Consider the following 57671-nt stretch of genomic DNA (forward strand, 5'->3'; position numbering starts at 1 on the left):
CGCTCGCGCTGGAGCACAGCGGCTGCACCGCGGTGACCCTCGGCTTCGAGACGTACGAGGACGCGGCGGCCGACACCGCCACGGCGGCCCGGTTCGCCGAAGCCGTCGCCGACGAACTGGAGCACTGCGGCGACGGTGTCACCGAAGTCGTCCACGACCGCGACGGGCGGCGGCACCTGCGCCGCCTCACCGAGCGGCCGGTGCCGCCCGGGACCGCCGACGCGCCACTGCCCGTCCGGGCCGGCGGTACCTACCTCGTCACCGGCGGCGCGGGCGCCCTCGGCCGGATCCTCGGCGGGCTCCTCGCCGACACCGCCCCCGTCAACCTGGTGCTCGCCGGGCGCTCACCGCTCGACGACGACATCGAGCGGCGCACGGCTGAGCTGTGGCGCGGCGGAAGCACCGTCTGGTACAGGCGGACCGACCTCTCCTCCGCGACGGACGTCGCCGGCCTGATCGCCGACATCCGCAGCCGTTACGGCACGCTGAACGGCATCGTGCACGCGGCCGGAGTGCACCGCGACGCCCGCGCCGTGGTCAAGACCGCCGCCGAATCGGCCGAGGTGCTCGGTCCCAAGGTGGCCGGCACGGTGCTGCTGGACCACGCCACCCGCGACGAGGACCTCGACTTCTACGTCCTGTGCGCCTCCCTGGTGGGAGAGACCGGCAACCTCGGACAGACCGACTACGCCTACGCCAACGCCTTCCAGCTGGACTTCGCCGAGGGCAGGGAGCGGCTGCGCGCACACGGCGAGCGCCCGGGGCGGACCGTGGCGATCGGGTGGCCGCTGTGGGAGGACGGCGGCATGGACGTCGACGACGCCACCCGCAGGCTCTTCGCCCAGCTCTGGTCGATGGCACCGCTGCGCACCGGCACCGGCCTCGCCGCCTTCCGCGCCGCCCTGACCGGCACCGACACCCGGTGGCTGCCCGTGGAACGCCTGCCCGTGGAGCGGACGCCGGTGGAGCGGACACCCGTGCCGCGGCCCACGTCCCCGGCCACGCACCCGACCACTCCGGCCGAGCCGTCCGCCGGGTACGAGAGGGAGGTACGTACGGACACCACGAGCGGCGCCCGGCACCCGGGCACCGATGCCCCGAACGAGGCGGTGAGGCGCCGACTGCGCGCCTTCACGGCGGAGTTCCTGCTGGTCGACCCGGACGAGGTCGACACCGCCGCCGAACTGATGGATCTGGGCTTCGACTCGATCTCGCTGAGCGAGCTGATCGTCCGCGTCAACGACCACTACGGCCTGGAACTGCTGCCGACCGTACTGTTCGAACACCCCACGCTGGACGACGTGGCCGCCCACCTCAGCCGCGAGCACCCGGCGGAGGTGAGCGCCGTGGACCCGGCCCCCGACCCGGACCCGGTACCGGCACCGGCGGTGTCCGCGGCACCCCGGCCCACGGCGGTGGTCCGGGACGATCCGAAGCCCGTCGCCCCGGCGCGGTCCCCGGCGCCGGCTCCCGCGAGCCGTCGCCGGGACGTGGCCGTGATCGGTATGGCGGGGCGGCTTCCGGGGTCGCCGGACCTGGACACCTTCTGGCGGCATCTGAGCGCCGGGGACGACCTGATCGGGCCCGTGCCCGCGGACCGCGCCGACCTGCTGGCGGACGCCGCCACGGCGGGCCTGCGCGGCGGGTTCCTCGCGGACGTGGCCGACTTCGACGCCGCGTTCTTCCGGATCTCCCCGGCCGAGGCCCGGCTGATGGACCCCCAGCACCGGCTGTTCCTGGAGACCGTCTGGCGCACCTTCGAGGACGCCGGACACCGGCCGGAGGACCGCGCGGGCACCTCGACCGGCGTCTTCGTGGGCATGGCCACCTCGGACTACGGCGAGCTGATCGCCCGGTCCGGCGCGGACCCCGAGGCCCACATGGCCACCGGAGTCGCCCGCTCCCTGGTCGCCAACCGCGTCTCCCACCTGCTCGACCTGCGCGGACCCAGCGAGACCGTCGACACGGCCTGCTCCAGTTCCCTGGTCGCCCTGCACCGCGCGGTCGGTGCCGTGGCCGGCGGCGAGTGCGACGAGGCGATCGCGGGCGGCGTCAGCCTGGCGCTGAGCCCGGGGCTGTTCCGGGTGTTCGACCAGTCCGGCATGCTGAGTTCCGCCGGACGCTGCCGCACCTTCGACAAGGACGCCGACGGATACGTCCGCGGGGAAGGGGTCGGCGCGGTCCTGCTGAAGCCGCTGGAGCGGGCCGAGGCCGACGGCGACCGCATCCTCGCCGTCGTCCGCGGCACCGCCGTCAACCACTGCGGGCGCTCGCCCTCGCTGACCGCCCCCAACCCGCGTGCCCAGGCCGACGTCGTGGTCCGCGCCCACCGTGCCGCCGGAGTCTCCCCGGCCACCGTCACCTACATCGAGACCCACGGCACCGGCACCCGGCTCGGCGACCCGATCGAGACCGAGGGCCTCAAGGACGCCTTCACCCGCCTGTACGGCGACTCGGGCGAACCCGTGCCCGCCGATCCGCACATCACGCTCGGCTCGGTGAAGACCAACATCGGCCACCTGGAGGCGGCGGCCGGGATCGCCGGGCTGCTCAAGGTGCTGCTCGCCCTGCGGCACCGCACCCTCCCCGCCCATCTGCACCTGCGGGAGACGAACCCCTACCTCCGGCTGGACGGCACACCGTTCCGCATCGGCACCACCACCACCCCGTGGGAGGGGGCCAAGGACGAGCACGGCCGCCCCTCCTGGCGGGCGGGGGTCAGCTCGTTCGGCTTCGGCGGCACCAACGCCCACGTCGTCCTGGAGGCCTGGACGCCACCCGACGACGCACCCCGGCCGGCCGGACGCGCCCAGGCGTTGCCGAGGGCCGAGTTCCAGCCGCGCCGCCACTGGTTCAGCGCCCCGGCCGTACCCCGGCCGGCGAGGACGGAGTCCCTCATGCCGCACCCCGAACAGGCAGCCACGACCACACATCCGCAGCAGGACACGAATCCCGCACCCGCCACCCGCCCCCGGGTACGGCTCCAACCCCTCGGCGCGACCGCACCGGCCGACCCCGAAGAGACCACCCCCGCGGAAGTCGCTTCGGAGAAAGCCGCTCCCGTCCGGCCGGCCCCGCAGACCCGCGTCGAGCACCCCGCGGAAGCGGACACCGCGTCACCGGCGGCACCCGCGACCGGAGACACCGGGCCCTCCGTGACGGAGATCCGTGCCACCGTACGCGGCCTGGTCGCCGACGTCCTCGGCCTGTCCGCCGCCGACCTCGCCCACGACACGCCCTTCGCCGACCTCGGCCTGGACTCCATCTTCCGCATGGACGTGGCCCGCGCCCTCAACGACCGGCACGGCCTCGACCTTCAGGGTGCCGAGCTGTACGAGCACGACACCATCGCCGCCATCGCGGACCACGTGCTGACGGCCATCGCCACGGGCGCGACCCGAACCGCACCGCGCGAGATCCCGCCGCCGCCCGCACCGGACGGCCGCGACGACGCCCGGGACGCCCTGCGCCAGGTGCTGGAACACGCCCTCGGCCGACCCTTCGACCCGGCGGTCACCTTCGAGGACAACGGCTTCACCTCCTTCGACATGCTCCGCGGTGTCAGTGCCCTGGAGACCGGCCTCGGCGCCCTGCCCAAGGCCCTGCTCTTCGAGCGGCCCACCCTCGACCGGCTCACCGACTCCCTGTGCGAGACACACGGCGAGCAGGCCGTCGCCGGGGTCCGGCCACCGGCCCCGCGGGAGAGCCCGGCACCCGCTCCCGGCCCCGACACCGGGGCCAGGACGCTCACCCGTACCGAGGCCGCCGCCGACCCCGAACTCGGTCCGGTCGTGGCGGAGTTGGAGCGGCGGTACGGCAGGGAGAGCGGGCTCGGCGGCCGTGACATCGCCCCGCACCTCTTCGTCGGCGCCGAACGCCGCGGCCTCTTCGCCCTGTCCAAGCGGGACCGGACCCTGCTCGTGTGGAACTACACCGGCCCCGAGGACCACTTCGCCGAGCTGGCCGCCGAGTACTTCGACCACGCCCGGCGCGCCGGCCTGCGACCCAATCTGCTGTCCCTGGTCCGCCTGGCGGAGGTGGGCGGGGAGCCCGTCACCGCGACCCCCTTCGGGGCCCTCCAGCGCATCGAGGACCTCGGCTCCTTCACGCTGTCCGGCGGCCGGATGAGCCGGCTGCGGTACATGGTCAAGCGGTTCGAGAAGGCCGGTGCCTGCCGTACGGTCGAGTACCGCAGCGGCGACGCCCCGGCCGTGGACGCGGAGCTGGCCGCACTCGTGGACCGCTGGGCGGCGACCAAGCAGATGGTCAACCCCTATGTGCGGCGGGTGCGCGAGGAACTGGCCGGCGGCAGGCTCGACGAGCGTCACCGGCTGTTCCTGACGTATCTGGACGACGCCCTGGTGAACGCCGTCGTCGTCACCCGGATCCCGTCGGAGAACGGCTACCTGCTCGACGTCGAGTTCTACCCCGGCCACATGCCGCTCGGCGGGCTGGAGTTCGCCCTCGTGCGGATCCTGGAGCGACTGCGCGAGGAGGGCTGCGAGGTCTTCAGCTTCGGCGCCAGTTTCGGCGGCGAGCCGGGCACCTCGCCCAACGCGTCCGAGGCCGCCGTACGCGCCCTTGCGGAGCTGCGGGACGCCGGCATCTTCGGCGGCGGCAACTACCAGTTCAAGAACAAGTTCCGCCCCGAGAACCGGACCCTTTACCTGGTGCAGCCCGAGGGCGACGGGGCCAGCGAGGTCAGCGACGTCATCCTGATGATCGCGGACCCGGCGGCCCCCGCGGCCGGCGCCACCCCCGCACCGCGCGAACCCGACCCCGACCTGGCGCCGCGCGCGGCCCGGCTGTCCGCGCACGGCCACAATCCCGTCCGGCTGCCGCACCTGGCCGTCGAACTGGACCTGATCACGGACTCCTGGGCGGACCGTGCCGATCCCTGGCAGCGTGACAGGACACGGGCGCTGGGCGAACTGGCCGACGCCGCCGGGGTCACCGGGGAGGAGCCGCCGGCCGTGCCCTGGCTGCCGTTCGCTCACCGGTTCTTCGCGGCGTCCGGCCGTGCGGCCGAGGAGCGGGTCTGCAGAGCCTGGCCGGGGCCGCGCGGCCGGGTCCTGCACGCCTCGGCCTTCCCGACCTGGCTCGGCGCGCTGACGGAACACGGCTTCGACCCGTCGATCGCGCTGCCCGTCGTGGGCGAGGGCCCCTGCGCGGCGGACCTCCGGCTCACCGCACTGGAGGACGCGCTGGACCGGTATGCCGGGCAGGTGTCCTTCGTCCTCGTCGAGACCGCCACCAACGCCCACGGAGGCGCCCCGCTCTCCCTGGAGAACCTGCGCGGCGTCGCGGAGCGCACGCGGGCCCGCGGCGTGCCGCTGCTGGTGGACGCCACCCGGCTGCTGGACAACGCGCTGCTCGTCTCCGGCGCCGACCGGGGCCGGCCGGCCCGGGACCCGTGGGAGGTGGTCCGCGAGATGCTGGGCCTCGCCCAGACGGTGACGTTCAGTCTCTCGAAGGACTTCGGCGTCGACGGCGGCGGACTGATCGCCACCGGCGACGAACGCCTGGCCGAGCGGCTCACCGAGCGGATGCTGGAACGCGGCCGGGAACCCGGCCTGTCCGCACGCCGGCTGCTGTCCGCCGCCCTGCTCGACCAGGAGTCCACGACGCGGCTGGTGACCGAGCGGGTGGCGAACGTGGCCGCGTTCCGGCAACGCCTGGAGCTGGGCGGGGTGCCCCTGGTACCCGGCCCCTCCGCGCACTGCGTGCTGCTCGACATCGACAAGGTCGCCGCCGGCAGCACGCTCCGCCACCCCGTCGCCTCCTACCTGGCCGGGATCTACGCGGCCACCGGTGTACGCGGCGGCCCCCACCTCACCCCCGGCGCCCGCCTCGCCGACGGCTCCGCACCCCAGGAACGGCACCTGATCCGGCTCGCCGTACCGCTGGGCATGGACCGCGAGACCCTGGAACGGGGCGCCGACCGGATCGCCGCGCTCGTCGCCGCTCCGGCACCGCTGCCGGACCTCACGGAGGTCACCGGCACCCCCGGGCCCGCCGCACTGCGCTCCTACCACCCCACCGACGCCCTGCCCACCGACATCCGCGAGGCCCTGGAGGAGGGCCCCGCACCCGCCACCACCGCGTCCGCCAACCACGACGTGCTCATGGAGCGGGTCCCCGGGGTGCGGCGGCACCTGCTGCCGATGGCCGACGGCACGGTGGAGGTGTTCGACTGCGGCAGCGGCCCGGCCGTACTCATGCTGCCGCCGTTCAACATCGGCGGCGGTGTCTTCGCCGACCAGATGGCGGCCCTGTCCGACCGACACCGGACACTCGTCGTCCACCACCCCGGCGTGGGCGCCACCACCGCCGCGGACGACATCTCGCTGCCCGGCATCGCCGGCCTCTACGCCGACGTCCTGGACCGGCTCGGCGTGCGGGACCCGGTCCACGTGGTGGGCACCTCCTTCGGCGGTCTCCTCGCCCAGAGCTTCGTCCTCGCCCATCCCGGCCGGGCCGCGTCGCTGGCCCTCGTCTGCAGCTCGTACCGCTACGCCAACCGCGTGGGCGAGGTGAACCGCCTGGCGGACCTGGTCGCCGAGGACCTGGACCGGATCGTCGCCGCCGGGGCCGAGGACGTGGCACGGCACCGCGCCGAGTACACCGAGCGGCTGCTGCGCTGCGAGAGCATGGCCCCGCACATCGGACTGCGCTACCTGGACGTCTTCGCCCAGCAGCCCGACCTGCTGGGGCGGCTCGCCGACATCGCCGTACCCACCCTCGTCGTGGCCGGCGGTGTCGACGCCGTCGTACCGCGCAAGACCTCGCACCTGATGCACGGCGCCATCCCCGACGCCCGCTACCACGAACTGCCGCTGGCCGGACACTTCCCGACCGTCACCGACCCCGACGGGGTGACCGCCGCCCTGGCCGCCTTCCTCGCCGAACTCGGGGAGGAGCGATGACCGGGTACGGCATCGAGGCCCTGGACGTGTACGCGGGCAGCGCGGCCGTCAGCGCCCGCGCGGTGTTCGACGGACGGGGCCTGGACCCGCGCCGCTTCGACAACGTCGCCTCCGACCGGCGCTCGGTGGCGCTGCCCTTCGAGGACCCCGTCACCCACGCCGTCAACGCAGCACGTCCCCTGCTGGAGCGGATGGCTCCGGCCGACCGCGACCGGATCGAACTCCTCGTCACCACCAGCGAGTCCGGCATCGACTACAGCAAGTCCATCGCCTCCTACGTCCACGAACACCTCGGCCTGCCGCCCACCTGCCGCATGCTGGAGATGAAGCAGGCCTGCTACGCGGCCACCGGCGCGCTGCAACTCGCCGTCGGCTACCTGGCCGCCGGACTCTCACCCGGCGCGAAGGTGCTCGTCGTCGCCACCGACATGTCCCTCGCCGACGAACGCGCCCAGTACGCCGAGCCGGTCACCGGTACCGGAGCCGTGGCGCTGCTCGTCGGCGACCGGCCCCGCGTTCTCACCGCCGACCTGGGCGCGTTCGGCGTGCACGCCTTCGAGACCCTGGACTCCGCCCGGCCGGGTCCCGACCTCGACATCGCGGACGCCGACCGGTCGCTCATGGCCTACCTGGAGTGCTTCTCGCGCAGCTTCGCCGACTACCGCTCCCGCGTGGAGGGCGCCGACTTCGCGACCACCTTCGACCTGCTCGCCCTGCACACCCCGTTCTCCGGCATGGTCCGGGCCGCCCACCGCAGGCTGCTGCGCGAGGTGTACCGCAGCTCCGCCGACGCCGTGGCCGAGGACTTCGAACGCCGGGTCGCGCCCTCCCTGGTCCACCCCGGCCAGACCGGCAACCTCTTCTCCGGCTCGCTCTACCTGGCCCTGGCCAGCGCGCTCGACCACACCGCGCTCGACGGCCCCGCACGCGTCGGGCTGTTCTCCTACGGTTCCGGCTGCTCCTCGGAGTTCTTCAGCGGCGTCGTCGGCCCCGAGTCGGCCGCCGCCGTCGCCGAGGCACGCATCGGACCCCGGCTGCGGGCCCGAGCCGACCTCGACTTCGCCGAGTACACCGCGCTGCTCGCGGAGAACACCGCCTGCCTGCGACCCGTCCCCGACCGCGACATCGACCCCGGCCGCTACGACGCCCTGCTGCGCCGGGCCGTGGACCGTCCCAAGCTCCTCGCCCTGACCGGCGTACGCGACCACCACCGCCAGTACGCGTGGATCTGACGAACCGGAGGTAGCCCCCATGAACGGATCGGACGCAAGCGTCGCCGGCCCGGACAACGCCGAGGAACGAGTCCTGGCGGTGCTGCGCCGCACCACCCTGGACATCGTGCCGGAGGTCGAACCGGCCTCGTTCACACCCGACCGGACCCTGTCCGACCTGGGCTGCAACAGCATCGACCGGGCCGAGATCGTCACCCTGACCATGGAGGAGCTGGACATCGCGGTGCCCGTGCACGAGTTCCACCAGGGGATGGACATCGGCACCCTGGCCGCACTCATGCGCAAGCAGCTGTGAGCGGACCTGCCGCGGACGGGCGCGCGGTGGTGGTGACCGGGCTCGGTGTGCTCGGCGCCGTCGCGTCCGGCCCCGAGGACCTGACCGCCGCCCTGCGCTCGGGACGGTGCGCCCTCGGCGCGCCGCCCCCGCCCGCCGACGCGGACCGGCCGGGCGTGTCCTGGCCCGCGTTCACCGCCGACCTGGCGGCGGACGACGTACCCGACCGGGCCCTGGAGACGCTGCCCGGCCTGCCCGACGCCCTGCGCGGCGCGGCCCGGCGGACCGTGCTGCGGGCGCCGGTCCCGGTACGGACGGGCGTCGTCGCCGCGCTCCAGGCATGGCTGGAGGCCGGACTCGACCGTACGGCGCCGCCGCCCGAGCGGATCGGCGTCACGGTGGCCGGCAACAACCTGACGGAGCGGGTCACCGAGGACGGCCGGGCCCGTGCCGAGCGCAACCCCGCCCATCTGCCCGCCCGTTACGCCCTGCAGCACCAGGACACCGACCACGTCGCCACGCTCAGCCGCATCCTGGGCCTGCGGGGCGAGGGCTGCACGGTCGGCGGCGCCTCGGCGAGCGGCAACCTCGCCCTCGTCCACGGTGCCCGGATGCTCACCGCAGGGGCCGCCGACGTGTGCCTCGTCGTGGGTGCCATGACCCGTCTGTCGCGGCTGCAGACCCGCGGCTTCCTCACGCTCGGCGCGATGGCCCCGGCGGACGGCGCGCCCCCGCGCCCACCGGCGCCGTTCGACACGGGCCACCGGGGCTTCCACCCCGGAGAGGCGGCGGCCTGCATGGTCCTGGAGACCGCCGCCTCCGCCCGGCTCCGCGGCGCGCCCGCCCTGGCCGGGATCGCGGGCGGCGCCGTCGTCCTGGACGGCAACCATCTGGCCGACCCGTCGGTGGACGGGGAGGCACGGGCCATGTCCGGGGCCCTCGCGCGAGCGGGCGTGGGCGCGGCGGACGTCGGCTGGGTCAGCGCCCACGGCACCGGGTCACCGCTGGGCGACCGTACCGAGGCCGACGCCCTGCGCAAGGTCTTCGGAGCGGGCGACGACGGCCCCTGGATCAACGCGACCAAGACCCTCTCCGGGCACTGCCTCAGCGCTGCCGGCGTGGTCGAGGCGGTGGCCGCCGTACTGCAACTGCGGGCCGGGTTCGTGCACCCCGACCCCGGTCTTCGCGAACCCGTCGACGACGGTCTGCGCTTCGTGCGCGACGAGCCGCGGCGCGCGTCCGGCGGATTCGTGCTCTCGAACGGGTTCGGCTTCGGCGGCATCAACACCGCGGTCGTGCTGGCCCATCCGGACGCCTGAGCCGAGCCGTCGATGGCGCCGATGCTCAGAAGTGAACAGAACCGGGGCACCGCCGGAACGTAGGGTCGCGACCCGTGCCGGGAGCGGGCCGATGGTGGCAGCGAGGGAAGGGTTTCCTATGACGGACACGACCGACAACGCCGGACCGCTGCGGGACGCCGATGCCGGACCGCCCGCCTTTCCGCAGGAGAAGGCGCCGGGCTGCCCCTTCGACCCGCCGCCCGGATACCGTCGGTTCCAGGCCGAGGACCCGTTCGCCCCGGTCACCCTGCCCAGCGGACAGCGGGCGCGCGTGGTCACCCGGCACCGGGACGTACGGGCCGTGCTGGACGACCCCCGCTTCAGCGCCGACAGCGCCCACCCGGACTTCCCGCGGATGTTCCCCCGGCCCGTGCCCCAGGTCCTCAAGGGCACCTTCCCCCGGCTCGACGGCGCCGAGCACCTGCGCTACCGCAGGATGCTCGCCAGGGACTTCACCGGACGCAGGGCGGAGGAACTGCGGTCCCGGATCGAGCAGATCGTGGACCACCGCCTGGACCTGATGGAGGAGCGCGGCGGCCCGCTCGACCTCATGGAGGAGCTCGCCTACCCCGTGCCGTCCACCGTCGTGTGCGAACTGCTCGGGGTGCCGGCCGAGGACAGCCCGCTGTTCGAGTCCCGCACCCGGGTCCTCATCAACGGCCGCAGCACCCCCGAGGAGACGCTGCGGGCCAAGGACGACATCCTCCACCATCTCGAAGGGGTGGTGGCGGCCAAGGAGAAGCAGCCCGGCGACGACCTGATCAGCCGGCTGCTGGTCGAACAGGTCGCCCCCGGCCTGCTGGACCGCGCCGAGGTCGCCGTCATCGCCTGGCTGCTGCTCGCCGCCGGCCACCACACCACCGCGACCATGATCGGCACCGGCACCATGCTGCTGCTTCAGAACCCGGAACAACTGGCCGCCCTGCGCGCCGACCCGGCGCTGCTGCCGGGCGCGGTGGACGAACTGCTGCGGCACCAGACGGCCATGCAGATCGGCATGAACCGGATCGCCACCGAGGACGTCACCATCGGGGAGCGGACCGTGCGCGCGGGGGAGGGCGTCGTGTGCCAGCTGGCGACGGCCAACCGGGACGCCGATGTCTTCCCCGACCCCGACCGCTTCGACGTGACCCGCACCGCCCGCGGCCAGCTGGCCTTCGGTCACGGTCCCCACCAGTGCCCCGGGCAGTCCCTGGCCCGCGTCGAGCTCCAGGTCACCGTGGGCCGGCTGTTCGACCGGCTGCCCGGACTGCGGCTCGCCGTCCCCGCGGCCGACGTGCCGTTCTGGCACCACCTGTTCGGCATCCACGGCGTCAAGGAACTGCCGGTCACCTGGTGAGACCCGGCGTCGCCCCGCGGTACGGGGCGGCCCCGCCGCGGCCCCGCCCAAGCGACGGAGGAGGAGTCGTTGTCGGAGGTACAGCAGGAGCTGGTCCACCTGTTCGACGGGTTGCGCGCGGTCTCGCTGTCCACCCGGCGCAGCGAGAAGTGGCGGCGCTACCCGCCCGACATACTCCCGGCGTTCATCGCCGAGATGGACTTCCCCGTCGCCGAGCCGGTGCTCGAAGCCATTCGGGCGCACCTCACGGTGGGCGGTGACCTCGGCTACGCCTACGCCTACACCACCGAGGCGCCCGTGCAGCGGGCGTTCGCGGCCTGGGCGCGGGCGAGTTACGACTGGCGGGTGGAGCCGCGGAGGGTGGTGCTGTTCCCGGACACCATGCGGGTGATGGAGGTGGCGCTGGAGCAGTTCACCGAGCCGGGCGACGGCATCGTGGTCGACGTGCCCGCCTATCCGCCCTACTTCGAGGCCATCGCCGCGGCCGGCCGCCAGGTCGTGCCCCGGCCGATGCGGCTGCGCGGAGGCCGCTGGCGGCTCGACCTGGAGGGGCTGGCCAGGGCCTTCCGGGCCGGGGCCGCCGCGTACTTCCTGTGCAACCCGCACAACCCCACCGGCCGGGTCCTGACCGGCGACGAACTGCGCGAAGTCCTCGAGCTGGCGGCAGAGTTCGGGGTCGCGGTGATCTCCGACGAGGTGCACGCCCCGCTCACGCACCCAGGGCACCGGCACGTGCCGCTCGGTTCGCTGCCCGAGGCGGCGCGGGTGGCGACGGTGACGGCGGCCTCGGCGAGCAAGGGCTGGAACCTGTCAGGTCTGAAGTGTGCGATGGCGGTGGCCGGCCGGTCCCGGGACCACGACCGGCTCATGGAGATGCGGCCGAGGGAACGGGACGGCGTGGGCATACTCGGGGTGAGCGCGAGCGAAGCCGCCTTCACCCTGGGCGATCCCTGGCTGCGTGCCGTCCGCCACTACCTGCACGGCAGCCGGCGGATGCTCGTCGAACTGTTCGAGTCCTTCGGCCCGGACCTGGAGCTGGTCCCGCCGGAGGCGAGCTATCTGGCGTGGCTCGACGGCCGGCGGCTGGCCGACCGGCTGGGCAGTGACGATCTGGCGGAGTTCTTCCTCGGTCGCGGCAAGGTGGCCGTCAGCGACGGCCGGGAGTACGGGAGTGAGGGCTTCATCCGGCTCAATTTCGGCACGTCCCAGCGCCTGCTGGAGGAAATGGTTCGCCGGATGGAGAAGGCGGTGCGGGAGGAGTCCCCGGAATCGGGCGGCGCCGCCGGGGCGCCGCCACCGAATGTTCCGGGATATCCCGCTCCGGTATACAGGTCCTACAGACCGGCGGACAAGGATGAGTTCTCCAGATAGTCCGTCAGCTCGGCTATGTGAATACACAGATGTGCTTCATCGGTGCGATGCACCACGCCGGCCACCGAGAATCTCTTGAGGAAGTAGCCGACGCGGGAACGTGTTGTCCCGACCATTTCCGCCAGCTCTTCCTGCGTTATTCGATCGCGTATCTGAGCGGTCTGGTCCTTGCGTCTGCCCACCTTTTCCCCGAGTTTCACCAGCAATGCCGCCAGCCTGTGTTCGCTGTCCATCGTCACCAGATTGGCGATCACCTGCTGCTGCTCCAGCAGACGGTTCGCCATGTGACCGATCAGCGCCTCGCGCAGCGGCGGATCGCAGTCGTTCATGATCTGCGCGACGTGGACCTGCACCAACGTCGTGACCTGCATGGCCTGTGCGGTCTCGGTGTGCTTGGCGGCCAGCACGCCCGACTCCCCGAACACGTCGCCCGGACCGTGTATGGACAGCAGGCACTGCTTTCCGTCGCGGGTGTGCGTCAGTGTCTTCACCTGGCCGCTCTCGACCAGATAGACGTGCGCATCGGGCTGACCGAGATTGTACACGTGTTCTTTCCGGCCGACACGAAATCTTGTCCCCCTGATGGTCCCTCTTCTAGCTGCTTCCTGAAGTGCGGTAGCCAGGCTTCGCTCTGTGTTACAGAAGGGTTCCATTCCGCTCCCGGTGACCGTATTTGATCGCCAAAGCCCCTGGTGAAGAATGTTGCGCAGATCGAATTCCTGCGCCGAATCTAAAGCATCGGTCCAAGGTAACGGTAGTGCTACGGTCCAGGTTGGCTGCAAATGGCCGCAACATGCTGGGATGGATTGTTCTACGACACTCCGCCGACCCGCCGCCGAAAAATAACTACGGGTTCTCGCGCGGCCGCCGGAGCCGTAGGGTGTTGCCGTGGCCGAGGGGATCGAGGCGGTTCTGGCGGAGAAGTACGCCTGCTTGTTGCCGCATCTGGACGAGCGGCAGCGGCGGCTGGCACTGGGGGCGGACGCGAGGGCTCTGGGGCGCGGAGGCATCCGGCTGGTGGCCGGGGCTGCCGGGGTCTCGCGGGAGACGGTCTCGCGCGGCGTGGCGGAACTCGCCGGCGACCCGGGACCGCCGGGCCGGGTGCGGCGTGCGGGCGGCGGGCGCAAGCGGCTGCGGGAGAAGCACCCCGGCCTGGTGCCGGCCCTGCTGGCACTGGTGGAGCCCGGACCCCGCGGGGATCCGGAGTCGCCGCTGCTGTGGACGACGAAGTCGACCCGGAAGCTGGCCCAGGCGCTGACCGCTCAGGGCCTCCGGGTCGGTTCGGACACGGTGGCGGCGTTGCTGAAGGAGGAAGGTTTCTCCTTGCGAGGTGCCGGCCGCACGACCGAGGGGGCCCGCCACCCGGACCGGGACGCCCAGTTCCGCTACATCAGCAGCCGGGTCCGGGAGTTCGCCGACGCCGGACAGCCGGTGATCAGTGTGGACGCCAGGAAGACGCCGGCGCCGGGCCACCGCGCGGGCGCCGGGACCGACCCGTACGGGATCCACGAACCGCCCGCGGACGCCGACCGGGTGCCGGCCGGGTGTGAGGGTGACACGGCCGCGTTCGCGGTGGCCACGCTGCGCCGCTGGTGGGACGGCGAGGGCCGCCGCCGCCACCCGTATGCCGCGCGCCTGCTGATCACCGCGGACGCCGGAGGCTCGGACGGCTGCAGAGTGCGGGCGTGGCAGAAGGGACTCGCGGACTTCGCCCGCTCCACCGGCCTGACCGTGACGGCCTGCCACCTCCCGCCGGGAACCTCGAAATGGAACCGGAGCGAGCACCGGCTCCTGTCCCGCATCAGCACGAACTGGCGGGGGTGGCCGCTGACCGGTCACGAAGTCGTCGTCAGCGGGATCGGTGAGGCCGCCACCGGCACGGGCCCGGCCGTCCTCGCCGAGTCCGGCCCCGCCGAGGGCCCCGTCCGCGTCCACGTCCCGGACGAGGTCGTCGCCGCCCTGCCGCTGACACCCCACGACTGGCACGGCACCTGGAACTACACCCTCGACCCGGGACGGCCGGTCAGGACGTTCCCGAAATCCTGAAGTTGTTTTTCGGCGTCTTCCCGAGGTCGCAACGGTCGGACGCGACCCGTCCGACGGCGGCAGGGGCCCCGGCCCCCGACCAGCGCGGTGGGTGGTCCAGCAGGTCATCGGGGGCCTCCAGCCGCACCCACTCCGCGCTCGCGCCCTGGCCACCGGCCCCGCCCGCAGCCACTCCGGGGGAGCGGCCCTGCCGGGCGAGGGGCGGCGCATCCGCGGGCGGACCACGCGCCGGCCGACAGCGGGATGCTGTCGAACCCCTGTGAACGGAGGGAGTCAAGAGCGAATTCCGGCCGAGAATCCGCCTTCCCTTCGCGTCCGAACCGCCGGGTGTCTCCGGCCCGCTGTCGCCGTCACACGCGGTGACTGAATTTGATGGAGTCCGACCGTTTCTCCGCCATTCGGGAACGGGTGTGTATCCGGCTTATCGGTCTGTCGTACGAGGCCTCATACCAGAGCGGGACGTTGCCCGGGGGACTTTGGCAACTGCCCACCGCACATGAGGAGCAGACGACTACTGTCAGTGTCCGTCGGGCGACGCAGGGCCGACGGACCAGTACACGGACCAGTACGAGGACACCGATGTCTCACCTCCGCGCCCCGGCCGCGCGAGCAGACCGCCGCGAGGGCGGGCGGCACGGCCGGCCGGCCCCACGTACCACCGCCACGCTCCCCGAGACCCACATACGGTCCCAACTCCTGAGGCTCGCCGTCCTGCCGCCGGTCGCGGTCGCCCTCAGCGGCTGCGCGGTCGTCCTGTTCACCGTCCGGTCCACCGGCGCCCGGCCCGCCCCCGTCCTGTGGGGGGTCCTGGCCGGTGCCGTCTCGGTGACCCTCGCGGCCGTCGCCATCGCCGCCGTCGCCGCCGACCGCGCCGCGCGGTCCGTGCACGACCGCGTCGGCGCGCTACGGCGCAGCACCGCGCGCCACGAGGGCGACCTGCGCGCCGTCGTCGAGGCGTTGCGCCGCGGCGAGGCCCCGCCCCCGCGCACCCCGCGCGGCGGCCCGCCGGACGACGCCGACGACCTCGAACTGCTCGCCGCCGACCTCTCCCGCGCACACGACGGCGCCGTCACCGCCGTCGTCCGGGCCGCCCAGCTCTCCAGCCAGGCGGGCAGCGAACAGAAGCTGGAGGTCTTCGTCAACCTCGCCCGGCGCCTGCAGTCCCTGGTGCACCGGGAGATCTCCATCCTGGACGAGCTGGAGAACGAGATCGAGGACCCCGACCTCCTCAAGGGCCTCTTCCACGTCGACCACCTCGCCACCCGCATCCGCCGCCACGCCGAGAACCTCGCCGTGCTCGGCGGTGCCGTCTCCCGCCGCCAGTGGAGCAACCCGGTCGACATGACCGAGGTGCTGCGCTCGGCCATCGCCGAGGTCGAGCAGTACTCCCGGGTCCGGCTGGTGCCGCCGATCGACGGCACCCTGCGCGGCCACGCCGTCGCCGACGTCATCCACCTGCTGGCCGAACTCGTCGAGAACGCCACCCTGTTCTCGGCCCCGCAGACCCAGGTGCTGATGCGCGCCAACCTCGTCACCTCGGGCCTGGCCGTCGAGGTCGAGGACCGCGGACTGGGCATGCCCGTCGGAGAGCAGAGCCGGATGAACGCCCTGCTCGCCGACCCCGACCAGGTCAACGTCGCCCACCTGCTCGCGGACGGGCGCATCGGGCTGTTCGTCGTCTCCCAGCTCGCCAAGCGGCATGGCATCACCGTGCGGCTGCAGACCAACATCTACGGCGGTGTCCAGGCCGTACTGGTCGTGCCCCAGGCCCTGTTGGGCACCGAGCCGGGGGCGCTGCCCGGGGGCGGGGCGCGGCAGACGCAGGCCACCGGTGCCGGACCGGTACCCGTGGCGCCGCCCGGGCAGCAGTTGCGGGCCGTGTCTCCTGTGACGCCGCAGGCTCCGGGCGGCCTGTCCACCACGCTCCCCGTGCCGACACCGGACGCACGCACCTCCGAGGTACCGACCCTCGACGCACCCGCTCCGGCCGCGCCGACGCCGGTGCCCGCCCGACCGGCTCACGCCGTACCCCCGCCCGCGCCCGTTCCCGCCCCCGCTTCCGAGGTGCCGGGGCCGGCCCAGGTGCGCAGGGCCGACGGCGAACCCGCGCCGCTGCCCGTGCGCGGAACGCACCGGAACCGCCCCACCCCGGCCGCCGCCGTGCCCGGTGTGCGGTCCGAGGACCGGGGCGTCCTCGCCGAGCACGCGGCCACCCCGCCCGTCCCGCGGCACAGCGCGGTGCGCGGCACCATGGGGAAGCCCCGACTGCCGCGCCGCCGCGCCCAGGAGCACATCGCGCCCCAGTTGCGCGGTGGCCCCGCTCCCCGCCAGGAACCCGAGCAGTACACCGGGCACGACCCGGGTCTGATGGCCGCCTTCCAGCGCGGCGTCGGCCTCGCGGAGGCCCAGCAGCACACCGAACCGGCGCCTCTGGCACCGACCCACCGCGACCCGGGCGTGACAGCCGAATGACCCTGCGCACGACCACCCCCACAACCGCCCCCACCCCCACTCCCACGACCAGCGCTCCCGCAGACCTTCGTACCCCAAGGAGTCGATCCACCATGGCGAGCGATGCGCCGACCGGCCACGTGTCCGACCTCGACTGGCTGATGAGCGGCCTCGTCCAGCGCGTACCGCACACCAGCAGCGCGGTGCTCCTGTCCGCCGACGGACTCGTGAAGTCCGTCCACGGACTCGACGCCGACAGCGCCGACCACATGGCGGCCCTGGCCTCCGGTCTGTACTCCCTCGGCCGCAGCGCCGGCGTCCGCTTCGGCGACGGCGGGGACGTGCGGCAGGTCGTCGTCGAACTCGACTCGACCCTGCTCTTCGTCACCACCGCGGGCTCCGGCACCTGCCTCGCCGTGCTGGCCGGCCGCGAGGCCGACGCGGCCGTCCTCGGCTACGAGATGGCGATGCTGGTCAAGAGCGTCCGCCCCTACCTGGTCACCGCGCCCCGGCAGCACGCCGTCGAACCCCCGGCGATGAGGCCTTGACGGTGGCCGCGGCCGGCGACGGGCCCTGGCTCGACGACGCGGCCGGACGGCTGGTGCGCCCCTTCACCGTCAGCAACGGCCGTACCCGGCCCACCGTCTCGCTCGACCTGATGTCCCAGGTCATGGCCACCGGGGCGACCCCCCTCGGCTACCTCGGACCCGAGCACGCGCAGGCACTCGACCTGTGCCGGGCGCCCCTCCCGGTCGCCGAGCTCGCCGCACATCTGCGGCTTCCGGTGGCGGTCACCAAGGTGCTGCTCTCGGACCTCGTCGACTGCGGCGCGCTGACCACCAAACCCCCCGCCGCGTTCCACCACCACCCCACGGACCGGGCCCTTCTGGAGGCAGTGCTCGATGGACTACGACGACAGCTCTGACCACGCACACGGCGAAGACGCCGACCCGTTCCCCACCGCCCTGAAGATCCTCGTGGCGGGCGGATTCGGCGTCGGCAAGACGACCTTCGTCGGCGCGGTCAGCGAGATCGCACCGCTGAGCACGGAGGAACTGCTCACCACGGTCAGCGCCGCGACCGACAACCTCGACGGAATCGAGAACAAGCTCGAAACGACCGTGGCCATGGACTTCGGCCGCCTCACCCTCGATCCCCAACACGTCCTGTACCTGTTCGGAACGCCCGGCCAGGAACGCTTCTGGTTCATGTGGGACGAGCTGTGCGAAGGCGCGCTCGGCGCGGTGATCCTCGCCGACACCCGCCGCCTGGAGGAGTCCTTCGCCGCCGTCGACTTCTTCGAGGAGCGCGGACTCGGCTTCGTCGTCGCGATCAACGAGTTCGACGGCTCCTACCGCTACGACCCCGAGGAGGTGCGCGCGGCCATGGACCTGCACCCCGAGATCCCGATCGTGCGCTGCGACGCCCGGATCTCCAGCTCCGGCGTCCAGACGCTGCTCACCCTCGTACGCCACCTCATCGCCCACACCCCGGCCCCGGCGTCCGGGTCCGGCGCCGGAGTCCGCCCATGAGCTACGACCCGCCGCGCCCGGCCGGACGTCTGCTGCTCACCCCCGAGGACCGGGAGGCCCCCGCCCGGGTACGACGGCTGCGCCGGCTCGGCCTGGCGGAACGCCCCGATCCGGCCCTCGACGTCTTCGCCACCCACCTCGCGGCCCTCGCCGAGGCGCCGTACGCGATGGTCAACTTCCTGGTGGAGGGCGGGCAGTTCTTCGCCGGTCTGCGGGTGCCCCAGGTCCCGCCGGTGACGCGGGGCGACGGGACCAGCCCCGAGTTCGGCCGGCTCCAGCCCAGGGACCACGGCTTCTGTCCCCACGTGGTGGTCCGGCGCAAGGCGCTGGTCCTGGAGGACGTGCGCGACTACCCGCGTTTCGCGGGCAACCCCGTCGTCGACACGTTCGGCATCCGCTCCTACCTCGGCGCCCCGCTCATCGACAGCACGGGGACGGTCCTCGGCACCGTGTCCGCGGCCGACGTGCGGCCCCGTACCTGGGGGACCGCGGGCCTGGCCACGATCAAGTCGACGGCGGCCGACCTCGTACGGCGCATCGAGCGCAGCGCGGAGGACGGGCTGCCCCTGTGAGCTGCGGGCGGGCCCGCGCGGCGGCCCGCGCGAAGGGCGTGAAGGAAAGCTGCGGCCGGGCTTAAGAAAGGCTCGATGGACCCGGGGCGGTGTCGTACGGCAGATTGCTGTGCGATTCCCCTCCCCTTCCCGGACGCGGGCCGCTCCGGCGTGCCCACCGCCGGGACCTCACCCCCGTCAGGAGCCGTTCCGTTGAAGGCGCTGGTCAAGGAGAAGGCGGAGCCCGGGCTGTGGCTCGCGGACGTGCCCGAGCCCGCCGTGGGACCCGGTGACGTCCTCATCAAGGTGCTGCGCACCGGGATCTGCGGCACCGACCTGCACATCCGGGCCTGGGACGGCTGGGCGCAGCAGGCCATCCGCACCCCGCTCGTCGTCGGCCACGAGTTCGTCGGCGAGGTCGTCGGCACCGGGCGCGACGTCACCGACATCAAGACCGGCGACCGCGTCAGCGGCGAGGGCCACCTGGTCTGCGGCAAGTGCCGCAACTGCCTGGCCGGACGGCGCCACCTGTGCCGCGCCACCGTCGGACTCGGCGTCGGACGGGACGGGGCGTTCGCCGAGTACGTCGCCCTTCCCGCCTCCAACGTCTGGGTGCACCGCGTCCCCGTCGACCTCGACGTCGCCGCGATCTTCGACCCGTTCGGCAACGCCGTGCACACCGCGCTGTCCTTCCCGCTGGTCGGCGAGGACGTCCTCATCACCGGCGCCGGACCGATCGGCCTGATGGCCGCCGCCGTGGCCCGGCACGCGGGCGCCCGCAACGTCGTGATCACCGACGTGAGCGAGGAGCGGCTGGAACTCGCCCGCAAGGTCGGCGTCAGCCTCGCCCTGAACGTCTCGGACGCCACCATCGCCGACGGCCAGCGCGAGCTGGGCCTGCGCGAGGGCTTCGACATCGGCCTGGAGATGTCCGGCCGCCCCGAGGCCATGCGCGACATGATCGCCAACATGACGCACGGCGGCCGGATCGCCATGCTCGGCCTGCCCGCCGAGGAGTTCCCGGTCGACTGGGCCCGGATCGTCACCTCCATGATCACCGTCAAGGGCATCTACGGCCGCGAGATGTTCGAGACCTGGTACGCCATGTCCGTGCTGCTCGAAGGCGGCCTCGACCTCGCCCCGGTGATCACCGGCCGGTACTCCCACCGCGACTTCGAGGCCGCGTTCGCCGACGCGGCGAGCGGCAGGGGCGGCAAGATCATCCTCGACTGGACCGCGTAAGTCACCTTTGTCTTCAGGAGCTTCTGAGATGTTCGACTCCGTGCGCGACGATCTGCGCGCCACCCTCGACGAGATCCGCGCCGCCGGCCTGCACAAGCCCGAACGCGTCATCGGCACCCCGCAGTCCGCGACCGTCAAGGTCACCGCGGGCGGCCGCCCGGGCGAGGTCCTCAACTTCTGCGCCAACAACTACCTCGGCCTTGCCGACCACCCCGAGGTCGTCGCCGCCGCCCACGAGGCACTGGACCGCTGGGGCTACGGGATGGCCTCCGTGCGCTTCATCTGCGGCACCCAGGAGGTGCACAAGGAACTGGAGGCCAGGCTCTCCGCGTTCCTCGGCCAGGAGGACACGATCCTCTACTCCTCCTGCTTCGACGCCAACGGCGGCGTCTTCGAGACCCTCCTCGGCCCTGACGACGCGGTGATCTCCGACGCACTCAACCACGCCTCGATCATCGACGGCATCCGCCTGTCCAAGGCGCGCCGCCTCCGCTACGCCAACCGCGACCTCGCCGACCTGGAGCGGCAGCTCAAGGACGCCTCCGACGCCCGGCGCCGCCTGATCGTCACCGACGGCGTCTTCTCCATGGACGGCTATGTGGCCCCGCTCGCCGAGATCTGCGACCTGGCCGACCGCTACGACGCCATGGTCATGGTCGACGACTCGCACGCCGTCGGCTTCGTCGGCCCCGGCGGCCGCGGCACCACCGAGCTGCACGGCGTCATGGACCGCGTCGACATCATCACCGGCACCCTCGGCAAGGCGCTGGGCGGTGCCTCCGGCGGCTACGTCGCCGCCCGCGCGGAGATCGTCGCCCTGCTGCGCCAGCGCTCGCGTCCGTACCTGTTCTCCAACACCCTCGCCCCGGTGATCGCCGCCGCCTCCCTCAAGGTGCTCGACCTGCTGGAGTCGGCCGACGACCTGCGCGTACGGCTCGCCGAGAACACCGCTCTGTTCCGCCGCCGGATGACCGAGGAGGGCTTCGACATCCTCCCCGGCGACCACCCCATCGCGCCCGTCATGATCGGCGACGCGACGGAGGCGGGCCGCATGGCGGAGCTGCTCCTGGAGCGCGGCGTGTACGTGATCGGCTTCTCCTACCCGGTCGTCCCGCAGGACAAGGCCCGCATCCGCGTCCAGCTGTCCGCCGCGCACTCCACGGACGACGTGCACCGCGCGGTGGACGCCTTCGTCTCCGCGCGGGAGCAGCTCGCCGCCTGAAACCCCCGGTGACCTGAGAGAATCGATCCCATGATCGAGGCGCGGCGGCTGCACATCCTGCGAGCGGTGGCGGACCACCGCACCGTGACGGCGGCCGCCGCCGCGCTGTACCTCACCCCGTCCGCGGTCTCCCAGCAGCTCGCCGCGCTGGAGCAGGAGACCGGGCACCGCCTGGTCGAGCGCGGCGCCAAGGGCGTACGGCTGACCCCGGCCGGGGAGATCCTGCTCAGCCACACCAACGCCGTCCTCGCCCAGCTGGAGCGGGCGGAGGCCGAGCTGGCCGCGTACGGCTCGGGCGAGGCCGGCACGGTCACGGTCGCCTCCTTCGCGACCGGCATCGCGCTCGTCGTCGCGCCCGCCCTGGCCCGCCTCGCCGCCTCGGCGCCCGGCATCCGCATCCGCGTCCAGGACGCCGAGGGCGACGCCAGTCTGCCGATGGTCCTGGACCGGCAGGTCGACGTGGCCGTCGCCGTCGAGTACCGCGGCGCGCCCTCCGCCGACGACCCCCGCCTGACCCACGTCCCCCTGTACGCCGAGCCCTTCGACGCGGTCGTCCCGGTCGCCCACCGTCTCGCCGACGCCGAGGAGGTGCCGCTCGCCGAGCTGGCCAAGGACACCTGGATCGGCCCCTACCCGGGCAACCCGTGCCACGACGTGGTCGTGCTGGCCTGCGAGAGCGCGGGGTTCCAGCCCCGCCTCGAACACTCCTCGGACGACTTCCGCGCCGTGGTGTCCCTGGCCGCGGCCGACGCCGGGGTGGCGCTCGTCCCGCGCTCGGCGCTGCACGGCACCGATCTCACCGGCGTGGTCGTCCGCCCGGTCGACGGGGTGGCGCCGACCCGCCGGGTCTTCGCGGCCGTACGCCGGGGAGCGGAGGAACACCCTCTGATCCGCCCGGTCCTCGACGCGCTCGGCGAGGCGGCCCGGGCGTGAGGCTTCCGTAGTACGGGCGTCTCAGGTACCGGTTGGCCGGGTGGACCGGGGCCGGCGCGATCCCCGACCGCGCGGCGGGCCCGCGCGGGGAACCGCGATCGGCGACGCGCCACTTCAAGCAGGTCGGCGTGCGGCTGGGCGCACCCGTCGTCGCCGGGTGATTGTCGGTGGCGGCGGCTACCGTGCCTGTCATGCCGGACGCTGAAGACGTACGCCGTATCGCCCTGTCCCTGCCGGACACGACGGAGAAGACCGCCTGGAGCATGCCCACCTTCCGGGTCGCGGGAAAGATGTTCGCGACGCTGCCCGAGGAGGAGACCTCCCTCGCGGTGCGCTGCCCGAAGGAGGAACGCGACGAACTGGTGCTGGCCGAGCCGGAGAAGTTCTGGATCGCCGCGCACGAGGCGCAGTTCGCCTGGGTGCGGGCCCGGCTCGCCGCCCTGGAGGGCGAGGACGAGCTGCGCGACATCCTCGCCGACTCCTGGCGCCAGGCGGCCCCGACCCGGCTGCTGGAGGCCCATCCCCGGCTGGGGCTGCCCGCCGGGGGCTGAAAACCCCTCGGGCGTTGTCAGTGCCCCGTGGCATGATCCGAAGACGTGCGTGACAGCCGGGACCGGAGGGGGGTTCCGGCTGTCGGACGCACGGTGCCACGGGAGGGCAAGGGGAGGGGGAGCAAGGGATGGCCGGTACGTCGTCGCGGCCGACGGCGGCGCGAGCCGTCTGGTCGCGGGACTTCGCGCTGTTCTTCGCCGCCCGGGCCGTGGCCCGGCTCGGCGACACCATGCTGCCCGTCGCGCTCGCCGCCGGACTGCTCCAGCACGGGTACGGGGCGGGCGCGGTCGGCCTCGCCATGGCCGCGACGGCCGCCGCCTTCGCCGGTCTGGTCGTCTTCGGCGGGGTCCTCGCCGACCGCTTCAGCACCCGCAAGCTGATGATCGGCGCCGACCTGGTCCGGCTCGGCACCCAGGCCGCGGCCGCCGTGCTCTTCTTCTCCGGGCACGTCGTGCTCTGGCAGATCTGCGCCATCGGCTTCGCCAACGGGGTCGCGGGCGCCGTCTTCCAGCCCGGCGTCGCCAGCACCGTGCCCCGGCTCGCCTCCGACGTCCAGGGTGCCAACGGCGCGATACGCGTCGCCGAGTCCGCCGCCCAGCTCGCCGGACCCGCGGTGGCGGGACTCCTGGTCGGCTTCGCCTCGCCCGGCGGGGTCTTCGCCGCCCATGCCACCACCTACGCGATCAGCGCCCTGTGCCTGCTGCTGCTCCGGCTGCCGCCGCCCGCGCCGGGGAGCCGGGCGGTCTCCGGCCGGGGGAGCAAGGCCTTCCGCGCCGACCTGGTCCAGGGATGGCGGGAGTTCCGTGCGCGGCGGTGGCTGTGGAGCGTCATAGCCGTCTGGTGCGTCTACATGATCGCGGTCTGGGGTCCGACCGTCCCGCTGGTCGCCACCGAGGTGGTGCAGCAGCACGGCCCGCGCGCCTACGGGCTGGTCAACTCCGCCCTGGGCGCGGGGACCGTCGTGGGCGGCCTGCTCGCCCTGCGGCTGCGGCCGCTGCGCATGCTCCGGGCCGGTGCGGTCGCCCTCGTCGGCTTCGCCGCCTTCCCGGCGAGCGTCGGTGCCGGGCTCGGCGTACCCGCCATGGCGGCCGGAGCAGCCGTCGCCGGGGCCGGCCTGTCCTTCTGGGGCGTGATGTGGGCGACCAGCGTGCAGACCCAGGTCCCGCCGGACGTCCTCAACCGCATCCACGCCTACGACGTGGCGGGCTCGCTCGCGATGATGCCCGTCGGCCAGGCCCTGGCCGGTCCGGCCGCCTCCGTCCTCGGCGCCGACCACGTGCTGCTCGTCGCCGGTGCGACGAGCTTCGCCGTGTGCGCGGCCCTGCTCCTGATCCCGGCGGTGCGCGGGCTGGCGCGCGTGGAAGCGGCCTCGCCGGGACCGAGCGGCACCCCGGCCCCGACCCTGCTCCCGACCGAGGCCGAGCCGCCCCGCCCGCAGAAGTGCTGACGCACCCCGGGCGCGCGCCGGAAAAGCGATGCGCGACCACCGGCCCGAGTGCGGTATGGTTTTCCTGCGCGTTCGACCGGGGGAAACCCCAGGTCAGACGGGCAACGGGACGTGGCGCAGCTTGGTAGCGCACTTGACTGGGGGTCAAGGGGTCGCAGGTTCAAATCCTGTCGTCCCGACTGGAGACGGTCGTTGGTCGAGGGGCGGTTTCGGAGAGATCCGAAACCGCCCCTCGATTGTTCTCCCTGCGGCGTGCCTGGACGCTCGGGCGAGATGCCCGATATATCACTGTCGGGTGTCCGTGCTCATCCTCTGCCACTTCGGGCTCGCGCTGTTCGCCGCGCCGTTGGTGAGATGGTGCGGAACCCGAGCCTTCCTCGTGCTGGCCCTGCCGCCCGCCGCGGCGACCGCCTGGGCCGCCACCCGGTGGAGCACGACGGCCGCGGGCGGCGCCGACACCGTCGAGTGGCGCTGGCTGCCGTCCTACCACGTGGACTGGGCGCTCAGACTGGACGCCCTCGCCGAACTCATGGTGCTGCTCGCCGCGGGCGTGGGCACCCTCGTCCTGGTCTACTGCGCCTCCTACTTCGACGACCGCTCGCGGCAGCTGGGCAGGTTCGCCGGGAACCTCCTCGCCTTCGCCGGGGCGATGCTCGGCCTGGTCCTCGCCGACGACCTGGTCCTGCTCTACATCTTCTGGGAACTGACCACCGTCTTCTCCTACCTGCTGATCGGCCAGACCAGCGACCACAAGCGGAACCGGCGCAGCGCCCTGCAGGCCCTGACGGTCACCGCCCTCGGCGGACTGACCATGCTCGTCGGCTTCCTGCTCCTCGGGCACGAGGCCGGCACCTACCGCGTCTCGGCGATCCTGGCCGACCCGCCGTCCCCGTCGGCGGCGCTGTCCACGGCGATCGTGCTGATCCTCGTCGGCGCCCTGTCCAAGTCCGCGATCTGGCCCTTCAGCCTCTGGCTGCCCAACGCCATGGCCGCCCCCACCCCCGTCAGCGCCTATCTGCACGCCGCCGCGATGGTCAAGGCGGGCGTCTACCTCGTCGCCCGGCTCGCCCCCGCCTTCGCCGACATCACGCCCTGGCGCCCGCTGCTGCTCGTCCTCGGCTCGGCGACGATGCTGCTGGGCGGCTGGCGGGCGCTCCGGCTGCACGACCTGAAACTCGTCCTCGCCTACGGCACCGTCAGCCAGCTCGGCTTCCTCACCGTCCTGACCGGCGCGGGCCGCCACGACACCGGCCTCGCCGCCACCGCCATGATCCTGGGGCACGCCCTGTTCAAGGCGCCGCTCTTCCTGGTCACCGGCATCGTCGACCACGCCACCGGCACCCGCGACCTGCGCAAGCTCTCCGGACTCGGACGCCGGCTGCCCGCCGTGTGCGCCGTCGCCGTGATCGCCGGAGCGTCCATGGCCGCGGTGCCGCCGCTGCTCGGCTTCAGTGCCAAGGAGGCCGCCTTCCAGGCGCTCCTGGACGGGAGCACCGGTGACCGCTGGGCGCTCGCCTCGGCCGTCGTCGGCTCCGCCCTGACCACCGCCTACACCCTGCGCTACCTGTGGGGCGCCTTCGCCCGCAAACCCGGCCTGCCCGACACCGACGCACACCGTGTCCCGGCGGCCTTCCTGGCCCCGCCCGCGGTGCTCGCCCTGGCCTGCCTCGTCCTCGGCCCCGGGGTGTCCTGGCTCCAGGGCCTCCTCGGCACCTACGCCGGGCAGTTCCCGGCGCCCGCGCACCCGTCCCACCTGGCGCTGTGGCACGGCGCGGGCCCCGCACTCGGCCTGTCCGTCGCGGCCTGGGCGGGCGGGGTCCTGCTGTTCCTCGCTGCGGGACCCGTCCAGCGGGTGGGCCGGGCGGTCGCCTGGCGCTCCGCGGACCTCGTCTTCGGACGGATGCTGCTCGCCCTGGAGCGCACCGCCCTGCAGTGCACCGGACTCGTGCAGCGCGGCTCGCTGTCGGTGTACCTGGTGACGACCATGAGCGTGGTCCTCGCCGGGCAGATCGCCGTGCTGGTCGCGGACGAACCCTGGACCGCGGTGCCCGCACCGCGCCTGTGGGACCACCCGGCCCAGGCCGCCGTCGCCCTGCTGACCTGCGCGGCGGCCCTGCTGTGCCTGGGCGTGCGGCGCCGGATGAAGGCGGTCGTCTTCGCCGGCCTCACCGGATACGGCACCGCGCTGCTCTTCGTCGCGCAGGGCGCGCCCGACCTCGCGCTCACCCAGTTCTGCGTGGAGACCGTCTCGATGATCGTCTTCGTGCTGGTGCTGCGCCGGATGCCGGTGCGCTTCGAGGAGAACTTCAGCCGGTGGCGGCGCCTGCTGCGGATGCCGGTGGCCCTCGCGGGCGGTGCCGCCGTCGCCGTCGTCGTCTGGATCATGGCGGGGCACCGCCGGGCCGACAGCGCCGGTGCGGCGATGGTCGAGGAGACCGCGCACCACGGGCTGAAGGACGTCGTCGCGACGATCCTGGTCGACCTGCGCGCCTGGGACACCATGGGCGAGTCCGCGGTGCTCGCCGCCGCCGCGATCGGCGTCACCAGCCTCATCTACCTGCACCGCCGCGCCGACGGCGCCGAGCAGCCCGTACTGCCGCTGCCCGGGGACCACCCGCACGCCGGGCTGCGCACCGCCTGGCGAGCGAGCCGGTACGAATCGGCGGGTCTGCCCAGCGGCGACGAGGGGGCACCCGAGCGGACCTGGCTCGCCGCCAGCGCCACCCTCGCCCCCGAGCGCCGCTCCCTCGTCCTGGAGGTGGTCGCCCGCCTCATCTTCCACCCCGTCCTCGTCCTCTCCGTCTACCTGCTGCTGTGCGCGGAGAACCTGCCGGGCGGCGGCTTCGTCGCCGGGCTGACCGCGGGCGTCGCCTTCATCGCCCGCTACCTCGCCGGCGGCCGTCACGAACTCGCCGACGCCGTGCCCTTCAAACCGGGCGTGTTCACCGGCCTCGGCCTGTTCCTGTCCACCGGGGTCGCGCTCGGCGGCCTCGGCGAGGGCACCGTGCTGCACGGCTGGACCTGGCACGGCCACCTGCCCGTGTGGGGCGACGCCCACCTGTCCACCGCCGTCCTCTTCGACTGCGGGGTCTACCTGCTCGTGCTCGGCGTGGTCCTGGACATCGTGCGGGCCCTCGGCGCCCGGATCGACCGCCAGATCGAGCGGGCCGCCCCGCGCCCGGAGGCGGGCCGCGCATGACCGTGAGCCTGTCCCTGCTGGTGGCGGCCGCCGTCCTCAACGCCGTCGGCGCCAGCCTGCTGCTGACCCGGTCGCTGACCCGGATCCTGCTCGGCGCCGTCGTCCTCGGCAACGGCGTCAACCTCCTGGTGCTCGCCTCCACCGGCAGCGCGGGCGACGCACCGCTGCTCTACCCGCACATCATCCGCAACCGGGTCACCGACCCGCTGCCCCAGGCCATCGCCCTGACCGCGATCGTCATCACCCTCGCCACCACCGCCTTCCTGCTCGCCATGGCCTACCGCAGCCACCAGGTCACCGGCTCCGACGAGATCAGCGACGACACCGAGGACCGGCTCGTCGCCCTGCGCGCCGAGTTCCTCGACCGGCGCGGCGAACTCCGCGACCGCTACCGCGAGGCCCGCGCCGAGGACGGCGGCGCCGACGCCGAGCAGCGCGCCCGCTACCGCGCCGCCCGCAAACGGCTGCGCAGGCGGGTCCGCGAGGAGCGCGCCTATCAGGCCCGCGCCAACGACGTCTCCGGGAACCTCTGGAACGACATCCTCGGCGCCGACCCAGAGGACTACCGGGAGGGCCGCGAGCTGGGCTCCACCGACGCGGCCGGCCGCCCCGGACCCGCCCCGGCCCGCGTCGCGGGGCCCTCCAACGACCCCGAGGAGACCGGCCGCGAACCCGACTCGCTCCCCGGCGAGGACTCCTGCCACCCGCCGCCCGACCAGCCCGACGACCCCGACGGCGCCGGCACGGAAGGAACCAGGTGAACGCGCTCGTCCCGCTCCCCGTCCTGCTGCCCCTGTGCGTCACGGGCCTGAAACTGGCCATCGGACCCCGGCTGCACCGGTTCCAGCGCTTCATCAGCCTCGCCGTGCTCGGCGCGGTCCTGGTGCTCTCCGTGATGCTCATGGTCGCCGCCGACCGCCACGGCCCGCTCAGCGTCCACCTCGGCGACTTCGCTCCGCCGGTCGGCATCACCCTGGTCGCCGACCGGCTGTCCGGCCTGATGCTCACCGTCTCCAGCGCCGTCACCCTGCTCGTCCTCGTGTACTCGCTGGGCCAGGGCATGGCCGACCGCGACGACCAGGCGCCGGTCGGTGTCTTCCACCCCGCCTACCTCATCCTCGTCGCGGGCGTCTCCTGCACCTTCCTCGCCGGAGACCTCGTCAACCTCTACGTCGGCTTCGAGATCATGCTCGTCGCGAGCTTCGTGCTGCTCACCATCGGCGGCACCGCGACCCGTGTCCGGGCCGGGTCGACGTACGTGATCATCTCGCTGTTCTCCTCCGTGCTCTTCCTGGTCGCCATCGCCATGACCTACGCGGTCGCGGGCACCGTGAACTTCGCCCAGCTCGCCGGGCGGCTTCAGGAGGTGCCGCTCGGGGCGCGCACCCTGCTGGAGGCGATGCTGCTGACGGTCTTCGCGATCAAGGCGGCGGTGTTCCCGCTCGCCGCCTGGCTGCCCGACTCCTACCCGACCGCGCCCGCACCGGTCACCGCGGTCTTCGCCGGGCTGCTGACCAAGGTCGGCGTGTACTCGATGCTGCGCACCCAGACCCTGCTCTTCCCCGGCCACCGCCTCGGCGACCTGCTGATGCTCGCCGCACTCGCCTCCATGGCCGTCGGCATCCTCGGCGCCGTCGCCCAGACCGACCTGAAACGGGTGCTGTCCTTCACCCTCATCAGCCACATCGGCTACATGGTCTTCGGTATCGCGCTCGCCGGGCGCGGCTCGATCGCCGGGGCGATCGTGTACGTCGCCCACCACATCACCGTGCAGACCACCCTGTTCCTCGTCGCCGGGCTCATCGAGCGGCGCGACGGCACCACGGAACTCACCCGCCTCGGCGGCCTGGCGAAGGCGGCGCCGGTGCTCGCCGTGCTGTTCTTCGTGCCCGCCATGAACCTCGCGGGCATCCCGCCGCTGTCCGGCTTCATCGGCAAGCTCGGCCTGATGCGGGCGGGCGTCGCCGACGGCGGCGGCTGGGCCTTGGCACTCGTCGCCGGGTCCGCCGCCACCAGTCTGCTCACCCTCTACGTCATGGCGAAGGTCTGGAACCTCGCGTTCTGGCGCGACGCGCCGCCCGGCGCCGAGGAGGAGGGCGTGGTGCTGGAGTCCGCCGAGGACGACGAGCCGGACGACGAACCGGACGACGAGGAACGGCCGACCGGTTCGGGCAGCGGGCTGCCGGTGCCCGCGGGCGCCGTGGTCGCCGCGGGCTTCCTGGGGCAGTCCATCACCACCAGCAAACGGCTGCCCTGGCCGATGCTCGTGGCCACGGGCGCCGCCGTCGCCCTCGGCCTGTCGTACACCGTGCTCGGCGGGCCCCTCACCACCTTCACCCAGGCCGCCGCCACCGAACTCCTCGCCCGCACCCCCTACATCGAGGCGGTGCTCGGCCGGTGAGCAACCTCTTCCGCGACCGTTCCCCCTACAGCTGGTCCTTCCGCGTCGGCCGCGGGCGACGCGTGCTCGACCTGCCGCTCGTCGGCTGGCTCACCGTCATCTGGATCCTGCTGTGGGGCACCCCGTCCTGGGCCAACCTCGTCAACGGCGTCCTCGTCGCGGTCTGCTTGTGCCTGGCCTTCCCGCTGCCCGCCGTGGACCTCGGCCTCCGGCTGCGTCCGCTGGGCATCCTGCGTCTGGCGGCCTACCTGCTGTACGACATGTTCTCCTCCAGCGTCGAGGTCACCCGGCAGATCTTCGCCAAGGGCCCCTACCAGGCGGCGGTCGTGGCCGTCCCGCTGCGGGTGCGCAGCGACCTCATGCTCACGGCCACCGCCGTCGCCGTCTCCAACGTCCCCGGCGGCTCCGTGATCGAGGTGCGCAGGTCGACGGCCACCCTCTTCCTGCACGTCCTCGACGCGGCCAACCCCGGCGAGATCGAGGGCGCCCAGCGGCAGGTGTGGCGCATGGAGGAACTCGTCGCCCGCGCCTTCGGCACCGCCGAGGACATCGCCGACGCCGCCCGCCCCGTACCGGAAGGTGACCCCTCGCCGTGACCACCCTGCACGCCGTCGAAGACGCGCTGCTCGTCGCCGCGCTCGCGATGATCCTCGTCGCCGGCGCACTGCTGCTGTACCGCATCTGGTACGGCCCCTCGATGCTGGACCGCGCCGTCGCCCTGGACGTGGCCGCGGCGCTCATCATCGCCGGCATCGGCGTCAAGGCCGCCCACGACCGCGACTCCTTCTACTTCCCCGTGATGCTGGTGCTCGCCTTCCTCGGATTCACCGGCTCGGTGGGCATCGCCCGCTTCATCGCCGTACGCGACCGGCCCTCCGTGCGGGCGGACGGCCGGCAGGACCACCGGTGAACGCCTGGGCCCGGGCCGCCGACCTGGCCGGAACCGTCCTGCTGTTCCTCGGCTGCCTGCAGTGCCTCCTCGGCGTGATCGGGATGCTCCGCTTCCCCGACGTGCTCTCCCGCAGCCACGCCGCCACCAAGCCGCAGACCCTCGGGATGCTCCTCGTCCTGGCCGGGGTGGCGCTGAGGCTGCGCCACGGCACCGACGTGGGCACCCTCGCGCTGATCGCCTTCTTCCAGTTCCTCACCAGCCCGGTCGCCTCCCACCTGGTGGCCCGCTCCGCCTACCGCACCGGGCAGACGGGGTCCCGGGGCCTGCTCAGGGACGACCTGGACCCGCAGCTCAGCGACGGGCAACGGCCGCAGGAGTGACCCCGGGGACCGGGAGTGTCAGTCCACGCAGCCCACGTGCGCCAGTGCCTGCTTCAGCAGCACCCCGTGGCCGCCCGGCATCTCGCTGCGCACCGCCTCGGACAGCGCCTCGCGCGGATCGAACCAGACCAGGTCGAGGGCGTCCTGGCGCGGTCGGCAGTCACCGGTCACCGGCACCACGTAGGCGAGCGAGACCGCGTGCTGCCGGGGGTCGTGGTACGGCGTGACACCGTGCGTCGGGAAGTACTCGGCCACCGTGAACGGCTGGAGCGAGGACGGCACCCGGGGCAGCGCCACCGGGCCGAGATCCTTCTCCAGGTGGCGCAGCAGGGCGTCCCGCACCCGCTCGTGGTGCAGCACCCGGCCGGAGACCAGCGTCCGGCTGACCGTCCCGTCGGGCCCGATGCGCAGGAGCAGGCCGACGCTGGTGACTTCGCCGCTGTCGTCCACCCGCACGGGCACGGCCTCGACGTACAGGATCGGCATACGGGCGCGCGCCATTTCGAGTTCGTCGCTCGTCAGCCAGCCCGGCGTGGTTTCGGTCATGTCAGACATCGCTTGATCATACTTTCAGCCGTTCGTGCTTCCTGGGCGGCGCTCCGGGACTGTGACCCGTCCCACGCCGCTCAGCCGTCGTCCGCCGGACCGCCGGGCAGCCGGTAGACCCGCCGGGCATTGTCCCGTCCCGCCCAGCGGGCCAGGCGCAGCGCGTCCGGCAGGGACAGCTCGTCGGCGTCCAGCCGCTCCTGCAGCAGTCCGGTCAGTCCCCGCCGGAAGGCCAGCGCCCCCAGGTAGTGGAACTCGGCCGGCCCATAGGCGTCGGAGCTGTACAGCAGCTTGCGGAACGGGGTGATCTCCAGTGCCTCGGCGAGGATCGAGCCCGCCCGCGCGGGGCCGACGTGGTGCAGGGTGAGCCCCACGTCGAGGTACACCCGCTCGAAGACCGCGGACAGATAGGCCGCCTGGCGCTGGTAGGGCCAGCAGTGCAGCAGCAGGACCGGGATGGTGCCGGCGGTCAGGTGCAGCCAGTCGGTCAGCAGGGTGGGGTCCACCCGGTGCAGGCGGATGTCGCTGTCGCCGAACCCCGTGTGCAGTTGCAGCGGCCGGCCGAGGTCCACGGCGGTCCAGAGCAGGTGCCTCGTCAGCACCGGATCGTCGAGCCGGCCGCCGCCGCGCGCGAGCCAGCGCCGGGCGGCCTCGGTGACCTCGCCGGGCGCGGGACGGGCCGGATCCAGGTCGAAGCCGGTGCGGTAGGCCGCCACCGACTTGACGCCCACCACGCCGGGCTGCCGCACCGCCTCCCACGCGGCGGCGCGGAACGTCCGCGCGTAGGCGTCCGGTTCGACCCCGGCCGCCGCCACCGCCTCCGCGACCCCCTCCAGCCGGACCACCTCGTACGCCCTCGCGCCTGCCGCCCGGGCCAGCTCGGCCGGAGCGGTCACGCGGTGCGGGGCGTACCCGGTGTCCACACAGAACAAGCCGGTCCGCGCGGCCCGCAGAAACCGCCGGTTGACCTCGGCGGCGCCCAGTTCCGACCGACGGGCCAGGTACACGTCGGCGGGGGAGTGGCGCGGCAGACCCAGCAGGGGCGCGCAGTGGCGGCGCACGGCCAGGCCGACGGGGCTGTCGAAGGGGGAGACGCCGGGCCACGCCTCACCCTCGGTGAGCAGGGACTCGAAGCCCGCGCGGTCCAGGTCGTCGGTGACGGCGCCGTGGCAGTGGTGGTCCACCAGCTCCAGCGCGGCGAGCCGCTCGTGCACGGGCCCGGCGGCCATCTCAGTACGCCCAGCGGTAGGCCGCCGCCACGCCGTCGTCGTCCAGCCCCTCGACGGACCGGGCCTCGCCGAGCCGTACGGCGATCACCGCGTCCGCCAGCACCGGACCCAGCGCCTCGCGCAGTACGCCGTCGGCGCGGAAGGCCTCCACCGACTCGGCGAGCGTGACCGGCAGCCGCCGCACGCCCCGGGCCGCCGCCTCGGTGGGGTCCAGCCGGGCCGGGTCGCCGGTGGTCTCCTCGGGCAGCGGTGCCGACGAGGAGAGCCCGTCGAGGCCGGCGGCGATCGCCGAGGCGAGGGCGAGATAGGGGTTGGCGGCGAGGTCGACCGGCTTGACCTCCAGGTTCGCCGCGCGGTCGCGGATCCCGGCGGTGCCGGTGACGATCCGCAGCGCGGCCTCGCGGGTCTCCCGGCCCCAGGCGGTGAACACCCCGGCCCACTGCGAGGGGCGCAGCCGCAGATGACTGGCCGGGCTCGGCGCGGTCATCGCCGTGAGCGCCGGGAGCCGGCCGAGGATCCCGGCCACGAAGGACTCGGCCTCGGCGGTCATGCCGTACCGGCCCGTGCCGCCCGCGTGCAGGTTCGTCCCGCCGCGCCAGGCGGAGAGGTGGAGGTGCCCGCCGTTGCCGACGCCCCGTCCGAGGACCGCCGGGGCGAAGGAGACCCGCAGTCCGTGCCGCCGGGACACCGCCCGGATCGTCTGCCGCACCAGCACGCTGCGGTCGGCCGCCGCCACCGGGTCGAGCGCGCCCACCGAGATCTCGAACTGCCCCGGCGCGTACTCGGGGTGGAACTGCTCCACGTCCACGCCCTGCGCCGCGAGCGCCGCCAGCAGGTCCGCGGCGCAGTCGCTCAGCTCGATCTGCCGGGTGGCGCCGTACGCCGGTCCGGACACCGCCGGGACGAACGCGTCGTCGTCCGCGTCGCCCCGTCCCACCACCCACTCGATCTCGACGGCGGCCCGGAAGGTGATGCCGTGCCGTTCGGCGGCCCGGGCCACGGTGCGGCGCAGGACGGTGCGCCCGCACGCCGGATGCGGTGCGCCCTCCTGCGTGATCCGGTCGACCGGCGCCCACGCCCAGCCGGGCTGCGCCGCCAGTACGGTCAGCCGGTCGAGGTCGGGGTAGAGGCGCAGGTCGCCGTCGGGGGAGCCGAGGACGTCCGTGGTGACGATCGAGTCGTCGGCGAGGAAGGTGTCGAACACCGGCGACATGCCCACGCCCCAGGCCGCGGCCGCGGCGAGCCCGGCGGTGGGCACGGTCTTCACCCGGGCGATCCCCGCGGTGTCGACGTATGCCAGCACCACGCCGTGCACGCCCCGCCCGGCCAGTTCGCCGGTCAGCGCGGTGGCCCGCTCGACCTCACCGGGGCGCCCGCCGGGCACGGGGTCGCTGTCGCTCACGTCTCGGCTCCTTCGCGGGTGCGCCGTCCGTCGCGCACCATTGTGCCGCCCGGTGATCACCCTGTCCGGGTTTCGCCGGATGTGCGCACGACGCGGTGGAGCCCGGTCGGGGTCAGTCCAGGTCGGCGGGCTGAGGCGAGGGGGTGCCGCCGTCCAGGACGGTCTTGAGGCGCTCGGTGCCCTGGCGTACCGCCTGCTCGACGGCGTCGGTCTGCCCGCCGTCCAGGCCGCCGCCCATGACGGTGACGGCGGAGGTGTCGACGCGGACCGTGGCGATGTCCAGGGTGAGCGTGGCCGGGCCGCCGTCGGCGTCGCCCCGCACGGTCACCCGCAGCCCCGTACGGGCGTCGCCCACGTCGGGCACCGACGCCCCGGTCACCTGGACCGTGCGCTTGGTGCCCCCGGAGCCGGTGGCGGTGAACTCGTCGCAGGTGTCCGGCAGGGTCCGCAGCCACTTCATGCGGGCGTCCAGACCGGCGCGGTCGTACCCGGCGACCTGTTCGAGCAGGCGGGAGTCGCCCTGCTCGAAGCCGGTGAGGGCCGACGGCCCGGAGGGCTCGCCCAGCAGGTCGTCCCCGTAGAGGGCGTCCAGCAGGGCCTGGCAGTCCGTCGCGGCGGCCTTGGCGGTGAGGAAGCCGGCCACGTCGACCTTGCCGACGAGCAGCCGGTCGCGCCACTTGTCCGCGTCCTGGACCTGGTTCCAGCCGCCCTCCAGGTCGGCCTCGGTGAGCAGCGCGGCCTTGGCGCCGGACTCGGTGAGGGCGGCGGGGGAGGCGCTGGGGGAGCCCGTAGGGGAGTTCGTCGGCGAGCCGCTCGGGGTCTGCCGCGCCGCGTTCGGCCTGGCGACGCCGGCCTGTTCGGCGGCGGTGTCCGAGGCGCTCTCCGACCCGTCGCCGTCCGAGCAGGCCGCGGTGGTCAGCAGCGCGCCCGCCGCCAGGGCGGAGGCCAGGAGACGGACGGGGTGGGACGGACGACGACTCATCGCGGGATGCCTCCTGGGACGGGAAACGGTGTCCTCAGCGCATCACCGGGGCCCGGGGCGCACCAGCGCACGGGCCTGTTCGGGTGATCGGCGCGGCCGGGCGGCGGGAGTGGGCCCGTCCGCCGGGCCCGGCGCGCTCATCCGGCGCGGTCGAGGGTGTCCTCGGCCACCTCCTTGTCCACCGCCGCACGCACCAGCGCGGCCGCCAGGACGGCGGGTTCCGTCTTTCCGGCCAGGGAGAGGAGCCGGTCCGGGTCGCCGGGCAGCCCGAGCCGCTCGGCGCCCTGGAGTGCCTTGCGGTCCAGGCGGGGCCCCGCCTCCGGCCAGACCAGCTGGGCCTCCCGCAGGAAGATGTCCGCGCCGGTCGGTCCCATTCCGGGGAACTCCTGGAGCAGCCGCCGCATCTCGGGGACGTCGCCGTCCGCCTCGGCGCGGAGCCGGCGCAGGTCACCGGCCCAGCGCTCGGTCAGCAGTTCGGCGGCCTCGCCGAGCTGGGTGGCGGTGCGCTCGTCGTAGCGCCGGTAGCCGCCCCGGCCGAGCGCGTCCACCCGCTCCTGCCAGCCGGCGTCGGCCATGCGGCGCGGGTCGCGCAGTCCCGCCTCGCTCAGGGCGCGGGCGGCGGCGACCGCGATGGAGGCGCTGATGCGGGCGCTGAGCAGGTGCGCGAGGACCAGCAGCCGGTACAGCGGCTGCGGGGTGTCCTTCAGCCGGATGCCCGCCTCCTCGGCGTACGTCTGCCCGTGCGCGTCGACGAGTTCGCGCACGGTCCGCCGTTGGTCGCGGCCCACCGCTACGGCTTCAGCGGATCGTGACCGACCGTCATGAGCCGGTGCCTGAGCCGGGTGTCGTCGGACCGGGGCTCGTTCTCCAGGTCGGCCTGCGAGGTCACGGTGTCCACGACCTTGCGCATCGCCCGCAGGTCGTCCTCGGTCAGGTCGGTACGCCGCTTCTGCAGGATCGCGAGGACGTGCCGGCCCAGCGGCGGCCCGGCGTCGTCCGGCAGCGGCTCGGTCAGCTCACCGGAGTCGCGCACCCGGAGCCAGTCCGCGAGTTCCGCGGAGGTCATGTTCACCACGCGGTGGAAGTCCTCCCACAGCGCGCCGAGTTCGAGGGCGTCGGCCATGAGGTGTCCCTCATTTCGTCGTGCGTACGTGCGTGTCGCGCGGTCAGCCGGAGCAGCGCGACGCGCTCCGCCTCGTCGGTGCCGCCCCACACGCCCGACGTCTGCCCCGACTCCAGCGCGAACGTCAGGCACTCGGGGGTCACCGGGCATCTGGCGCAGACCCGCTTGGCGGCCGCCGTGTCCCGCAGGGCGGGTCCGGCGGTGCCCACCGGGAAGAACAGATCGGGGTCCTCATCCACGCAGGCGGCGGGGCGCAACCACTCCATGCGGGCGCGGGTGCCCATGGGACGCCGGGGGCAAACTCCGGACGGACGGCCTCGGCGGGCCTCGCGGGCGCAGGGCAGGGTCAGCGGGGCGCCGGACCGGGTCAGAGGGCGAGGACGCCGTCCAGGAAGCGCGTGACGTCCGCGAACACCTCCGCCCGGTTCGTCTCGTTGAAGACCTCGTGCCGGGCGCCCGGGTAGATCCGCTCGGTCAGGTCGCCGCCGCTCAGCTGCTCGACGCCGACGCGGCTGCCGGGCAGCGGCACCAGCCGGTCGTCGTCCCCGTGCACCCACAGCAGCGGCAGCCGGCCGACGTCGCCGCCCTCGGCCACGGTCTCCAGCGTCCGCACGAACGCCTGAAGCGTCGGCCGCCTCATCGGCCCGTGCCACACCAGCGGGTCCGCCGCGTACGCCGCTCCCACCGCCGGGTCGCGGGAGAGCGAGGCCGGGCTGATGGGGGTGTCGGGGATCTCCTCCAGGGCGAGCAGCCGGCGCGGCAGCTCCCAGTCGCCGATGACGGGCCCCGACAGCACCAGGGCCGTCAGCTCGCCGGGGTGGCGCTGGGCGTACCGTGCGGCGATGAGACCGCCCATGGAGTGTCCGACCATGACGACCGGCAGGCCGGGGTGGGCGGCCCGGGCGAGTTCGGCCACGGCGTGCACGTCGGTGACCACGTCCTCGAAGTCCTCGATCACCACCCGCTCGCCGTCCGAGCGCCCGTGCCCGGTGTGGTCCGGCGCGTGGACGGCCGCGCCGTGGCCGGTCAGGACGTCCGCCACCTCCCGGTAGCGCCCGGTGTGCTCGCCGTACCCGTGGACCAGCAGTGCGACGTAGCGGGGGCGCCCGGCGAGCCACGCGCGGACGGCGATCCGCCCCCGCGTCCCGGTCAGCGTGTGCTCGCGGGCCTCGGCCATGTCTCCTCCGGCTGTGTCGACGGTTCTCCGGAGGATCTTCCCAGGACGCCGTCCGGCGGTCTATAGTCCAAAACTAGCAGTGCTAATTAAGGCTGGTGCTCATCAAGATTCGTGGTGGTCGACGCGGCGGCGGTGCGCCGTCCGGTGACCGCGCGACGACGGTCAGGAGTCCCTCGTGCGTCCCGTCCACTTCGCGGCCGCCCGCCGCACCCCGATCGGCAAGCTGCGCGGCGCGCTGTCCGCCGTACGGCCCGACGACCTCGCCGCCGCGGTGATCCGGGGCCTGGTCGCCGACGTGCCCGCGCTGGACCCGGCCCGGATCGACGACGTGTACTGGGGCGCCGCCAACCAGGCGGGCGAGGACAACCGCAACGTCGCCCGGATGGCCGCCCTGCTCGCGGGCCTGCCGGAGACCGTGCCCGGCGCCACCGTCAACCGGCTGTGCGCCTCCGGTCTCGAAGCCGTCACCACCGCCGCCCGCACCATCGCCGCGGGCGAGGCCGACATCGTGCTCGCGGGCGGTTCCGAGTCCATGAGCCGCGCCCCCTTCGTGCTGCCCCGCCCCGACGAGGCGCTGCCGCACCGCATCGAGACCGCCGACACCCGGCTCGGCTGGCGCCTGGTCAACCCGGCGATGAAGGACCTGCACGGACTGCTCGCCATGGGGGAGACGGCCGAGGAGGTCGCCGAGCGGTACGGCGTCCCGCGCGAGCGTCAGGACGCGTTCGCCCTGCGCAGCCACCGCCTCGCCGCCGAGGCCCGGAAGAACGGTCACTTCGACGACGAGATCCTCCCCGTCGAGCGCCCGGACGGCGTGGTCGTCGACACCGACGAGTGCGTCCGCGAGGACACCTCCCTGGAGAAACTGGGCCGCCTCAAGCCGGTCTTCCGCCCCGGCGGCACGGTCACCGCGGGCAACGCCTCCCCGATGAACGACGGCGCCGCCGGCCTCCTCCTGGTCAGCGAGGAGGCGCTGAACGGCCTCGGCCTGGAGTCGCTGGGCCGCTACGTCGCGGGCGGCTCGGCCGGTGTCCACCCCGACGTCATGGGCATCGGCCCGGTCCCGGCCACCCGCAAGGTGCTCGCCCGGGCCGGCTGGAGCGTCGGCGACCTCGCGGAGGCCGAGTTCAACGAGGCGTTCGCCGCCCAGGCCCTCGCCTGCGTCGACCGGCTCGGCATCGACCCCGACCTGGTCAACCCCACCGGCGGCGCCATCGCGCTGGGCCACCCGCTCGGCTGCTCCGGCGCCCGCATCCTCACCACCCTGCTCCACCGCATGCGCCGCACGGGGGCCGGCCGCGGGCTGGCCACGATGTGCGTGGGCGTGGGGCAGGGCAGCGCGGTCCTCGTCGAACGCCACTAGGCCCGCGCCGGACGAAGCCACCCCCTCTGCAGAGCCGCAGCAAGGAAACGGAGCAACACCCCATGGCAACCCTCTCCGTCGCCGCCATCCTGGCCGAGAACGCCCGGCGCCGTCCCGACAAGGAGGCGCTCGTCGAGGGCGACCTGCGGCTGACCTTCGCCGAGGTGTGGCGGCGGGCCCGCGCCCGGGCCGGTGCCCTGGCCGGCCTGGGCGTCCGGCCCGGGGACCGGGTGGCGCTGATGGCACCGAACACCGCCGACTTCCCCGTCGCGTACTACGCCGCCGCCGCGGCCGGAGCCGTCGTGGTGCCGGTGCACCTGCTGCTGTCGGCGGCCGAGGTCGAGCACGTCCTGCGCGACAGCGGTGCCACCCTGCTGCTGTGCCATCCGGCGCAGGCCGGGACCGGAGCGGCCGCCGCGCGGGAGACGGGCGTACGGATGATCACGCTCGGCGAGGAGTTCGACAAGCTCGCCGCGGACGCCGAGCCGCTGCCCTCCTACGTCACCCGCAACGCCGACGACCCGGCCGTCGTCTTCTACACCAGCGGCACGACCGGCGTCCCCAAGGGCGCCGTGCTCAGCCACTTCAACCTGGTGATGAACGCGACGGTCAACGCCTTCGACGCCAACGACATCCGGCCCGACGACGTGGCGCTCGGCGCGCTGCCCCTCTTCCACGCCTTCGGCCAGACGGTCTCCCTGAACTCCACCTGGCGGGCGGGCGCGACCCTCGTCCTGCTGCCGCGCTTCGACGCGGCGCGCGCGATCGAGCTGATGGTGAAGGAGGGCGTCAACACCTTCCACGGGGTGCCGACCATGTTCGTCGCCCTCGCCGCCGCGGCGGCCGGGGCCGGGGCCCTGCCGGAGCTGCGGGTGTGCATCTCCGGCGGCGCCTCGCTGCCGGTGGCCGTCCTCGAACGGTTCGAGGAGGCCTTCGGGGCGAAGATCTACGAGGGGTACGGGCTGTCGGAGACCTCTCCGGCGGCGGCCGTGAACCAGCCGGTGTTCGGCGCCAGGCCCGGCACCATCGGCCACCCGCTGTGGGGCGTCGACGTGGAGATCGCCCGCGCCGAGGTCGAGGGCGCGGTGGAACTGCTGCCGCCCGGCGAGCTGGGCGAGGTCGTCGTCCGCGGCCACAACGTCTTCTCCGGCTACCTCGGCCGCCCCGAGGCCACCGCGGAGGCGCTCGTCGACGGCTGGTTCCGCACCGGGGACCTGGGCACCAAGGACGAGGACGGCTTCCTCAGGATCGTCGACCGGAAGAAGGACGTCATCATCCGGGGCGGCTACAACGTCTATCCGCGGGAGGTCGAGGAGGTGCTGCTGCGCCACCCCGGCATCGCACAGGTCGCCGTCATCGGCCTGCCGGACGAACTGCACGGCGAGGAGGTCTGCGCCGTGGTCGTGCGCGCCCCCGGCACGACGGCCGACGCGGCTTTGGACGCCGGCGAGGTCACCGAGTGGTCCAAGCAGCACCTCGGGCGGCACAAGTACCCGCGCCGGGTCGAGTTCGCGGACGAGCTGCCGCTCGGGCCGAGCATGAAGGTGCTGAAGCGGGAGCTGCGCGTGCGGTACACCGAGCACTAAGGACCGATGGGCGAGACGGTGCTTACCGCGCCGGTGGGCTGCGCATAGCATCGGTCCCCGCAATGGACACCATGACGCTCTGGCACCTCACCGGCTGGGAATTCGCCGCCCTCGCCTTCGCGGCCCTGCTCGTCGGCTTCTCCAAGACCGCGGTGAGCGGGGCCAACACGGTCAGCCTCGCGATCTTCGCGGCGGTCCTGCCCGCCCGCGCCTCCACCGGCATCCTGCTGCCGGTCCTGATCGCCGGTGACATCCTGGCCGTCCTCACCTACCGGCGCCACGCGCACTGGCCCACCCTGTGGCGGCTGTTCCCGGCGGTCGGGGTGGGCGTGGTCGTCGGCACCGTGTTCCTGGTGTGGGCCGACGACGCGGTCGTGCGCACGTCGATCGGCGCGATCCTGCTCTTCATGGCCGGGGTGACGGTGTGGCGCCGGCGGCGGGCCGACGCCGCCGAGCAGCCGGACGAGGTCACCTCGCGCGCCGGCCGGGTGAAGGCCCGTTCGTACGGCGTCCTGGGCGGGTTCACCACGATGGTCGCCAACGCGGGCGGCCCGGTGATGTCGATGTACCTGCTCTCCGCGGGGTTCCGGAAACTCGGCTTCCTGGGCACGTCGGCGTTCTTCTTCCTGATCGTCAACGTCTCCAAGCTGCCCTTCAGCGCGGGGCTCGGCCTGATCGACGGCCGCTCGCTGCTGCTCGACGCGGCGCTGGTCGTGTTCGTGGTGCCCGGCGCGTTCCTCGGCAAATGGGCCGTGAACCGGATCAACCAACGCCTGTTCGAGCGTCTGGTGATCGCGGCGACGGTTGTGGGCGGTCTGCAGCTTTTGCTTGCCTGACCCGCTGTGGGAGACCGTTGCCGAGGTCCTCCACCAGCAGGCGCTTGGCGATGGCGTCGACGGCGGCGCGCAGCTCCGTGTCCGAGGGGCGCCCGACGTCCCGCTCCACCCGGTCCTCCAGCCAGGTCGCCCAGGCCCGGCCGATGACGAGGGCCTCGCGGGCACCCGCGTCGGTGTGGGAGAGCAGGGAGCCGTGCCGGGTCAGGAAACCCTCCTCCACCATCCGGTCGAAGACCGGCAGCAGCACCTCCGGCGGCAGTCGGCGGCGGGCGGCGATCAGGCCGAGGCTGGCGTGCCCGGCCAGCCGGGTGAACAGGTCCACCTGCATCACCGCCCAGGCGCCGGCGACGTCCAGCCGGGTGTCGCTGTCCGCGACGATCCGGCGCGCGGTGTCCAGCTCCGTACCGCCGATGATCTTCCCGACCGAAGCCTCCAGCGTCCGCCTGCTGCTGGCGTCGTGCGGTGAGGCGAAACCCTCGCCCATGTCCGTGGACCCCGCGCGGGCGCTGTCGCGCAGTTGGACCTGCTTGAGGAACAGGGCGACGACGAAGCCCAGGACCGCGACCGGCACCGTCCACAGGAACACGGTCTGGATGGTGTCGGCGTACGCGCCGACGATCGGCGCCGACGCCCGGGGCGGCAACCGGTGCACGCCCTCCGGACTGGTCGACGCCCTGGCGATCACCGACGGGTCGGCGGCCCCGGTGCGGGCCGCCGCCGTGACGCCGTCACGCAGGTTGGGGCCGAGCGCGTTGGCGTAGATCGTGCCGAACACGGCGGTGCCGAAGGAACTGCCCAGCGTGCGGAAGAAGGTGACGCCGGAGGTCGCGGTGCCGAGGTCGGCGTATGCGACGGTGTTCTGCACGGCGATGGTCAGCACCTGCATGGACAGGCCGATCCCCGTGCCGAGGACGAACATGTACAGCGATTCGAGCCCCGCGCCCGTGGCCGGACCCATCAGCGACATCAGGTACAGGCCGAGGCCCATCACCAGCGTGCCCGCGATCGGGAACAGCCGGTACCGCCCCGTCTTGCTGACCACGTTGCCGCTGAACACCGAGGCGATCAGCAGCCCCGCCACCATCGGCAGCGTCCGCACCCCGGAGACGGTGGCCGAGTCCCCGTCCACGTACTGCAGATACGTCGGCAGATACGTCAGCGCGCCCAGCATGGCGAAGCCGACGATGAAGCTGAGGATCGAGCAGACCGTGAACACCGGGTTGGAGAACAGCCGCATCGGCAGCATCGGTTCGGCCGCCCGGGTCTCCACCCGGCAGAACACGCCGAGCGCGATCAGCCCGCCCGCGAACAGGCCGATGATCACGGCCGAGCCCCACGCGTACTCGTTGCCGCCCCAGCTGGTCGCCAGGATCAGCGCGCTGGCGCCGACCGCGACCAGCGCGATGCCCAGGTAGTCGATGACGGGACGGGCCGCCGACTTCACCACCGGGATGGTGCGGGCGGCGGCGATCACGACGACGACCGCGATGGGCACGTTGACGTAGAAGGCCCAGCGCCAGGACAGGTGGTCGGTGAACAGCCCGCCCAGCAGCGGCCCGATGACGGTCGCGACCCCGAACACCGCGCCGATCGCGCCCTGGTACTTGCCCCGCTCCCGCAGCGGGATGACGTCCGCGATCAGCGCCATCGACGTCACCATCAGGCCGCCCGCGCCGACGCCCTGCACCGCCCGCCAGAGGATCAGCAGCGGCATGTTGGTCGCGAGCCCGCACAGGAACGAGCCGGTGATGAACACGACCGCGGACACCTGGAAGACCACCTTGCGGCCGAACAGGTCACCGAACTTGCCGACCAGCACCGTCGCGACGGTCTCCGCCAGCAGGTACGAGGTCACCACCCACGACATGTGCTCGGCACCGCCCAGGTCCGACACGATCGTGGGCAGCGCGGTGCCCACGATCGTCTGGTCCAGGGCCGCGAGGAGCATGCCGAGCATGATCGTGACGAAGACGACGTTGCGGCGCCGCCGGTCCAGCACGGGCGGCTCGGCGGCGGCGGTCCGCGGCGATTCCTCGGCGACTGTCACACGGTCACGATCACACCGGTGCACCGGCCACGCATGCGGGGACGGTCCGCCCGGGTGTGCCCGGGGACCCGGTCGGGACCGGCCCGGTCAGCGGTCGCCGGGGTTGCGCCGCAGCAGGTACGTGTCCATGATCCAGCCCTTGCGCTCCCGCGCCTCGGCGCGCAGCCGCTCGATGCGGGGCGCGGCCTCGGCGATCGGGCCGGAGTCGAGGATCTCGTCCGGGGTGCCCAGGTAGGCGCCCCAGTAGATGTCGATGTCCTGGTCCGCGTACTGCCGGAAGGTCTGGTGGGCGTCGAGCATCACGACGACGTCGTCCGCGTCCTCGGGGAAGCCCTCGGCGAGCCGCCGCCCCGTGGTGATCTGCACCGGGCGCGCCACCCGGTTCAGCCCGGTCCGGTGCCGGGCGACCAGCGAGGAGACGCTGCTGATGCCGGGCACCACGTCGTACTCGAACGCCACCGAGCCGCGCTCCAGGATCTCCTCCAGGATGCCCAGCGTGCTGTCGTAGAGCGCCGGATCGCCCCACACCAGGAACGCGCCGCTCTCGTCCTCGCCCAGCTCCTCGGCGATCAGCCGCTCGTAGATGCCCGCGCGGGCACTGCGCCAGTCCCCGACCGCGGGCGAGTACGCCGCCCCGCCCGCGCCGCGGTCCCGCTCGGGGTCGCGCGCCTCGACGACCCGGTACGTCCCCTCCGGTACGTGCGTCTCCAGCATGTCCCGGCGCAGCCGCACCAGGTCGGCCTTCGCCTCGCCCTTGTCCAGGACGAAGAACACGTCCGTGCTCCGCAGCGCCGCGACTGCCTGGAGCGTCAGCTGGTCGGGGTCGCCCGCGCCGATTCCGATCACATGAATGGTCCGCACGCCACGAGTCTGCCGTACGCCACCGGCAACGCCCCGGCCGGGCTGCCCCGGCGCGGGTTCAGCCCCGCAGCCGGGGTGCCCGCGCCGCCGCGTCCACGGTCCCGCCGCCCTCCACCTCACCGGCCAGCTCCCGGGCCCAGCCGGCGACCGCCCCCAGATCCATCCCGTACGGCCGCTCCCGCCCGGCCGATGCCGCCCACCCGGTCACGGCGCCCGCCCCGCGCCGCAACAGCCTGGCCCCGCCGGTGACATTGCCGCGCGCCGAGTGCGTGAGGCCGACGGCCAGCTGCGCCATGCCCCGCCACAGCTCCCGCTCCTCCTCGGGCCCCGACTTCCAGGCGTCCTCGAAGACCTCGTGCGCGTGGAACGGCTTCCCGTCGTCCAGCAGCCGCTGCGCCTCGGCGACGGTTTCCTCCGGGGCCCGTACGACGCCCTCGGGCTGGCGGGCCACGCCGTCCGCGCCGTACGGCAGCGGGCGTCCGAGCCCGTCCCGCGGCCGGGCGTTGCGCGCCCGGCCCTCGTCGTCACGGTCCCGCCCCTCCACCGGGCGGTCGGAGGCGGTGCGGTCCACGGGGTTGTCGGCAGGGCTGTCCATGGGACCGATTGTCCCTCGCCGGCGCCCGCTTAGGCGTCGCCCGGTGTGTGGGGTAAAGTGCTGTCCGCGTGATCGCGCGGTACACCGCGCGTGAGCACACCGGGACGTGGCGCAGCTTGGTAGCGCACTTGACTGGGGGTCAAGGGGTCGCAGGTTCAAATCCTGTCGTCCCGACGGTGTGAAGGGCCTGCACGGACGTGAGTCCGGGCAGGCCCTTCTTCGTGCCGTCTCCTCGCGGTGGTCGGTCCCGCTTCCGTGCCCCCGCGGTGACGAGCAGGTCCGCCGTGTCCGGGTGCGGGCCCTTCGACGCCCAGTCCAGTGGGGTCCAGCCGGTGCCGTAGTCCTCCCGCAGGTTGGGGTCTGCCCCGTGGTCGAGGAGTGCGCGGACGGCCTCCGTGTGTCCCCAGCAGGCCGCGACGCACAGTGGTGTGCCCTCCGAGCCGGTCCCGCTCTCCGTGTCCGGCCGGGCTCCGGCCGCGAGCAGTACGCGGACGATGTCGGCGGCCCCGTGCACGGACGCCACGTACAGCGGGGTGCTCCCCGCCGGGTCCGCCGTCTCGGCGGGTGCTCCGGCGCGCAGCGCGGCCCGCACTCGCGACAGGTCGCCGACGAGCGCGGCGTCGACGAGACGCCGGGAGAGCTTCTTGTGCTTTCGCCTGTTCACGCGAGCCGAGACTACTGAGCGCTTGACTTGAAGCGCACTCCAAATTGAAGACTCCTCGGCGTACCCGGACGACCGGGAACGAATGGGGAGGAACACCATGAAGTACCGCATCATAGGCACCGATCCGGCGCACCGCCGTGAGGTGAGTGTGCTCGCGCTCGGCGCGATGCTGTTCGGCTCGCAGACCGACGAGCGGACCTCGTTCGCCGTCCTCGACCGCTATGTGGAGGCCGGCGGGAACTTCATCGACACCGCCGACAACTACGCTTTTTGGACCGACGGCGGCCAGGGCGGCCAGAGCGAGGAACTCCTCGGGCGCTGGCGGCGCAGCCGCGGGGTCGGCGACGAGGTCGTGATCGCCACCAAGCTCGGCGCCCGTCCGCTGGCACCCGGCACCCACTACACCGACAACCCGGAGGGCCTGTCGGCCAAGGTGATCCGCGAGGCCGCCGACCGCAGCCGGGAACGGCTCGGCGTGGAGAAGCTGGACCTGCTCTACGCGCACCTCGACGACTTCACCGTGGAGCAGCGCGAGACCGTCGAGGGGTTCGGCGCCCTGGTCGCGGAGGGCACGGTAGGACTGCTCGGCGTCAGCAACCAGGCGATGTGGCGCGTCGAGCGGGCCCGGGCCCTGGCCGCCGCGGCCGGACTGCCCGGCTACGAGGTGCTGCAGTACCAGCACAGCCATCTGCGGCCCCGCTTCGACGTGCCCGGCGAGTTCTCCCCGTACGGCAGCCTCGCCCACGCCGGCGCCGAACTCCTCGGCTACCTGCGGGCCGAGCCGGAGCTGACCCTGGTCGCCTACTCGCCGCTGCTGGCCGGTGCCTACGTCCGCGAGGACAAGCCGCTGCCCCCGGACTACGACCACCCCGGCACCCCGGCCCGGCTCGCCGTGCTCCGCGAGGTCGCCCGGGAGGCCGGGGCCACGGTCAACCAGGTCGTCCTCGCCTGGCAGATCGGCGCCGAACTGCCGATCGTGCCGCTGGCCGGGGCCTCGTCGGTGGCGCAGCTGGAGGAGAACCTGGCGGCCGTGGAGCTGGAACTGACGGCGGACCAGCGTGCCCGCCTGGACGCGGTCCACTGATGCCGGTCAGTTCCTGACCAGCAGCTGGAAGTCGAACGCGTACCGGGACGCGCGGTAGACGTGCGTCCCGTACTCGACCGGCCGTCCGGTGTCGTCGTACGCGATCCGCCGCATGGTGAGCAGCGCGGCGCCCTCCTGCTCGCCGAGGAGCCCGGCCTCCTCGCGGGAGGCGATGCGGGCGCCGACGGTCTGGCGGGCGCTGTGCAGGGTGATGCCACGGGAGCGCATCATCCGGTACAGACCGGTCGACTCCAGCCGGGCGTCGTCGAGTTCCAGCAGGCCCGCCGGGAGGTGGTTGCACAGCATCGCCACCGGCTGCCCGTGGGTGAGGCGCAGCCGCTCCAGGACGGCGACCTCGGTGCCCTCCGGGACGCCGAGGGCCGCCGCGACCTCGGCGGTGGCAGGGACGCGCTCGTTGCGCACCACCCGGGTGCCGGGGCCCTGCCCGGCCGCCTCCAGGTCGTCGTAGAGACTGCTCAGTTCCAGCGGGCGCTTGACCTGGCTGTGCACCACCTGGGTGCCGACCCCGCGCCGCCGTACCAGGAGCCCCTTGTCGACCAGCGACTGGATGGCCTGCCGGACGGTCGGCCGGGACAGGCCGAGGCGGACGGAGAGGTCGACCTCGTTGCCCAGCAGGTTCCCCGGCGCGAGCACGCCGTGCTCGATCGCCGCCTCCAGCTGCTGGGCCAGCTGGTAGTAGAGCGGCACCGGGCTGCCGCGGTCCAGGGCGAAGTCCAGGGTGCCGATCGCGGGGGCGGTCACGGCACGTGCGGGGTCGCCGGTCTTCGCCATGGACGTACCTCCCTTGCGTAGGGGACGGGCTGTCGGAGGAGCCGAGAGCGTCAGAGGTGGCGACGGCGATCGGCGACCGCGCGCTCGTAGGCCGCCCGCGCGTCCGTGGCGGCCTCGCGGGCCGACACCTCGGCCACCGGCACGTCCCACCATGCCTGAGCCGGGAGGGCGTCGGACGCGGGCGCCGTCTCGACGTACACACACGTCGGGCGGGTCGCCGCGCGGGCCGTCGACAGCGCCTCGCGCAGCTCCCGCACCGTCTTGGCGCGCAGCACGTCCATGCCGAGGCTGGCCGCGTTGGCCGCGAGGTCGACGGGGAGCGGGGCGCCGGTGAAGGAGCCGTCGGCGACGCGGTGGCGGTAGTCGGTGCCGAAGCGCTCGGCACCCACCGACTCGGACAGGCCGCCGATGGACGCGTAGCCGTGGTTCTGGACCAGGACCAGCTTCACCGGCAGGTTCTCCTGGACCGCCGTGACGATCTCCGTCGGGTTCATCAGGTACGTGCCGTCGCCGACCAGGGCCCACACGGGGACGTCGGGCGCGGCCTGCTGGACGCCGAGCGCGGCCGGGATCTCGTAGCCCATGCAGGAGTAGCCGTACTCCAGGTGGTACTGGCGCGGGGAGCGGGCCCGCCACAGCTTGTGCAGGTCGCCGGGGAGCGAACCGGCCGCGTTGATCACCACGTCCTCGTCGCCGACGACCGCGTCCAGCGCGCCCAGCACCTGCGTCTGGGTCGGCACCGCGCCGTCGTCGTCGGCGCGGAAGGCCGCCTCGACCGTCTCGTCCCAACGGGCCTTCCCCGTGCGGTACTCGCTCTCGTACGCCGCGTCCACCCGGTGCCCGGCCAGCGCCTCCGTCAGCGCGGCGAGTCCCGACCGGGCGTCGCACACCAGGGTGCCGGCGGCGAGCTTGTGGGCGTCGAAGGCGGTGATGTTGAGGTTCAGGAAGCGCACGCCGGGGTGCTGGAAGAGGGTGCCGGAGGCCGTGGTGAAGTCCGAGTAGCGGGTGCCGACGCCGATCACCAGGTCCGCGGTGCGGGCCAGGGCGTCGCTGACCGCGGTGCCGGTGTGGCCGATGCCGCCGAGGTCCGCCGGGTGGTCGTGGCGCAGCGCGCCCTTGCCGGCCTGGGTGGATGCGACCGGGATGCCGGTGGCGTCCACCAGCGCCTTCAGCGCCTGCTCGGCCTCGCTGTGGTGGACACCGCCGCCCGCGACGATCAGCGGGCGGGCGGCGGCGCGGACCGCCCGGACGGCCTCGGCCAGCTCCGCCGGGTCGGGCGCCGGGCGGCGCACCCGCCAGACACGGTCGGCGAAGAACTCCTCCGGCCAGTCGTACGCCTCCGCCTGCACGTCCTGCGGCAGCGCGAGGGTGACCGCGCCGGTCTCCGCCGGGTCGCTGAGCACGCGCATCGCCCGGAGCGCGGAGGCGAGGAGCGCCTCGGGGCGGGTGATCCGGTCGAAGTAGCGGGACACGGGCCGCAGGGCGTCGTTGACGGACACGTCGGCCTCGACCGGGTGCTCCAGCTGCTGGAGCAGCGGGTCGGCGGCGTGCGAGGCGAAGTAGTCGCCGGGCAGGAGCAGCACCGGCAGCCGGTTGATCGTGGCGAGGGCGGCGCCGGTGACCAGGTTGGTGGCGCCGGGGCCGATGGACGTCGTCACCGCCTGCGCGGACAGGCGGCCCAGTTGCCGGGCGTGGCCGACGGCCGCGTGCACCATGGCCTGTTCGTTGCGGCCCTGGTGGTACGGCATCGCCTCGCGGTACTCGACGAGCGCCTGGCCGAGGCCGGCCACGTTGCCGTGGCCGAAGATGCCCCAGGTGCCGGCGATCAGACGGTGCCGCACGCCGTCGCGTTCGGTGTACTGCGCGGCCAGGAAGCGCACCAGGGCCTGGGCGGTGGTCAGTCGGCGGGTGGCGGCGGCGCTCATGCGGACCTCTCCGGTGCGGTGTAGAGGGGGAGCCGGGGGTCGACCGGCTGCTCGGGCCAGGTGTCGCGGATCCACGCGTGGTCGGGGTGGTCGCAGATCAGCCAGGCGCGTTCGGGCTCCGGCCCGGCCATGACGTTGAGGTAGTACATGTGGTGGCCGGGGACCGCCATCGACGGCCCGTGCCAGCCGTCGGGGATCAGCACGACGTCCCCGTCGCGCACTTCGGCGAGCACGTCGGTTCCCTGTCCCTGTCCGGAGGGGGAGACGCGCTGGTAGCCGAGGCCCGGGGTGCCGTCGTGGTCCGCGAACTCGAAGTAGTAGATCTCCTCCAGCACCGACTCCTCGCCGGGCCGGTGCTCGTCGTGCTTGTGGGGCGGGAAGGAGGACCAGTTGCCGCCCGGCGTGAGCACCTCGACCGCGATCAGCCTGTCGCACTCGAACACCCCCGCCGCGCCGAAGTTGTTGACCTGCCGTGAACAGTTCCCGGTGCCCCGCAGCTCCACCGGCACCGAGGACGCCGGGACGTACCGGGCGGGCAGACGGCGGGTGCAGCGGGCGCCGGTCAGGGCGAACCGGCCGCCGCCGGTGGACGTCAGGGTCGTACGGGCGTCGCGCGGCACGTACGCGAAGTCGGTGACAGCGCTGAACACGTCGGCACGGCCGTCGAGTTCGAAGGTGTCATGGCCGAAGTCGTCGGCGGTCGCGACCGTGCAGCCGCCGCTCAGCGGCAGGACGATCCACTCGCTCCCGCCGCTGTCGAAGGTGTGGCCGGCGCCGGGGGCCAGGTCCACGACCCGCAGGCCGGAGTAGCCCCAGCCCGCGCTCTCGGGCGTCACGTCCACGGTGTACGGGCCGTCCGCCGGCTTGCCCACGGGAAGGTGATACGTCATCGTCCGCTCCTCCGCCTCTCCTCGGTCACACCCGGTCACAGCAGTCCGACGGCCGTGTCCACGGCCTGTTCCACGCTGCCCCCGGCCGGGTAGAGCAGCGAGCGGCCGACGACCATGCCCTGCACGGTGGGCAGCCGCAGGGCCTTGCGCCAGCGTTCGTAGGCCGCGGTCTGGTCCGCGGGGGAGCCTCCTATGTCGCCGCCGAGCAGCACCGCGGGCAGCGTGGAGGTCTCCAGGACCTCGGCCATGTCGTCCGGGTCGTGGGTGACGGGCAGTTTCAGCCAGGTGTAGGCGGAGGTGCCGCCGAGACCGGAGGCGATCGCGATGGAGCGGGTGACGGCCTCGGCCGACAGGTCGTTGCGCACCCGGCCCTCGATCCGGCGGGAGATGAACGGCTCCACGAACAGCGGCAGTTCGCGTGCCGCCATGGCGTCGACCGCCCGGGCGCTCGCCTCCAGCGTGGCCAGCGAGCCGGGGTCGTCGTAGTCGATGCGCAGCAGCAGCTTGCCCGCGTCGAAGCGCAGCCGGGCGATGTCCTCGGCGCGGTGGCCGGTGAAGCGGTCGTCCATCTCGAAGGCGGCGCCCGCGAGTCCGCCGCGGTTCATCGAACCCATGACGACCTTGTTCTCCAGCACCCCGAGCAGCAGCAGGTCCTCCAGCACGTCCGCGGTGGCGAGCACCCCGTCGACGCCGGGCCGGGACAGCGCGGTGCACAGGCGTTCCAGCAGGTCGGCCCGGTTGGCCATGGCGAGCCTGCGGTCGCCGACGCCGAGCGCGCCGCGCGCCGGATGGTCGGCGGCCACGATCATCAGGCGGCCGGAGTCGCCGATCAGCGGGCGGCGTACCCGGCGGGCCGCGGCCTCGGCGATCGCCTCCGGGTGCCGGGCTCGGACCGCGGTGAGGTCCGGGATGCTGGAGATGCTGGGGGACAAGACGAAGCTCCGTTCAGGGAGTGGCTCGCGCGAGGAGGTCGTCGACCTCCGCCTCGGTGGGCATCGCGGAGGAACAGGCGAGACGGGAGGCGACCAGGGCGCCGGCCGCGTTGGCGTACCGCATGATCCGCTCCAGCTCCCAGCCGGAGAGCAGACCGTGGCACAGGGAGCCGCCGAACGCGTCGCCCGCACCGAGTCCGTTGACCACCTCGACCGGGACCGGCGGCACCTCGGCCCACCGGCCGTCGCGGTGCACGGCGAGGACACCCTCGGGGCCCTGCTTGACGACGGCCAGTTCCACCCCGGCCGCCAGCAGCGCCTCGGCGCAGGCGCGGGGTTCGCGCACACCCGTGGCGATCTCGCACTCGTCCAGGTTGCCGACCGCGACGGTCGCGTGCCGGAGCGCCTCGGCGTAGTACGGGCGGGCCTGGTCCGGGTCGGCCCAGAACATGGGGCGCCAGTCCAGGTCGAAGACCGTGGTGCCCGACTTCGCGCGGTGGGCGAGGGCGGCCAGCGTCGCCGTACGGCTCGGTTCCTCGCTCAGCCCGGTGCCGGTCATCCAGAAGATCGAGGCCGCGCGGATCGCGTCCAGGTCCAGCTCCTCCGGGTGGATCTCCAGGTCGGGAGCCTTGGGGCGGCGGTAGAAGTACAGCGGAAAGTCGTCCGGCGGGAAGATCTCGCAGAACGTCACCGGGGTCGGGTACGCGGCGACCGGGGTGACCCAGCGGTCGTCGACGCCGAACTCCTTCAGCGCGCCGTGCAGATAGGCGCCGAAGGGGTCGTCGCCGGTGCGGGTGACGACGGCCGTGGCGCGGCCGAGCCGGGCGGCGGCGACCGCCACGTTGGACGCCGAACCGCCGAGAAACTTGCCGAAGGTCTCAACCTCCGCCAGGGGTACGCCCGTCTGCAAAGGATAGAGATCGACCCCGATGCGGCCCATCGTGATCAGATCGAAACGCGGGACTGACTCGGCCATGTGCGACGCTCCTCGGGCTGGGCGGGGGCCTGCCGCCTCCCAGGTGTATGACTCCTGGACGACGCTGTCAAGACTTTGTACTTACATTCGGACCTGCGAGTGAAATGATGTCTTGACAAAGTATTGACAGTGGGCGTCTCAAGGACTTGTATCCGGTCCCAGTGCAGCAACAGCCATTCTTCTCGGGTCTGGCACACGGCTCTCCCGTCGCACAGTCGCACAGTGAGGTGCAGGAAAAGATGGACCGCTCTTCGCACGCCCGCTCCCGCAGATTCGCCCCCGCCGTGGCCCTCGCGGCCGCCGCGGCCCTGACCCTCGCCGGCTGTTCCAGCAGCTCGGGCGGGAAGAAGGCCGACGAGGAGGGCGACTCGGGGGCCTCCGCGGGCAAGGCGAACACCCCCCGCATGACCGTCGCCCTGGTCACCCACCAGGCGCCCGGCGACACCTTCTGGGACATCGTCCGCAAGGGCGCCCAGGCCGCCGCCGACAAGGACAACGTCAAGCTCGTCTACTCGGCCGACCCGAACGCGGGCAACCAGGCCAACCTGGTGCAGAACGCGATCGACCAGAAGGTCGACGGCATCGCCGTCACCCTCGCCAAGCCGGACGCCATGCGGAGCGTCCTCGCCAAGGCGGAGAAGGCCGGCATACCCGTGGTCGGGCTCAACTCCGGTCTGGCGGACTGGAAGAAGCTCGGCCTGATGGAGTTCTTCGGCCAGGACGAGACCGTGGCCGGCGAGGCGCTCGGCAAGCGGCTCAACGAGGACGGGGCCAAGAAGGCCGTCTGCGTCATCCACGAGCAGGGCAACGTCGGTCTGACCCAGCGCTGCGACGGCGTGAAGAAGACCTTCGAGGGGTCCCTTGAGAACCTCTACGTCAACGGCACCGACATGCCCTCGGTGAAGTCGACCATCACCGCCAAGCTCAAGCAGGACGGCGACATCGACCACCTCGTCACGCTCGGCGCCCCCTTCGCCATGACCGCCGTGCAGTCGGTGGACGAGTCCGGCGGCAAGGCCAAGGTCGCCACCTTCGACCTCAACAAGGAACTGACCGGCGCCATCGACAAGGGCGACATCGAGTTCGCCGTCGACCAGCAGCCCTACCTCCAGGGCTACCTGGCGGTCGACGGACTGTGGCTCTACAAGAACAACGGCAACTACAGCGGCGGCGGTGAGCAGCCGGTGCTGACCGGCCCGGCCTTCGTCGACAAGTCCAACGTCAAGGCCGTCGCCGAGTTCGCCTCGAAGGGCACCCGGTGATGAGCATGGCCAGGCAGGCTGAGCCGGCGGTGACCACACCGCCGACCCCCGGCCCCCAGCAGACCGACGGGCGGACCCGGGAGCGCCCCCTTGCGCTGCGGCTGCTCGCCCGGCCCGAGGTCGGGGTCTTCCTCGGCGCCGTCGCCGTGTTCGTCTTCTTCCTGATCGCCGCCCCCACGCTCCGCGACGGCGGCTCCATGGCGACGGTGCTGTACCAGTCGTCCACCATCGGCATCATGGCGCTCCCCGTCGCCCTGCTGATGATCGGCGGCGAGTTCGACCTGTCGGCCGGTGTCGCCGTGGTCACCTCGGCGCTCACCGCCGGCATGCTCAGCTACCAGCTGACCATGAACGTCTGGATGGGCGTGGTCGTCGCCCTCGTGGCCTCGCTCGCCGTCGGCGCCTTCAACGGCTGGGTGCTGGTGAAGACCGGACTGCCCAGCTTCCTGGTGACGCTGGCCACCTTCCTGGTCCTCCAGGGCGTCAACCTCGCCGTCACCAAGCTCGTCACCGGCAACGTCGCCACCGACGACATCAGCGACATGGACGGCTTCGACCAGGCCAAGGCGCTGTTCGCCTCGTCCTTCGACGTCGGCGGCGTCGAGGTGAAGATCACGGTCGTGTGGTGGCTGGTCTTCGCGGCGCTGGCCACCTGGGTACTGCTGCGCACCAAGTACGGCAACTGGATCTTCGCCGTCGGCGGCAGCCAGGAGTCCGCCCGCGCGGTCGGCGTGCCGGTCACCTTCACCAAGATCACGCTCTTCATGCTGGTCGGCTTCGGCGCCTGGTTCGTCGGCATGCACCAGCTGTTCTCCTTCAACACCGTGCAGTCGGGTGAGGGCGTCGGCCAGGAGCTGATCTACATCGCCGCGGCCGTCATCGGCGGCTGTCTGCTCACCGGCGGCTACGGCTCCGCCATCGGCCCCGTCTTCGGCGCCTTCATGTTCGGCATGGTGAACCAGGGCATCGTCTTCGCGGGCTGGAACCCCGACTGGTTCAAGGCCTTCCTCGGCGTGATGCTCCTCGGCGCCGTCCTCATCAACCTGTACGTCCGCCGCGCCGCGACCCGGAGGTGATCGGAAATGACCAGCAAGACCCCCGCAGCCCCCGGCACCCACGGCGCCGTCCTCGCCGACCCCGCACCCGAGCAGGACCGCCCGCTCGTCGAACTGCGCCGCGCCGGCAAGTCCTACGGCAACATCCGCGCCCTGCACGGAGTCGACCTCGCCGTCCACCCCGGCAGGGTGACCTGCGTGCTCGGTGACAACGGTGCCGGCAAGTCCACCCTCATCAAGATCATCTCCGGGCTGCACCAGCACACCGAGGGCGAGTTCCTCGTCGACGGCGACGCCGTGCGCTTCGCCACCCCGCGCGACGCCCTCGGCCGCGGCATCGCCACGGTCTACCAGGACCTCGCGACCGTCCCGCTGATGCCGGTGTGGCGCAACTTCTTCCTCGGCTCCGAGATGACCAAGGGCCCCTGGCCCGTGCGCCGCCTCGACATCGCCCGCATGAAGCGGACCGCCGACGAGGAACTGCGCAACATGGGCATCGTCCTGGACGACCTCGAACAGCCCATCGGCACCCTCTCCGGCGGCCAGCGCCAGTGCGTCGCCATCGCCCGCGCCGTCTACTTCGGCGCCCGCGTCCTCATCCTCGACGAGCCCACCGCCGCCCTCGGCGTCAAGCAGTCCGGCGTGGTCCTCAAGTACATCGCCGCCGCCCGCGAACGCGGACTCGGCGTCATCTTCATCACCCACAACCCCCACCACGCCTACATGGTCGGCGACCACTTCAGCGTGCTGCGCCTGGGCACCCTCGAACTGAGCGCCGCCCGCGCCGACATCACCCTCGAAGCACTCACCAACCACATGGCCGGCGGTGCCGAACTCGCCGCACTCAAGCACGAGCTGGCGCAGGTCGGCGGGGTCGACGTCCAGGCGCTGCCCGACGACACGGGCGATGCGGCGAGGGCCACCGCGCCCGATACTGCCGACAGGACCGACGCCGCCGCCTCCGATTCCGCCGCATCCGGCGACGCCGCCTCCGAAAGCACCGCATCCGGTACCGCCGAAGGGAAGGCCTGAGCATGCCCTCTGCCCTCGACCGCATCCGCGTCGGCTCGGCCCCCGACTCCTGGGGCGTCTGGTTCCCCGACGACCCCCGGCAGGTGCCGTGGGAACGGTTCCTGGACGAGGTCACCGAGGCCGGCTACGACTGGATCGAGCTGGGCCCCTACGGCTACCTCCCCACCGATCCCGCCCGGCTCACCGACGAGGTGACCCGGCGCGGGCTCAGGGTCTCCGCGGGCACCATCTTCTGCGGGCTGCACCGCGGGCCCTCCGAGTGGGACGCCACCTGGGAACAGGTCAGCCGCGTCGCCGCCCTCACCCGGGCCATGGACGCCAAGCACGTCGTCGTCATCCCGTCCTTCTGGCGCGACGACAAGACCGCCGAGATCCTGGAGCCGCCGGAGCTGACCGGCGAGCAGTGGACCCACCTCACCCGCGGCATGGAGCGCCTCGGCCGCGAGGTGCGGGAGACCTACGGCCTGGACATCGTCGTCCACCCGCACGCCGACACCCACATCGACACCGAGGAGCACGTCGAGCGCTTCCTCGACGCCACCGACTCCGACCTGGTGAACCTCTGCCTGGACACCGGCCACTACGCCTACTGCGGAGGCGACAGCGTCAAGCTGATCGAGACCTACGGCGAGCGCATCGGCTACCTGCACCTCAAGCAGGTCGACCCGGAGATCCTCGCCGGGGTGCGGGAGGGCGGGGTGCCGTTCGGCCCGGCCGTGCAGCGCGGCGTGATGTGCGAGCCGCCGGGCGGAGTGCCGGAGCTGGGCCCGGTGCTCACGGCGGCCCAGGAACTCGGTGTGGACCTGTTCGCCATCGTCGAGCAGGACATGTACCCCTGCGAGCCGGACAAGCCGCTGCCCATCGCCGTGCGCACCCGGAAGTTCCTGCGCTCCTGCGGCGCCTGAGACGGGCCGCGCCGGCGGGGGAGTCCCGCCGGTGCCCCGCTCGGCGGGCCGATGTCAGTGCCGCGCGCTAGCGTGCGCAGCACTGACACCTCGTCCCGTACCGGGAGGCACCCATGTCCTCGCGTCTCAACCCGTACCTCAGCTTCGACGGCGACGCCCGACAGGCGATGGAGTTCTACGAGCAGGTGTTCGGCGGCACGCTGGCGCTGAACACCTTCGGCGAGTCCGGCATGCCGGACCCCGCGTACGCCGACAAGATCATGCACGCCATGCTGGAAACCCCGGGCGGCTTCACCCTGATGGCCTCCGACACCCCACCCGGAATGGAGTACAGGCCGGGCAGCAACTTCTCGGTGAGTCTCAGCGGCGACGACGCGGCCGAGCTGCGCGGCTACTGGGAGAAGCTGTCCGCCGGCGGATCCGTCGCCGTGGCCCTGGAGAAGCAGATGTGGGGCGACGTCTTCGGCATGTGCACGGACCGCTTCGGCGTCCCCTGGATGGTGAACATCAGCGAACCGGCGAGCTGACAGAGCCCGCCGGACCGTGAGCCCGCCCCACCCCGCTCAGCCGCGCCGTACCTCCGCGATCGTCACCGGACGGTGCTCGCGCAGCGACAGGGTGCACGCCTCGGCGATCCAGCCCGCCTCCAGCGCGTCCTCGATCGTGCAGGGGGAGGTGCGGGTCCCGGCGACGACCTCGGTGAACGCGGTCAGCTCGGCGCGGTAGGCGGCGGCGAAGCGGTCCATGAAGAAGTCGTGGGGAGTACCGGACGGGAAGGTCGCACCCGGCTCGACCGACCGCAGCGGCAGCCTGTCCTCCAGCCCGACGGCGATCGAGTCGTCGAAGCCGTGGATCTCCATCCGGACGTCGTGACCGCGGCCATTGTGGCGGCTGTTGGAGACCACGGCGAGGGTGCCGTCGTCCAGGGTGAGGACCGCGCCGGTGGTGTCCGCGTCGCCCGCCTCCCTGATGTAGTCCGCGCCGCGGTTGCCGCCGACGGCGTACACCTCGCTCACCTCCCGCCCGGTCACCCAGCGGATGATGTCGAAGTCGTGCACCGAGCAGTCCCGGAAGATG

Annotated in this window: 49 protein-coding genes, 2 tRNA genes and 2 pseudogenes (2 of these 53 cut by a window edge); 34 read left to right on the forward strand and 19 right to left on the reverse strand. The window is 73.2% G+C overall.

Annotated features, from left to right (window positions below; genetic code table 11):
- The 6 genes from ACZ56V_RS18895 to ACZ56V_RS18920 all read left to right on the forward strand — a co-directional run.
- Positions 1–6926: the end of an SDR family NAD(P)-dependent oxidoreductase gene (locus ACZ56V_RS18895; protein WP_468943580.1), read on the forward strand. The gene continues 14134 nt to the left of window position 1, outside the view; 6926 of the gene's 21060 nt are visible here — the last part of the coding sequence; its start codon lies beyond the left edge, outside the window; its stop codon occupies positions 6924–6926.
- A complete protein-coding gene (locus ACZ56V_RS18900) occupies positions 6923–8158 on the forward strand; it encodes a hydroxymethylglutaryl-CoA synthase family protein (protein WP_398916454.1) in 1236 nt (411 codons plus the stop codon). The genes ACZ56V_RS18895 and ACZ56V_RS18900 overlap by 4 nt, the downstream gene beginning before the upstream one ends.
- A gap of 19 nt (positions 8159–8177) precedes the next feature.
- On the forward strand, positions 8178–8453 hold the full coding sequence (locus tag ACZ56V_RS18905; protein WP_398916453.1) for a phosphopantetheine-binding protein: 276 nt from the start codon (positions 8178–8180) through the stop codon (positions 8451–8453).
- Positions 8450–9751, forward strand: coding sequence for a beta-ketoacyl synthase N-terminal-like domain-containing protein (locus ACZ56V_RS18910; protein ID WP_468943584.1), 1302 nt, complete (start codon positions 8450–8452; stop codon positions 9749–9751). Before ACZ56V_RS18905 ends, ACZ56V_RS18910 begins: the two co-directional genes overlap by 4 nt.
- Positions 9752–9869: 118 nt before the next feature.
- Positions 9870–11111, forward strand: a complete 1242-nt coding sequence (locus tag ACZ56V_RS18915) for a cytochrome P450 (protein WP_398916448.1) — start codon at positions 9870–9872, stop codon at positions 11109–11111.
- A 69-nt stretch (positions 11112–11180) separates the two neighbouring features.
- A complete protein-coding gene (locus tag ACZ56V_RS18920; RefSeq protein ID WP_468943587.1) occupies positions 11181–12482 on the forward strand; it encodes a MalY/PatB family protein in 1302 nt (433 codons plus the stop codon).
- Here ACZ56V_RS18920 and ACZ56V_RS18925 read toward each other — a convergent pair.
- Complete coding sequence (locus tag ACZ56V_RS18925) at positions 12446–13135, reverse strand: Crp/Fnr family transcriptional regulator (RefSeq protein WP_398916509.1); 690 nt, start codon at positions 13133–13135, stop codon at positions 12446–12448. The two genes, ACZ56V_RS18920 and ACZ56V_RS18925, sit on opposite strands and share 37 nt — an antisense overlap.
- A gap of 235 nt (positions 13136–13370) precedes the next feature.
- Here ACZ56V_RS18925 and ACZ56V_RS18930 point away from each other — a divergent pair.
- The 18 genes and pseudogenes from ACZ56V_RS18930 to mnhG form a co-directional block, all read left to right on the forward strand.
- Positions 13371–14504 (forward strand): annotated as a pseudogene (locus ACZ56V_RS18930) (ISAzo13-like element transposase-related protein); the annotation flags it as partial.
- Between the two features lie 603 nt (positions 14505–15107).
- A complete protein-coding gene (locus tag ACZ56V_RS18935) occupies positions 15108–17000 on the forward strand; it encodes a sensor histidine kinase (RefSeq protein WP_468943590.1) in 1893 nt (630 codons plus the stop codon).
- A 92-nt stretch (positions 17001–17092) separates the two neighbouring features.
- Positions 17093–17527, forward strand: a complete 435-nt coding sequence (locus ACZ56V_RS18940; protein WP_104633373.1) for a roadblock/LC7 domain-containing protein — start codon at positions 17093–17095, stop codon at positions 17525–17527.
- A 2-nt stretch (positions 17528–17529) separates the two neighbouring features.
- Positions 17530–17904 (forward strand): DUF742 domain-containing protein, encoded by a 375-nt coding sequence (locus tag ACZ56V_RS18945; protein ID WP_104633374.1) that lies wholly within the window; start codon positions 17530–17532, stop codon positions 17902–17904.
- Positions 17882–18511 (forward strand): GTP-binding protein, encoded by a 630-nt coding sequence (locus ACZ56V_RS18950; protein WP_398916443.1) that lies wholly within the window; start codon positions 17882–17884, stop codon positions 18509–18511. The genes ACZ56V_RS18945 and ACZ56V_RS18950 overlap by 23 nt, the downstream gene beginning before the upstream one ends.
- Positions 18508–19083 (forward strand): GAF domain-containing protein, encoded by a 576-nt coding sequence (locus ACZ56V_RS18955; protein WP_468943593.1) that lies wholly within the window; start codon positions 18508–18510, stop codon positions 19081–19083. The genes ACZ56V_RS18950 and ACZ56V_RS18955 overlap by 4 nt, the downstream gene beginning before the upstream one ends.
- Positions 19084–19275: 192 nt before the next feature.
- On the forward strand, positions 19276–20304 hold the full coding sequence (gene tdh / locus ACZ56V_RS18960) for an L-threonine 3-dehydrogenase (protein ID WP_467384358.1): 1029 nt from the start codon (positions 19276–19278) through the stop codon (positions 20302–20304).
- A gap of 28 nt (positions 20305–20332) precedes the next feature.
- The gene (locus tag ACZ56V_RS18965) at positions 20333–21526 is read left to right on the forward strand and encodes a glycine C-acetyltransferase (protein WP_468943596.1); all 1194 of its coding nucleotides are present in this window, start codon (positions 20333–20335) and stop codon (positions 21524–21526) included.
- Between the two features lie 30 nt (positions 21527–21556).
- Complete coding sequence (locus ACZ56V_RS18970; protein ID WP_052841978.1) at positions 21557–22459, forward strand: LysR family transcriptional regulator; 903 nt, start codon at positions 21557–21559, stop codon at positions 22457–22459.
- 191 nt (positions 22460–22650) lie between these two features.
- Positions 22651–23010: an MmcQ/YjbR family DNA-binding protein gene (locus ACZ56V_RS18975; RefSeq protein WP_398916435.1), complete on the forward strand. Its 360-nt coding sequence runs from the start codon at positions 22651–22653 to the stop codon at positions 23008–23010.
- A 128-nt stretch (positions 23011–23138) separates the two neighbouring features.
- Positions 23139–24458 carry an MFS transporter gene (locus ACZ56V_RS18980; RefSeq protein ID WP_468943600.1) on the forward strand — a complete coding sequence of 440 codons (1320 nt, stop codon included), beginning with the start codon at positions 23139–23141 and terminating at the stop codon, positions 24456–24458.
- A gap of 105 nt (positions 24459–24563) precedes the next feature.
- Positions 24564–24637 (forward strand) — tRNA-Pro (locus tag ACZ56V_RS18985).
- Between the two features lie 116 nt (positions 24638–24753).
- Positions 24754–27657: a Na+/H+ antiporter subunit A gene (locus ACZ56V_RS18990; protein ID WP_468943603.1), complete on the forward strand. Its 2904-nt coding sequence runs from the start codon at positions 24754–24756 to the stop codon at positions 27655–27657.
- Complete coding sequence (locus tag ACZ56V_RS18995) at positions 27654–28418, forward strand: Na(+)/H(+) antiporter subunit C (protein ID WP_468943606.1); 765 nt, start codon at positions 27654–27656, stop codon at positions 28416–28418. The genes ACZ56V_RS18990 and ACZ56V_RS18995 overlap by 4 nt, the downstream gene beginning before the upstream one ends.
- Positions 28415–30058 (forward strand): Na+/H+ antiporter subunit D, encoded by a 1644-nt coding sequence (locus ACZ56V_RS19000; RefSeq protein WP_468943608.1) that lies wholly within the window; start codon positions 28415–28417, stop codon positions 30056–30058. Before ACZ56V_RS18995 ends, ACZ56V_RS19000 begins: the two co-directional genes overlap by 4 nt.
- Positions 30055–30654: a Na+/H+ antiporter subunit E gene (locus ACZ56V_RS19005; RefSeq protein WP_398916427.1), complete on the forward strand. Its 600-nt coding sequence runs from the start codon at positions 30055–30057 to the stop codon at positions 30652–30654. The genes ACZ56V_RS19000 and ACZ56V_RS19005 overlap by 4 nt, the downstream gene beginning before the upstream one ends.
- A gap of 47 nt (positions 30655–30701) precedes the next feature.
- Positions 30702–30968 (forward strand): MrpF/PhaF family protein, encoded by a 267-nt coding sequence (locus ACZ56V_RS19010; RefSeq protein ID WP_166661578.1) that lies wholly within the window; start codon positions 30702–30704, stop codon positions 30966–30968.
- A complete protein-coding gene (gene mnhG, locus ACZ56V_RS19015) occupies positions 30965–31330 on the forward strand; it encodes a monovalent cation/H(+) antiporter subunit G (protein WP_398916425.1) in 366 nt (121 codons plus the stop codon). The genes ACZ56V_RS19010 and mnhG overlap by 4 nt, the downstream gene beginning before the upstream one ends.
- Positions 31331–31348: 18 nt before the next feature.
- Here mnhG and ACZ56V_RS19020 read toward each other — a convergent pair whose 3' ends face one another.
- From ACZ56V_RS19020 to ACZ56V_RS19055, 8 genes are all read right to left on the reverse strand, one after another.
- A complete protein-coding gene (locus tag ACZ56V_RS19020; protein WP_059297121.1) occupies positions 31349–31876 on the reverse strand; it encodes an NUDIX hydrolase family protein in 528 nt (175 codons plus the stop codon).
- Positions 31877–31956: 80 nt separating this feature from the next.
- Positions 31957–33105: an amidohydrolase family protein gene (locus tag ACZ56V_RS19025; protein WP_398916423.1), complete on the reverse strand. Its 1149-nt coding sequence runs from the start codon at positions 33103–33105 to the stop codon at positions 31957–31959.
- A 1-nt stretch (position 33106) separates the two neighbouring features.
- Positions 33107–34507 carry a type I glutamate--ammonia ligase gene (locus ACZ56V_RS19030; protein ID WP_468943612.1) on the reverse strand — a complete coding sequence of 467 codons (1401 nt, stop codon included), beginning with the start codon at positions 34505–34507 and terminating at the stop codon, positions 33107–33109.
- 112 nt (positions 34508–34619) lie between these two features.
- On the reverse strand, positions 34620–35489 hold the full coding sequence (locus ACZ56V_RS19035) for a hypothetical protein (RefSeq protein WP_398916418.1): 870 nt from the start codon (positions 35487–35489) through the stop codon (positions 34620–34622).
- A 137-nt stretch (positions 35490–35626) separates the two neighbouring features.
- Positions 35627–36277: an endonuclease gene (locus ACZ56V_RS19040; protein WP_398916417.1), complete on the reverse strand. Its 651-nt coding sequence runs from the start codon at positions 36275–36277 to the stop codon at positions 35627–35629.
- 2 nt (positions 36278–36279) lie between these two features.
- The gene (locus ACZ56V_RS19045) at positions 36280–36612 is read right to left on the reverse strand and encodes a DUF3140 domain-containing protein (RefSeq protein ID WP_467384342.1); all 333 of its coding nucleotides are present in this window, start codon (positions 36610–36612) and stop codon (positions 36280–36282) included.
- Positions 36558–36896 (reverse strand): WhiB family transcriptional regulator, encoded by a 339-nt coding sequence (locus tag ACZ56V_RS19050; RefSeq protein ID WP_468943614.1) that lies wholly within the window; start codon positions 36894–36896, stop codon positions 36558–36560. Before ACZ56V_RS19050 ends, ACZ56V_RS19045 begins: the two co-directional genes overlap by 55 nt.
- 83 nt (positions 36897–36979) lie before the next feature.
- Entirely contained in the window at positions 36980–37789 is an 810-nt protein-coding gene (locus ACZ56V_RS19055) for an alpha/beta hydrolase (protein WP_468943616.1), read from the reverse strand.
- Positions 37790–37964: 175 nt separating this feature from the next.
- On the opposite strand from ACZ56V_RS19055, the gene ACZ56V_RS19060 reads away from it, so the two are divergent.
- The 3 genes from ACZ56V_RS19060 to ACZ56V_RS19070 all read left to right on the forward strand — a co-directional run bounded on the left by ACZ56V_RS19060 (position 37965) and on the right by ACZ56V_RS19070 (position 41574).
- Positions 37965–39152: a thiolase family protein gene (locus ACZ56V_RS19060; protein WP_467384341.1), complete on the forward strand. Its 1188-nt coding sequence runs from the start codon at positions 37965–37967 to the stop codon at positions 39150–39152.
- A gap of 62 nt (positions 39153–39214) precedes the next feature.
- Entirely contained in the window at positions 39215–40738 is a 1524-nt protein-coding gene (locus ACZ56V_RS19065; RefSeq protein ID WP_468943619.1) for a long-chain-fatty-acid--CoA ligase, read from the forward strand.
- A 62-nt stretch (positions 40739–40800) separates the two neighbouring features.
- Positions 40801–41574, forward strand: coding sequence for a sulfite exporter TauE/SafE family protein (locus ACZ56V_RS19070; RefSeq protein ID WP_398916406.1), 774 nt, complete (start codon positions 40801–40803; stop codon positions 41572–41574).
- Here the strand turns inward: ACZ56V_RS19070 and ACZ56V_RS19075 are convergent.
- The 3 genes from ACZ56V_RS19075 to ACZ56V_RS19085 form a co-directional block, all read right to left on the reverse strand.
- The gene (locus ACZ56V_RS19075) at positions 41501–43621 is read right to left on the reverse strand and encodes an MDR family MFS transporter (RefSeq protein WP_468943623.1); all 2121 of its coding nucleotides are present in this window, start codon (positions 43619–43621) and stop codon (positions 41501–41503) included. The genes ACZ56V_RS19070 and ACZ56V_RS19075 overlap by 74 nt on opposite strands.
- An 87-nt stretch (positions 43622–43708) precedes the next feature.
- Positions 43709–44482, reverse strand: coding sequence for a precorrin-6A synthase (deacetylating) (gene cobF / locus ACZ56V_RS19080; protein ID WP_398916403.1), 774 nt, complete (start codon positions 44480–44482; stop codon positions 43709–43711).
- A gap of 58 nt (positions 44483–44540) precedes the next feature.
- Positions 44541–45077 carry a DUF309 domain-containing protein gene (locus tag ACZ56V_RS19085; RefSeq protein ID WP_398916401.1) on the reverse strand — a complete coding sequence of 179 codons (537 nt, stop codon included), beginning with the start codon at positions 45075–45077 and terminating at the stop codon, positions 44541–44543.
- A 100-nt stretch (positions 45078–45177) separates the two neighbouring features.
- On the opposite strand from ACZ56V_RS19085, the gene ACZ56V_RS19090 reads away from it, so the two are divergent.
- Positions 45178–45251, forward strand: a tRNA-Pro gene (locus ACZ56V_RS19090).
- Positions 45252–45321: 70 nt separating this feature from the next.
- Here the strand turns inward: ACZ56V_RS19090 and ACZ56V_RS19095 are convergent.
- Positions 45322–45741: pseudogene (locus ACZ56V_RS19095) on the reverse strand (ankyrin repeat domain-containing protein); the annotation flags it as partial.
- Positions 45742–45838: 97 nt separating this feature from the next.
- Between ACZ56V_RS19095 and ACZ56V_RS19100 the strand changes: the two are divergent.
- Positions 45839–46825 carry an aldo/keto reductase gene (locus tag ACZ56V_RS19100; protein ID WP_398916399.1) on the forward strand — a complete coding sequence of 329 codons (987 nt, stop codon included), beginning with the start codon at positions 45839–45841 and terminating at the stop codon, positions 46823–46825.
- Between the two features lie 6 nt (positions 46826–46831).
- Here the strand turns inward: ACZ56V_RS19100 and ACZ56V_RS19105 are convergent, their stop codons facing one another.
- Genes ACZ56V_RS19105 through iolC form a run of 5 tightly spaced genes read right to left on the reverse strand, consistent with a single transcriptional unit; the run spans position 46832 to position 52340 of the window.
- Positions 46832–47617 (reverse strand): GntR family transcriptional regulator, encoded by a 786-nt coding sequence (locus tag ACZ56V_RS19105; RefSeq protein ID WP_398916397.1) that lies wholly within the window; start codon positions 47615–47617, stop codon positions 46832–46834.
- A 50-nt stretch (positions 47618–47667) separates the two neighbouring features.
- Complete coding sequence (gene iolD / locus ACZ56V_RS19110; RefSeq protein ID WP_467384333.1) at positions 47668–49542, reverse strand: 3D-(3,5/4)-trihydroxycyclohexane-1,2-dione acylhydrolase (decyclizing); 1875 nt, start codon at positions 49540–49542, stop codon at positions 47668–47670.
- On the reverse strand, positions 49539–50432 hold the full coding sequence (iolB, locus tag ACZ56V_RS19115; RefSeq protein WP_468943628.1) for a 5-deoxy-glucuronate isomerase: 894 nt from the start codon (positions 50430–50432) through the stop codon (positions 49539–49541). Before iolB ends, iolD begins: the two co-directional genes overlap by 4 nt.
- A gap of 35 nt (positions 50433–50467) precedes the next feature.
- A complete protein-coding gene (locus tag ACZ56V_RS19120) occupies positions 50468–51364 on the reverse strand; it encodes a Cgl0159 family (beta/alpha)8-fold protein (RefSeq protein WP_398916391.1) in 897 nt (298 codons plus the stop codon).
- A gap of 13 nt (positions 51365–51377) precedes the next feature.
- Positions 51378–52340 (reverse strand): 5-dehydro-2-deoxygluconokinase, encoded by a 963-nt coding sequence (gene iolC, locus ACZ56V_RS19125; protein WP_398916390.1) that lies wholly within the window; start codon positions 52338–52340, stop codon positions 51378–51380.
- A 239-nt stretch (positions 52341–52579) separates the two neighbouring features.
- Between iolC and ACZ56V_RS19130 the strand changes: the two genes are divergently transcribed.
- The 5 genes from ACZ56V_RS19130 (at position 52580) to ACZ56V_RS19150 (ending at position 57121) form a co-directional block, all read left to right on the forward strand.
- Positions 52580–53602: a sugar ABC transporter substrate-binding protein gene (locus ACZ56V_RS19130; protein WP_104633406.1), complete on the forward strand. Its 1023-nt coding sequence runs from the start codon at positions 52580–52582 to the stop codon at positions 53600–53602.
- Positions 53602–54678, forward strand: a complete 1077-nt coding sequence (locus ACZ56V_RS19135; RefSeq protein ID WP_468943633.1) for an ABC transporter permease — start codon at positions 53602–53604, stop codon at positions 54676–54678. The genes ACZ56V_RS19130 and ACZ56V_RS19135 overlap by 1 nt, the downstream gene beginning before the upstream one ends.
- A gap of 6 nt (positions 54679–54684) precedes the next feature.
- Positions 54685–55689 carry an ATP-binding cassette domain-containing protein gene (locus ACZ56V_RS19140; RefSeq protein ID WP_467384330.1) on the forward strand — a complete coding sequence of 335 codons (1005 nt, stop codon included), beginning with the start codon at positions 54685–54687 and terminating at the stop codon, positions 55687–55689.
- Between the two features lie 2 nt (positions 55690–55691).
- Complete coding sequence (locus ACZ56V_RS19145) at positions 55692–56594, forward strand: sugar phosphate isomerase/epimerase family protein (protein ID WP_468943636.1); 903 nt, start codon at positions 55692–55694, stop codon at positions 56592–56594.
- A gap of 113 nt (positions 56595–56707) precedes the next feature.
- Entirely contained in the window at positions 56708–57121 is a 414-nt protein-coding gene (locus ACZ56V_RS19150) for a VOC family protein (RefSeq protein WP_398916384.1), read from the forward strand.
- Positions 57122–57157: 36 nt separating this feature from the next.
- On the opposite strand, the gene ACZ56V_RS19155 is transcribed toward ACZ56V_RS19150, so the two are convergent.
- Positions 57158–57671: the 3' portion of a Gfo/Idh/MocA family protein gene (locus ACZ56V_RS19155; RefSeq protein ID WP_467384327.1), read on the reverse strand. The gene runs 491 nt beyond the window's last position; only the last 514 of its 1005 coding nucleotides appear in the window; its start codon lies off the right edge, out of view — the gene reads right to left on this strand; the stop codon is at positions 57158–57160.

It is taken from the genome of Streptomyces sp. NPDC034099 (assembly GCF_055575415.1).

Bases quoted from the DNA above. Each gene is read 5' to 3' on its own strand.
- ACZ56V_RS18900 (WP_398916454.1), top strand. From the start codon at position 6,923: ATGACCGGGTACGGCATCGAGGCCCTGGACGTGTACGCGGGCAGCGCG.
- ACZ56V_RS18905 (WP_398916453.1), top strand. From the start codon at position 8,178: ATGAACGGATCGGACGCAAGCGTCGCCGGCCCGGACAACGCCGAGGAA.
- ACZ56V_RS18915 (WP_398916448.1), top strand. From the start codon at position 9,870: ATGACGGACACGACCGACAACGCCGGACCGCTGCGGGACGCCGATGCC.
- ACZ56V_RS18925 (WP_398916509.1), bottom strand. From the start codon at position 13,135: ATGGAACCCTTCTGTAACACAGAGCGAAGCCTGGCTACCGCACTTCAG.
- ACZ56V_RS18935 (WP_468943590.1), top strand. From the start codon at position 15,108: ATGTCTCACCTCCGCGCCCCGGCCGCGCGAGCAGACCGCCGCGAGGGC.
- ACZ56V_RS18940 (WP_104633373.1), top strand. From the start codon at position 17,093: ATGGCGAGCGATGCGCCGACCGGCCACGTGTCCGACCTCGACTGGCTG.
- ACZ56V_RS18950 (WP_398916443.1), top strand. From the start codon at position 17,882: ATGGACTACGACGACAGCTCTGACCACGCACACGGCGAAGACGCCGAC.
- ACZ56V_RS18955 (WP_468943593.1), top strand. From the start codon at position 18,508: ATGAGCTACGACCCGCCGCGCCCGGCCGGACGTCTGCTGCTCACCCCC.
- ACZ56V_RS18965 (WP_468943596.1), top strand. From the start codon at position 20,333: ATGTTCGACTCCGTGCGCGACGATCTGCGCGCCACCCTCGACGAGATC.
- ACZ56V_RS18970 (WP_052841978.1), top strand. From the start codon at position 21,557: ATGATCGAGGCGCGGCGGCTGCACATCCTGCGAGCGGTGGCGGACCAC.
- ACZ56V_RS18975 (WP_398916435.1), top strand. From the start codon at position 22,651: ATGCCGGACGCTGAAGACGTACGCCGTATCGCCCTGTCCCTGCCGGAC.
- ACZ56V_RS18980 (WP_468943600.1), top strand. From the start codon at position 23,139: ATGGCCGGTACGTCGTCGCGGCCGACGGCGGCGCGAGCCGTCTGGTCG.
- ACZ56V_RS18995 (WP_468943606.1), top strand. From the start codon at position 27,654: ATGACCGTGAGCCTGTCCCTGCTGGTGGCGGCCGCCGTCCTCAACGCC.
- ACZ56V_RS19010 (WP_166661578.1), top strand. From the start codon at position 30,702: ATGATCCTCGTCGCCGGCGCACTGCTGCTGTACCGCATCTGGTACGGC.
- ACZ56V_RS19020 (WP_059297121.1), bottom strand. From the start codon at position 31,876: ATGACCGAAACCACGCCGGGCTGGCTGACGAGCGACGAACTCGAAATG.
- ACZ56V_RS19025 (WP_398916423.1), bottom strand. From the start codon at position 33,105: ATGGCCGCCGGGCCCGTGCACGAGCGGCTCGCCGCGCTGGAGCTGGTG.
- ACZ56V_RS19035 (WP_398916418.1), bottom strand. From the start codon at position 35,489: ATGAGTCGTCGTCCGTCCCACCCCGTCCGTCTCCTGGCCTCCGCCCTG.
- ACZ56V_RS19045 (WP_467384342.1), bottom strand. From the start codon at position 36,612: ATGGCCGACGCCCTCGAACTCGGCGCGCTGTGGGAGGACTTCCACCGC.
- ACZ56V_RS19050 (WP_468943614.1), bottom strand. From the start codon at position 36,896: ATGGGCACCCGCGCCCGCATGGAGTGGTTGCGCCCCGCCGCCTGCGTG.
- ACZ56V_RS19055 (WP_468943616.1), bottom strand. From the start codon at position 37,789: ATGGCCGAGGCCCGCGAGCACACGCTGACCGGGACGCGGGGGCGGATC.
- ACZ56V_RS19065 (WP_468943619.1), top strand. From the start codon at position 39,215: ATGGCAACCCTCTCCGTCGCCGCCATCCTGGCCGAGAACGCCCGGCGC.
- ACZ56V_RS19070 (WP_398916406.1), top strand. From the start codon at position 40,801: ATGGACACCATGACGCTCTGGCACCTCACCGGCTGGGAATTCGCCGCC.
- ACZ56V_RS19085 (WP_398916401.1), bottom strand. From the start codon at position 45,077: ATGGACAGCCCTGCCGACAACCCCGTGGACCGCACCGCCTCCGACCGC.
- ACZ56V_RS19100 (WP_398916399.1), top strand. From the start codon at position 45,839: ATGAAGTACCGCATCATAGGCACCGATCCGGCGCACCGCCGTGAGGTG.
- ACZ56V_RS19105 (WP_398916397.1), bottom strand. From the start codon at position 47,617: ATGGCGAAGACCGGCGACCCCGCACGTGCCGTGACCGCCCCCGCGATC.
- iolD (WP_467384333.1), bottom strand. From the start codon at position 49,542: ATGAGCGCCGCCGCCACCCGCCGACTGACCACCGCCCAGGCCCTGGTG.
- iolB (WP_468943628.1), bottom strand. From the start codon at position 50,432: ATGACGTATCACCTTCCCGTGGGCAAGCCGGCGGACGGCCCGTACACC.
- iolC (WP_398916390.1), bottom strand. From the start codon at position 52,340: ATGGCCGAGTCAGTCCCGCGTTTCGATCTGATCACGATGGGCCGCATC.
- ACZ56V_RS19130 (WP_104633406.1), top strand. From the start codon at position 52,580: ATGGACCGCTCTTCGCACGCCCGCTCCCGCAGATTCGCCCCCGCCGTG.
- ACZ56V_RS19135 (WP_468943633.1), top strand. From the start codon at position 53,602: ATGAGCATGGCCAGGCAGGCTGAGCCGGCGGTGACCACACCGCCGACC.
- ACZ56V_RS19140 (WP_467384330.1), top strand. From the start codon at position 54,685: ATGACCAGCAAGACCCCCGCAGCCCCCGGCACCCACGGCGCCGTCCTC.
- ACZ56V_RS19145 (WP_468943636.1), top strand. From the start codon at position 55,692: ATGCCCTCTGCCCTCGACCGCATCCGCGTCGGCTCGGCCCCCGACTCC.
- ACZ56V_RS19150 (WP_398916384.1), top strand. From the start codon at position 56,708: ATGTCCTCGCGTCTCAACCCGTACCTCAGCTTCGACGGCGACGCCCGA.